Origin of the sequence: Burkholderia latens (genome assembly GCF_902499045.1) — a bacterium.
Lineage (GTDB): Bacteria > Pseudomonadota > Gammaproteobacteria > Burkholderiales > Burkholderiaceae > Burkholderia > Burkholderia latens.
This window is the reverse complement of record NZ_CABVPL010000060.1, coordinates 1-44,998: the sequence shown is the minus strand read 5'-3', so window position 1 is coordinate 44,998 and position 44,998 is coordinate 1. Positions and strand designations below refer to the sequence as shown.

Genomic DNA, 44,998 nt, shown 5'->3' with positions numbered 1-44,998 from the left:
CGGGCAGGGCCGCGGCCCGGCCGGCCGGTACGTCCGATTGCGGAGCCGGGGCCGGCGCCTGCGGTGCGGCAGCGGCGCCGTTCGCGGGTTGCGCGGCCGGCTTGCGCACACCGCCGCGGCCTTCCATGTTGCCCGTTGCGTACACGTCGGCTTCGTTCGGCTTCGAGAAGCTGTCCGTCGGCAACGCCACGTCGGCGGTCTGCAGCGGCTTCACCAGGTGCGGCGTAATGACGAAGATCAGCTCGGTGCGGTCCTGCTGGAACGACGTGCTGCGGAACAGCGCGCCCAGCACCGGCACCTCGCCGACGCCGGGGATCGCCTTCAGCGCGCCCGTCGCGTTGTCCTTGATCAGCCCGCCGATCGCGAACGATTCGCCGTCGCCCATCTGGACCGTCGTGGACGCGCGCCGCGTCGTGATCAGCGGCAGGATCGACGTGCCGCCGACGTTGGTCGCACTCAGCGTGACGCCCGTCTGCGACAGCTCCGACACTTCAGGCGCGACCTTCAGGCTGATCCGGCCGTTCGCGAGCACGGTCGGCGTGAACTTCAGCGCGACGCCGAACTCCTCTTCCTGCAACGTGATCGCCGACGTGCCGTTGCCGCTGCTCTGCGGGATCGGAATGAAGATCTTGCCGCCGGCGAGGAAGGTCGCTTCCTGGCCGCTGATCGTCACGAGATTCGGCTCCGCGAGGATCTTCACGAGGTTGTCGGTGTTCTGCGCGTCGGCCGCGATGCTGAACGGCTTGTTGTTCGCCTTGTTGAAGATCGCGCCGCTCGCGACGCCCGCGAGCAGGTTGCTGACGAGCGCGCCGCTCCACGAGCCGAAGCCGCCCTGGATGTTGAATGCGCTGCCCATCTGGTTGATCAGCGTCTTCGATACTTCGGCGACCTTCACTTCGAGCATCACCTGCTGCGGCGACGTGACGGCGAGCATGTTGAGCACGCCGCCGCCCTTGGCGGCGCCGCCGCCGTCACCGCCGCCCGCGCTGTCGCTGTACGCGCGGGCGATCTGCACGGCCTGTTGCGCGGCCTGCGAGTTCGATACGGTGCCCGCGAGAACGATCGTGCCGGCCGCGGTCGACACGTGGATGTCGCGCTCGTTCGGCATGAGCTGCATCAGCGATGCCTGCAGGCCGCCGGCGTCCGCGCCGACCGCGACGTCGATCACGCGGCATGCGCCGCTCCGGCCCTGCACGATCATGTTGGTCGTGCCGACGGCGAGCCCGAGGATGTACAGCGTCTGCGGCGACACCATCGTCGCCTGCGCGACGGCCGGGTTGCCGATGGTCCGGTTGCGGACCGGCTCCGGCATCGGCACGAGCAGCGACTTGCCGAGCGGCACGCTGACGCTGGTCGATTCGCGCACCGCGCCCACGCAGTTCGGCCCGCGCAGCGGTCCCGCCGACGCCGACGCCGCGGCGGCCGGCGCCGGCGCCATGCTGATCGTCATCTGCATCGGCCCCTTCGCGACGGCGGCCGGCGCGCTCGCGCCCCCCTTCGTCAGCGCGGCCGATTCCACGCCTTCCTGGGCCAGCGCGCTGTACACCGTCAGCCACCCCGTACAGAGGATCGCGGCCATCATCGTGCCCCGTGCGATGCGCGTGCGCACCGGGCCGGTACCTGAGTGTTGCGGATTGATCTTCATTTCGACTGATCCCCCGAGTGACCGGCGAGCCGCCGGTTGTCGCCTTCCAAGGCCGCCGTACCGTGACGGCGGCCGATCTGGTTAATCTGGTTATCTGGATGTGTCGTGCGGTTTCAGAAACATTCGACGCTGCCGTGCACGCCCGTCAGCACACCGACGCAATCGCGGCGCGCTTCCGGTGCCGCATGCGACGCGACACGCACGCGCACGGTCTTCACGGGCGCTGGTGCGGGCGCCGGCGTCGCGACCGGCGCCTTGCCGAGCAGCGTCAGCTTGGTCGCGCCGTCGGTCGTCAGCGTCTTCTGGTCGATCTGGTTGCGCAGCACGAGCGACAGCGTGCCGACGCTGCGTGCGAGGTCGAGGCGTTCGGCCTGTTCCGGCGTGACTTCGAGCGTCACCGCGTTCACGACCTTCGGTGCGGTGTCGTCGCGGCTGACCTGCTGCGCGACGGCCAGCACGAGAATGTGCTCGAGCACGATCTTCGAGATGCTCTGCCCGTCGGCCTTGCCCTGCTGTTCCTGCGTGTTGACGATCACGTCGACGTAGTTGCCCGGCAGCGCGAAGCCCGCGACGCCGACCACGTCGTTCACGCGCACGGTGATCGCCCGGCTGCCGTCGGCAATCACCGCGGACAGCCCGCCCTTCGTGCCAACCGGCGCGAGCTTCGACTCGATCACCGGCTCGCCGCGTGCGAGGCTCGTGCGCACGACGCGCCCTTCGAGTTCCTTCGTGTCGGTGAACGCGCCGGTCGGGACGCTCCCCGACGGCCAGCTGACCATGTGGATCTGGTTCGGCCCGAGCGGCTCGCCCAAGTTGAGGTCGGTGGTCGCGACCGCGACCGACGTGACCGAGCTGGTGGACGTCTGCATCAACCAGCGTGATGCGAACACGACCGCGGCAAGACCCGCGATCATCGCGACGACCAGCATCATGACTGCGCGACTGTTTTTCATGGCAATGCTCCTCGACGATTCGGAAAAAACGGTTCAACCGGTGACGAACGTACGACCACCACGCTCGGCGAGCGGCGGATAACCGCCGTCGCGATCGGGCGCTGCGCCGAAGTAGCTCGTCCACGCGTCGTACAGCGCGTCGTGCGTCACCTCGAGCGGATCGCCGCGGTAACGCGCGCCGGCGGCCACGAGGCGCAGCAGGTCCGCCGGAAAGCATGCGAGAAAGGCCTTGCCGGTCGGAAAGTGCAGCCGATGCAGCAGGAATTCGAATGCGTCGTTCGCCGACACGAGGCCCAGCGATGCGCAGGCCGCGTCGTACACGGCGCGGTAATCGTCGATCGACATCGGACCGACGTGGAGCTTCGAGCCGAGCCGGCGCAGGAATGCGTCGTCGGCGAACTGTTCGGGCGCGAGGTTGCTCGAGAACACCGGCCATACGTCGAACGGCAGCACGAAGCGGTTGCCGGATTCGAGCGTCAGGAAATCGACGCCGCGATCGAGCGGGCGCAGCCAGCGGTTGAGCAGATCGCGCGGCTCGACCCGCTGGCGGCCGAGATCGTCGACGACGTACATGCCCATGTTCGCCTTCATGTGCGGCGGCGCCTGGTAAAAGCCCGACGCTGCGTCGCGGCGCAAATCGAGCTCCTCGAGCGTCAGTTCGCCGCCGGACATCACGACCGGCCGCTCGCACAGGCGCCAGCGGCGATCGGCCGAGCGGCCGTCCGTTTGCGATTCCGCGTCGACGTGCACGAGCGGGTCGTAGATCTGGATCACTTCGCCCGCCACGCAGATCGCATGCGGCACCGGTACGCACCCGTGCATCAGCGCGCCGAGCCGCTCGGCCAGGAACGTCTTGCCGCTGCCGGCCGGGCCGTGGATCAGCAGCGGCCGCCCCGCATTCAGCGCCGCGGCCGCCGCATCGAGCACGGACGTGTCGATCACGATGCCTTCGAACGCGGCCCACACGTCGCGGCAGTTGATATGCAGCTTGCGCACCGAATGCGTGCTCACGCATTCCAGATACGCGTCGAGCGTCACCGGCGCCGGTCCGCTGTAGCCGCTGCGCGCTTTTTCCTCGAGCGCGGCCACGCGCCCCGCGTCGGTCAGCCGGAACGTCACGTCGAGATCGGTCGCGCCGCGATGGGTCAGTTCGACCAGATGCTCGCGCACCAGGAACGCAAAGACGTCGTCGAGCACGGCGAGCGGCAGGCAGTGCCGCTCGACCAGATCGGCGTACGACGGGCGGCCGAGGATCAGCGTCGACTTCAGCACGAGGCCGGCGACGAACGTCATGCTGAGCCCGGTGTCCTCGAGCGAGCGCGGCGCCGCCGGCAGCTGCGCGCCCATCTTCGTATGGGCCTCCCGCGACGGCAACGGATCCGGCAGGCGGGCAACCTGCGCGTCCTGTCTCGGTTCGGTATGGTTCGTGTTCATGTTGGGTCCATCCTCGTTGCGGATTCGTCGCGCTATGCGCACGACGCGAACAACATGCCGAGCGTGCCGGCCGCAATCGCCACGCCGTACGGCAGCGTGCCGACCGACACGAGTTCCGCGGGGCCGTCGGCTGCCCCGGCGTGCCCCCGTTGCGAACGGCGCGCGATCAGCACGCTGACGTTCGCCCACATCCGGCGCATCCGGCCGCGCAACAGCGCGAACGCGATGGCACCGACCCCGCCGGCGACGAACGTGGCCAGCACGATGTAGAACGTCATTTCCGCGCCGACCCACGCCCCGATCGCGAGCATCAGCTTCACGTCGCCCGCGGCCATGCCGCGCAGCAGATAGAACGGCAGCAGCAGGCCGAAGCCGGTCGCCGCGCCGGCGAGCCATGCGAGCGCGCCGGCCTGGACGCCGTGCAGCACGCACTGGGCGACCAGCGCGCCGACGAGTCCGGTCAGCACGAGCCGGTTCGGGATGCGCCGGCTCGCGATGTCGGTGCTGGCCGCGGCAACCGCGAGCAGCGTCACGCACAGCGGAACCGGGTAAGGCGGCGCAACGAGTAGCATGGCGAACCTCGCGAAGCGAATGAGCGGATCAGGGAAACAGCGCCAACGCTGCGGACACGGCGGACGTAACGGCGATTGCAACGGCCTCGTACGCGTTGGCCAGCGACCCTTTCAACGTGACGACGGTACCCAGCACGACACAGGCGAATATCGACGCGAGCAGTGCGTATTCGATCGACGTCACACCGCGCTCGTCAGCCAACCAGCCGCATGCGGCACGCAGAATGGTTTGCATGGTGTCTCCGGTTCCTGGCTGGTCGGAAGACCGGGACGGCTCGTGGACTGCACCAGCCGAGCCGTCCGCGGTACGGTCCATCAGATGCCTGCGACTGCCGAATCGAGATCCTTCGCGATCGTGCTGAAAACCAGCTTCAGATCCGTACCGATCGTCGACAGCGCGGCGATGATGCCGATCGCGATCAGCGCGGCGATCAGACCGTACTCGATGGCCGTCACGCCATCTTCATCACGAACGAAGCGGCCGATTTGTTGAGTGATCTTGAACATGATGAATCTCCTTGCATGGTTGCTTGAAAACCTGGCGTACCGGATGATCGTCAAACGATGCGGCGGTATGCCGAGGATTGCGTTCACTACCGTATGGCGGTGAGGAGCGATCCGGTTCGACCGGCCCTCACCCCCGACCGTCAGATGCCCGCTACGGCCGAATCCAGATCGGCGGCGATCGTGCTGAATACCGCCTTGAGGTCCGTGCCGATCGCCGACAACGCGGCGACGATGCCGATCGCGATAAGGGCGGCGATCAGACCGTACTCGATGGCCGTCACACCATCTTCGTTCCGGGCAAACCAGGCGATTTTGAGGATGATCTTCGACATCTGCGCTCTCCTTTCGGACTGCTACTAAATACCCGTTCGTCGGAATTGACGTTGGGAGGGGGGTACCGCCGGCACTACAGGAAAAATGGGAATGCGAAGCTCAACGACGCGAACCGTATGGTTCGTGCCTGTCGTCGATGCGAATGGGTGTCATGGAGACGGAACGTACGGGACGTACGTACGATGCGATCAGACGGAAGCATCGGTCGATTCGAACGGCGATACTGCCGTTCGACGCACGGGCTCCGGTTGCATGGAAGACGACCCCGCGGACATGCTTCAACACGTTGCTGCCGCGGCTTGCCAGCCACGATGTGCTCAGGTCTGTCATTTTTATTCCCCAATTACAGCGCTGTCGACTTCTTGTTGCCCGCAGATGCCGGGTCTCATCGGTCGATCGGCGACGGTTCTGGCGGGTGCGCGACCCGGAGCAGCGTGTTCCCCGACGTGCTCCGGCCGTCCATCCGCACGTGATTCCGAATCCGGCTCGTTTCTTCTGCTTCGAGAACCGGTCGGTCGTCACATCGTCGACTGCCGTGCCACCGCTAACGCAAAGAGCGGACCACCTCGGCGAAAATCCAGACGTATCAAGGGTTCCGGCGATTTCCGCCGGCCGGCCCCGGCGACCGGCGGGACGAAATGTTTCAAATTTGATATGGGTGCCGCGCGCCAGCGGCATGCGGCCGGCGCACGCCCACGCCGTCCACATGCGGCATCAAATTATTTTCTCGGGACTTTCCCGAATCCCGGCATCCGGCCGCGCGCCGCTATCGCGGCGGAGCGCCGCGACGCCGTCCGACGCGAAATGTTTCAACGCGGAAACACAACGGCCGCCAGCAGCGTTTGGTCATACGTAAAAACGCCGCTTCCGGCGCCGGAAGCGGCCGCCCGGCGAGCGACGCGCCGGGCCGCGGTTTGCGTCACGCGATTTTTTCTCCAACAATGCATTCACCGGACAACGCCATGCACGGCGATTCGATCCGGACGCACGACAACACGAAACAGCTGCGCGTGATCAAGCAGCCTTCACATCGAACGGGGCATCATGTACACAGCCAATCGCGGAACGCGCTATCGCGCAAGACATTGCGCTCGATGGCTGACGGCTGACCGGATCATTCCGTACAGCTGCATCATGCTGCTGCTGTTCGTCGCGCTGCTCATCACGTGGGCCGTCGTGACGGAAGGCTTCACGTCGGACGCGATCGCGCTGCCGGGCGTGGACTTCTCCGTCTTCTGGACCGCCTCCCATCTCGTGTTGCAAGGCCACGCCGCATCGGCCTACGACGCTTCGTCATTCCTGCAGGCCGAGCTCGCGCACTTCGGTGCGTATCTTCAGCATCGGTCGCTTCCCTGGCTCTATCCGCCGACGATGTTGCTGTTCATCGCGCCGGTTGCCCTTGTGCCTTTCCTGCCCGCTTACTTCCTCTTTTTCGCGGGCAGTCTTTTATGCTACGCGTACGCTGTCTCGCACCTGTCGGGACTGCGCGCGCATCTTCCCGCGCCGCGCGCCGCGGGCCTCGTCGTGGTCGCGTATTCGGCGGTGTGCTTGTCCGCACTGTTCGGCCAGAACAGCATTCTGACCGCCGGCGTCGCCGCGCTCGCGCTGCATCTGCTCGGCAAGCGGCCGATCGTCGCCGGTGTGCTGATCGGGCTGCTCGCGATCAAGCCGCAGCTGGCCGTGGTATTCCCGTTCGTGTTGATCGCGGCGCGCGCGTGGCGTACGTTCGCGGCGGCGGCGATCAGCGCGACGTCGTTCGCGGCGGCCGGGATCGCGCTGACCGGGCCCGCCGCGCTGCACGGCCTCGCCCATGCAATGTCGACCGTGCGCGACCAGCATTTCATGCTCGCGTCGTACTGGCTCGCGTCGCCGACGCCGTTCGCCGCATTGCGGCTCGTCGGCGCATCGGTGGCGGGCGCGCTGGCCGTGCAGGCGGCAATCGCGTTGCTCGCGATCGCGTCGGCCGTCTACGTGTGGCGCCGCACGCACGACATGCGCCTGCGCGCCGCGGTGCTGGCCGTCGCGACGCTGCTGACCACACCGTATCTGTGGAGCTACGAACTGACGTGGCTCGGCATCGCGCTGTTCTGCCTGATTGCGTACGGTCTCGACGAAGGCTGGCTGCCGGGCGACCAGCTCATTCTCGTACTCGCGTGGCTGCTGCCGATCTTCGAGATGCTGAACCGGCTGATGAAGCTGCCGCAGATCGGGCCGCTGGTGCTGCTGTCCGTGTTGTTCGTCGTCATGCGCCGTGCCGTGCGCGTAGCCGGGAGCGTGCGATGAAAACGCCGATCTTCGCGCGCCACGCGCATCCCGCTGTCGACGCGCATCCGGAACTCCCGATCGCGGGCCCGCGCCGCTACCCGCATTGGCTCAATCGCGATCGCGTACGCATCTACGCGGCCGGCGCGCTGCTGGCCGAGCTGCTGTTCGTCGTCATCTACGTGATACGCGTTTCGCTGTCGCACCACGGCGCGCTGCCACCGCTGTCCCAGGATTTCGCGCCGATCTGGAGCGCCGCGCGACTCGCCGCGCACGGCCATGCGATCGACGCGTGGCATTTCTCGGCGCTGTTCGCGGTCGAGAAGCTCGCGGTCCCGACGATGACGCTCGCGGACGGCACGCTGCCGTGGCTCTATCCGCCCACCATGCTGCTATGGGTGCTGCCGCTCGGCCATCTGCCGTACGTGCCGGCGCTCGTACTGTGGCTCGGCGTCACGTACGCACTGTTCGCGGTCGCGATTCGCGCAATCGTGCAGCGCGGCGACGCGTTGCTCTGCGCGCTGGCGTTTCCGGCCGCATTCCTGGCCGTGATCGCCGGGCAGACTAGCCTGTTCACCGCCACGCTCGCCGCAATCGGCCTGCTGTTGCTGAACCGCCGCCCCGTGCTTGCCGGGATCTGCTTTGGGATGCTGACGATGAAGCCGCAGCTTGCGATGCTGTTCCCGCTCGCGCTGTTGTGTGCCGGGCAATGGCGTGCGCTGGCCGCATGGGCGGCAACGATCGCCGGCACCGCCGCGCTCGCGACGCTCGCGTTCGGGACCGGCCCGTGGTTCGCGTTCACGCACGGCGTCCACGCGGCCTACCAGGTCGTCGGCGCCGGCGAGTCGAAGCTCGCACGGATGCCGACCCTGTTCGCGCTCGCGACGCTGGCCGGCTGGCCCGCGTACGTCGCCCGCGCACTGCAGCTGCTGTCGGCAACGGTCGCCGCGATCGCCGTCGTCTACGCCTGGCGCGGCGCGTGCTCGTACGCGCTGCGTGCCGCGACCATCGCTTGCGCGTGCCTGCTCGTGAGCCCCTACCTGTACGACTACGACCTCACCTGGTACGGGCTCGTGATCGCGTGGTACGCGCGCTACGCATGGACGCACGGCTGGCGTCGCTTCGATCGCGAATGGCTGCTGCTGATGTGGGTGATGCCGCTGGCCGGCCTGTTGCTGGTGCCGCGCCTGTCGTTCCAGTTCATGCCGCTCGTCACGCTTGCGTCGCTCGCGCTGCTCGTCAGCCGGATTGCACAGGAAAGACATGACGTGCCGTCGTTGCCTGACGCGCGCGACCGCTCCACCGAGACGGGCTTCACGCGTCCGGTCCGACCGCACCACCGCCCGGCGCACGGACTGCGCCGCATCGGCCGCCCGGCATTCGGCCGCGGCCGCTGAATCAGCATCACACAGGGGATCCATCATGCGCGAATCGCTCTATACACCGCTCGTGTCGCTCGTCGTGCCGTTCTACAACGAAGGCGAGGCCGTCGAACGCTTCTTCGACGTCGTGATTCCGCTGATGTCGGGCCTCGATACGATCCGTTTCGAGATCGTCTGCGTGAACGACGGCAGCCGCGACGACACGCTCGAACGCCTGATTCGCGTCAGCATGGGCGACCGCCGCGTGCGCGTGATCGATCTCACCCGTAATTTCGGCAAGGAAGCCGCGCTGACCGCCGGCCTCGACGAAGCCGCCGGCGATGCCGTGATCCCGCTCGACGCCGATCTGCAGGATCCGCCGAGCCTGATTCCGGTGATGCTCGAACACTGGCGCGACGGCGCGGAAGTCGTCGCCGCGAAACGCAGCAGCCGCGCATGCGATTCGTTCGCGAAGCGCACCGCCGCCGCGATCTACTATCGCGTGCACAACCTGCTGTCGGACGTGAAGCTGCCCGAGAACGTCGGCGACTTCCGGCTGATGGACCGCAAGGTCGTCAACGCATTGCGCAGCCTGCCCGAGCGGCATCGCTTCATGAAAGGGCTGTTCGCGTGGGTCGGCTACCGAGCCGTGATCGTCGAGTATCAGCGCGACGCGCGCAGCGCCGGGCACTCGAAATTCTCCGGATGGAAGCTGTGGAATTTCGCGCTCGAGGGCATCACGAGCTTCAGTACCGTGCCGCTGCGCAGCTGGACCTACATCGGCCTCGGCATCGCCGCGCTCGCGTTCCTGTACGGCACGTTCATCGTGGGCCGCACGCTGCTGTTCGGCAATCCGGTGCTCGGCTACTCGTCGCTGCTGTCGGTCGTGCTGTTCATCGGCGGCATCGAGCTCGTCGGCATCGGCGTGGTCGGCGAGTACATCGGGCGCATCTACGACGAGTCGAAGCAACGTCCCGTCTATCTGATTCGCCGCCGCTATCAGTCGCAAGGCAAGGTGGTGGAGCTGCCGGTCGCACGCGATGCGCGCCGCACGACCGCACGCCGCCGCGTACAGCCGGCCCGCGTGCGGGTCGGCGCGCGCTGAACCGCGGACGCGGCGATGTTCGCGCTGCTCTACGCGGAACGCGTGCGGCTGGTTCGGTTCGGCCTGTCGGGGCTATGCTCGACCGCACTGCACGCGCTGATCGCGTGCGCGATGTACGCGCTGTTCGATGCGACGCAGGTGCTCGCGAATGCGGTCGCGTTCATCGGCGCGACGGTGTTCTCGTATCTCGCGAACACGCTGTGGAGCTTTTCGTCGTCCGTGCGCTCGCGCAACCTGCGGCGCTTTCTGGTCGTCGCCGTGGCCGGCTTCACCGAAACGATGCTGCTCGCGCGCACCGCCGACCTGCTGAACGTGCCGCGCGGCTGGAGCATCGTCGCGATCGCCGTACTGATTCCGCCGACGACGTTCGCGATGCACCGGTTGTGGACGTATCGCTGACGCGGCGGCGGCGGCGGCGGCAACGGCGAGAATGACCATTCGGCCCCGCCGGGCCCGGTCGCAGGCGCCGCGCCAGCTCGGCGCGCATTCGACGCACGCGGGCCTCGCTCGAACGATGCTGCCGGATCGCTTTCACGCGTAGTGATCAGTACGCCGTCGTCATTCGCCCGGATCCCCTCTCCGCTTTGCCGGCCTGTCACCTGATCGCCGAAAGCCGTCCGTGACGGCATTCCCGAGCGTCACTGCGTATGGACCCACGCCCGCGCCGCACGCTCGCACGATGCGATACAGTACCGGAGATGCGCGGGGTTCCGCGGACGCCGCGCGATACGCGGTATCCGGTACTCCGGCCGCCGCGGCGATTTCCTGCCGCGTCGCCGTCCGCCTCCCCGTTGCCGTTCCCGTCGCCCCTTTCCGCCTTCGACCCATGAACGCACCCGCTGACAACGCACCTTCCGCACCGTCCGTCCTCGGCGTCTATCGGCAGCTGGCGAATCCGTCGGCCGGACAATGGATCGTCAGCCGCTCCGAGCGCGCGCGCATGTACCGGATCCAGCACCGCCGGCCTGACGGCAGCACATCCGTCGATACGGTCGTCGATGCGGACAACCTCGATGCGAAGCTGCGCAAGTGGCATCGGGAGGGTTTCGCGCGGCGCGACGACGACGCCGGCGGTCGCCAACCGCCCGCGCGCCGCGAAGGGTTCATGCGGGATCTGCGGCGTGCACGTGCGGCGCGGCCCGCCGCCCGCGGCGACGCGGCGAAGACCGTATCGGTGGTGGGCGGCGTGCCGATGCCGCGCGGCGCCGGCGGCCCGCTCGTGCCGCCGCCCAACCCCGCATACCTGTTCACCGAGCGCGCAGCCAGCGTGCTGGAAGACATCGTCGAGAACCGCCGCATCCTGCTGATCGGCCACACGGGCACGGGCAAGACGAGCCTGATCGAACAGGCCGCCGCGCACACGGGCCACGGCGTGCTGCGCTCGAACATGAACGGCCAGACCACGGTCGGCGACTTCGTCGGCTTCTGGACGGTCAAGGGCGGCGAGACGATCTGGGTCGATGGCGTGCTGCCGACCGCGATGCGTGAAGGGCTGTGGCTGATCGTCGACGAGATCGACTTCGCGGAACCGGCGATCCTCGCGGTGCTGACCGCCGTGCTCGAACCGGCCGGACGGCTGCTGCTGAAGGAGAAAGGCAACGAGATCGTCGCGCCGCATCCGTCGTTCCGGCTGTTCGCGACCGCGAACGCGGTCGGCGCGATGGGCCAGTTCCGCCACCTGTACCAAGGCGCGAACCTGATGAACGACGCGTTCCTCGACCGTTGGCGCGTGTACCACCTCGACTATCTGCCACCGCACGACGAAGCGCAGGTGCTGCAACGCACGTTCGGCCCGCGCATGTCGGCCGCGATGGCCGACACGCTCGCGGCGATCGCCGCCGACTGCCGCGCCGCATTCGTCCGCGAGGATCTTGCGGGCGCGTTCTCGACGCGGCGTCTGCTCGACTGGGCCGAATTGATGCTGCGGACCGGCGATCCCGAATCGGCCGCGGGCCCGACGATCTATGCGAAGGTCGGCCCGGACGACGCAGCGTTGATCCGCGCCATCGTGCGCCATCACATCGATCTCGACGCGTAGCGCAATGGACCGGGACGACGACGCGCGCTCGGCGCACCTGACGCGTCTCGCGCGCACGCTCGCGCAACGGCACGGGATCGACGTGCGCTTCGCGCGTCACGGGCCGGTCGTGCAGCGCGACCGGCTGGTGCTACCCGACACGCTGCTCGCCGGCGCCATCGACGACGATGCGATCATCGGCTTCGTCGATCTCCATGCGGCCCGCATACGCTTCAGCGCGATCGACACGCTGACCGCGCTGCGTTCACCGGTCGTGCGCGACATCGCTCGGGCGATCGACGACCGGCGCGCGGCCGCACGGCTCGTCGCGCTTTATCCGGGCGCGCAGCGCTTTCTCGCGCGGATGCGTGCAACGTCGGCCGCCGACATGTTGCGGGCTTGGCCGCAAAACACATGGCGCGACAAACTGCTGTGGCGCATCGAGCGCGCGCTGTGGCGCGAACCGCTGACGAGCGTCGAACGTTCGCCATCGCTCGATGCGACCGTCGCGGCGGCCACCGAGCTCATCGACGAAGCGCTCGCGGCGGCGTCGACTGCCGACAGCATCCGCATCGCGCGCCGGATCGTCGCACGCGTTCGCGCGCTGGCGTCGGCCGGTGCGAACAACATGATGTTCACCGCCGATCCCGGCAGCACGCTCGATCGCGACACGATCGCCGCTGAATTCGACGCGGACGAGCCCGGCACATCGGACGACACGCGCGCGGCATCGACCGCCGAGTCCAGCGCCGCCGCGATCGCAGAAACGGCGTCGTCACCGGAAACACCGCCGCAAGGCGACGCGGCGCACGGCACGATTCGCCTGTCCGCGGACAACCGCCCGCTGTTGTCCATCCCGCTGACCACGGCGTTCGACACGGTGACCGACTTCACGGGCAACGGCGAACCGGCACGCTGGCATCGTCTGCGCAGCGCCGCGCGCGCACAGACGGAGCCGCTGCGGATGCGTCTCGAGCGCGCGTTGAAGGTCGACGAGCACACGCGCTGGAAACGCGAGCAGGAACGCGGACAGCTCGATCGCGCGTCACTCGTGCGCGTCGCGACCACGCCCGGCTATCGGACGCCGTTTCGCGTGACGCGCGCGGCGCCGGGACGCGACGCGGCGGTGAGCCTGCTGCTCGACTGCAGCGGCTCGATGGCGGGCAGGAAGATCGAACTCGCTGCGCTCTGCGCGGCCGCGTTGTGCGACGCACTGATGCAGCTCGGCTTCGCGTGCGAAGTGCTCGGCTACAGTTCGGTCGAGGATGCCGCGATGCGCGCGCACTACCAGCGCTGGATCGACGGCGGCAACGACACGTTCGGCTACAACCGCTTCGTCGAACGTCTCGACCTGCGCGTGTACAAGCGCTTCGATTCGGACAATCCGGTCGGCCTCGCCTGCATCGAATGCGGGCACGAGAACCCCGACGGCGAAGCGCTGAGCTGGGCCGCCGAACGGCTGCTGGCAAAGCGCGCGCGCCGCCGAATCCTGATGGTGCTGTCCGACGGGTATCCGGCCACCGGCGACGGCAATCCCGCGATCTTGCGCACCGACTTGCGCGCACGCATCGATGCGCTTCGCGAACGGCGCGTCGAATTGATCGGCGTCGGGATGCTCGACGATGCGGTCGAATCGTTTTATCCGGTCAGCAGCGTCGTCGAGCAACTGAACGAGTTACCGGGCGCAGCGTTCAGCGTGCTGAGCGACACGCTGCTCAATCGGTAGCCATGCGCCCGGATGGTGCGACCTGCCGCGCGCCCGTCGCGCGGGCCGGCGCCACATGCGCATCGATGGTATTGAGCGCGGCGAGCGCCGACGGTCCACGATAGGGTCAAAACGTTCATCGAGCCGTCACGGAACCATCGCACGCGATATCGATGACGACTGTTAGCATGCGGCGTAGCGCGCCCGAATTGCGACGCTGCTGTAACGACGTCGCGTCGAAAGGAATGGGATCGGCTTGCGCCCTCCGTGGGGACCCACGGCGCAGCGCTTCGGCGCGAACGTTCGCTCTCGCACGAATCCTGCTTCACCCGTATCCGACATCCACCCGACGGCGGCCCGGCCGCATGCCGTTACACGCGCCGCCGTCACGAGATTCGTCCATGCCCAGGAAAAAATCGAGCCTCTGGCTACGGCCGTTCGCGCTGTTGTCCGCCGCGGCGAGCCCGCGGCCGAAACGAAAGACGACCAAACCGGCCGCGACGGCAAAACGCCCCGCGACGCCAAGGCCGTCGCGCAGCAAGTCAGCCGCACCAGCGTCGGCCGCCCGCAGATCGCCGCGCCCGGCTGCGGGTGCGTGGCTACGCTCGTTTCACTCCGCCCGCCCGGCCGCCGGCCGCTTCGTCAATCATCTTGCCTACGCGCTGTATCTGCCCGCGACGCCGCTCGCAGCGGCGGACATGCCCGTCGTCGTGATGCTGCACGGCTGCAAGCAGACGGCCGAATCGTTCGCGGCGGGCACGCGCATCTGCCGCGTCGCGGACCGCGCCGGCTTCGCCGTGCTGTTTCCCGAGCAGGCGAAGACCGCCCATTCGCACCGCTGCTGGAACTGGCATGGCGACGCGTCGCAGTCGGAAGGCCCGGCGGTCGCGTCGCTGATCGATGCGATCGTGCGCGAGCGCGGATTCGATCGCGACCGCATCTATCTGGCCGGCATGTCGGCCGGCGCCGGACTGGCCGCGCAACTCGCCGTCGCGTATCCCGATCTGTTCGCGGCGGTCGGCCTGCATTCCGGGCCGGCCATCGCGCCGCCGTTGTCGACGATGGCCGCGATGAGCGTGATGCGGCGCGGCCTGCGCGACGATCCGATTCACGTCGTCGACGCGTGCGTCGACGTGCGCGCTTATCCCGGCATGCCGGCGCTGGTCGTGCATGGCGGGCTCGATACGGTCGTCGACGAACGAAACGCGCGGCAGCTCGGCATCGCGTTCGCACGGATCAACCGGCTCGTCGACGAACATGGCGAACTGCGCGTCGGCGAACAACACACGTACGCGCAAGACGGCGCCGACTATACGGACTATCTGCGCGGCGGCCGGCTGATCGTCAGGGTCTGCGTCGTTCGCCGGCTGGCGCACGCATGGAGCGGCGGCGATCCGCGCGAAGCGTTCCACTCGGCGACCGGGCCGGACGCGACCGCGATGTTCTGGAATTTCTTCCGCAGGCGGCGGCGCAGGCGCGCGATGTGACGATCGCAACCACTGCCGGCATTGCGACCGTCGCGATCATGCCCGCTGCGCGACCGCCGCCGCGCCGTCGTCCACGGTGCCGGCCGCGCGGCGGATCGGCAACCGGACGCAGAACGTCGTGCCGCGCCCCGGCTCGCTCGTCACGTCGATGGTGCCGCGATGGCGCTCGACGATGCCGTGCGACACCGACAATCCCAGCCCCGTGCCCTGTCCGACCGGCTTCGTCGTGAAGAACGGATCGAAGATCCGCCGCATGACGTCGGGCGTCATCCCGGTTCCGGTGTCGCTGATCGCGATCGACACGTGCTCGCCGTCGCTCGACGTGCGGATCGTGATCACGCCGCGTGCGGGAATCGCGTGCGCCGCGTTGACGAGCAGGTTCATGAACACCTGGTTCAATTGCGACGGAAGACATTCGACGCGCGGCACGTCGCCGTATTCGCGCACGACGTCGGCCTTGTACTTCAGTTCGTTATGGACGACGTTCAGCGTGCTGTCCAGACCCGCATGCACGTCGGCCACGCTCCACTCGCCGCTGCCCGGCCGCGAGAAATCGCGCAAGTCCTGCACGATGCGCCGTACGCGTACCGCGCCATCGATCGATTCGTCGATCAGCGTCACGATCTCGTCCCGCACGTAATCGAGATCGGCCGCACCGCGCATCGCGATCAGCGGGTCGCGCGTGCGCGAGTCGAGCTGCGGCAGCGCGGCCTCGTGCGCGGCGATCACGTCCAGCAGCGTTCGCACCCACGTTCCGAGCGTGTTGAGGTTCGCGCTGATGAAGCCGATCGGGTTGTTGATCTCGTGCGCGACGCCTGCCGCGAGCTGGCCGATCGATGCGAGTTTTTCCGATTGAAGCAGCTGGACGTGCGTTTCCTCGAGTTCCCGCAGCAGGCGCCGCTGCTCGTCCTTCTCCTGTTCGAGCCGGGCCTGCGCCGCCCGGCGTTCGTCGATCTCGGTCGCCATGTCTTCGCGCGTGCGCTGCAGCATCGCGGTCGTCTGCTCGTAGCGCCGCAACGCCGTTTCGAGTTCCGCGGTCCGCAAGCGCACGAGTCGTTCGAGCGTGTCCGTCATCCCGCGCAAAAAGGTTGTGCGCGCATCGAATCGGCACACGAGCAGCGTGACGATCAGCGTCGCTGTCGTGAAGAGTGCGATGGTCGTCGCGAGCCACGGCGCATCGATTCCGTTTGCGGCGCCGCATCGCGCATCCGGCGCGAAGTGCGCGGCGGCCATCGCCGTGTAGTGCATGCCGGTGATCGCGAGGCCCATGATCAGTGCCGCGCCGATGCGTTGCGCGCTCGCGTGCCGCGCGTGTCGCTCGCGCAGCGCCTGCGCCATCCACAGCGCGACGGTCGATGCGATCACGGCGACGCCGATCGACGCGGCGAACAGCGCGGGATCGTAGCGAATGCCGGGCGCCATGCGCATCGCGGCCATCCCCGTGTAATGCATGCCGACGATTCCGGCGCCCATCAGCGCGCCGCCGGCCAGCAGCCGCCGCCGGCTCAAGCGCGCACGCGTGACGACGTTCAGCGCGAAATACGACACGAGCACCGCGATCGCCAGCGATGCGCCGGTATCCGGCAACGCATAGCCGAGCGGGATCGGCAGCGACAGCGCGAGCATGCCGACGAAGTGCATCGACCAGATTCCCGTGCCCATCGCGGCCGCGCCGCCGGCAAGCCACGCGCGCTTGAGCCGCGGCTTGTCGAGCAACGAAATGAACGCGGCCAGGTCGAGCGCCGTGTAGGAAGCGAGCGTCGCGATGACGAGCGACAGCAGGACGAGCAGCGGGTTGTACGTGCCATGCATGATCGGGCATCCCGGTCGAGATGAACGCATTGCGGTGGCGGGCCGTCGATCTCGGACGCGACGGCCGCGTGACGTCGCACCGCGTCAGCCGGGCGGCGCGGCGGCGGCCGCCTGCGCCGTTGCAGCCGCACCGGTCAGCACGAAAATGTCGAACGGCATCCCTTCGCGCGCCTCGAAGCGGCGCACGAGTTCGATCTGGTGCGCCGACATCACGCTGCCCTTCGTCATCAGCAGTACGCCGCGGTGCGTGCGCAGATCGTCGGCAAGCTGCATTCCTTCGCGCAGCTGCGCGGACGAAATCTCCGCGATGGACGCGGCGATGCCGAGTCTCGCCGGATTCCGCATCAGTTCGACGAAGCGCGCGACGAGCAGCGGGTCGTAACGCACGCCGGCCTGCGAGCGCAGCACGTCGATGGCCTGCTCGACCGAATGCGGCGTACCGATCTCGCCGTTGCGCAACCCTTCGAAGTCGCGTGCGATCGCGACGATCCGCGAGCCGAGCGGGATCGCGTCGCCCGCGAGCCCGTCCGGCGTGCCGCGGCCGTTGAACCGCTCGTACTGATGCAGCACGATCGACGCGACCTTGTGCAGCTGCGCGACCGGCGTGAGCACCATCTGCGCGCGCAGCGGATGCTGCTGGAACAGGCTGTGTTCGTCCGTCGTCATCTTGACGATCGGCTTGTGCAACAGTTCGTCGGGCAGCGACAGCTTGCCGATCCCGTGCAACAGCCCCGCGTAATAGACGTCCTGCGCGTGCAGGCTGCTCATCCCGGCCGACAGCGCAAGCTGGCGCGCGATCTCGCCGACGCGCATCGCGTGGCCGCTCGCGGACCCGCAGCGCATCTCGATCATGCTCGCGCACACCTGGACCATCGCAGTGAAACTGCTTTTCAGGTCGTGCTGCGCCGCTTCGAGGAACATCACGGTTTGCCCGAGCTCCTCGGTGCGTGCGCGCACCTGCGTTTCGAGCTCGGTGTTGAAGCGGCGCAGCGTTTCATTCTGCGCTTCGGTCAACGCGGCGAGCCGCGCCGCTTCGCCGCGCAAGCGCCGCTGCTCGAGCGCCTGCTCGAGCGTCATCAGCAGGTCGTGATCGTCCCAGGGCTTGTTCAGGTAGCGATACACGCCGCCTTCGTTGACGGCCTCGACGATCGACGCGATGTCGGAATAGCCGGTCAGGAGAATCCGCATCGTGTCCGGGTACAGCGCACGTGCGCGGGAAAGGAACGCGGCGCCGCTCATGTTCGGCATGCGCATGTCGGACACGATCAGATCGACTTCGGTCGACGCCAGCAGGTCGAGCGCGGCTTCGCCGCTGTCGGCGGTCAGGATGTCGTAACGCGCGGGCCGCAGCACGCGCTTGAGGGCGGACAGCACGCTCGGCTCGTCGTCGACGAGCAGGATCGACGCAGGTGCGACGGGGGAGTCGGGTGCGGCTTCGGCGCTGGTTGCTGGCAGTGTCTCGTTCGTTCCGTTTATCGCGGATGTCGTCATGGCTGGCCTCGGATTGTCTTCGCCGCCTCTGTGTCATCGGCATGCGCCCGGCCATTCCACATAGGGGAAAACGTGGATTCGCGTGAGCGGCGCGGCGATTCGCGCGACGCAATTGGCCGCGGCGCTCGATCCCGACTTCCGGTATCTTTGCGGGACGCCGATCGCGGCGCGCGTCGCGTCACGATCATGTTCGCATCGTTCAAACCCTGGAGCAGCATTCATGATTCTGGAAATGGCATCGCTCGAAATCGATCCGTCGCAGGCCGAGCCGTTCGAGGCGGCGGTACGTCAGGCGCTTCCGCTGTTCGCCCGCGCGCACGGCTGCGGCGGCGCCGAGCTGCACCGCGTGATCGAGCGCAGTGGCGGCTACCTGCTCGTCGTCAAGTGGGACACCATCGACGACCACATGGTGCATTTCCGTCAATCGGACGACTTCCAGGAGTGGCGGCAGCTGGCCGGGCCGTTCTTCAAGAGCCCGCCGCAGGTCGTGCATACGGAAGTCGCGGTAAAGTAATCGCGGCGAAGAACGAACCGATATCCGAACGCAATCGCGTGACGCTGCTTGCGATTGCCTCTCGATGATCGGCGAAACGCCACGCTCGATCTTTCCGCGTCACACCTTGGCCGGCGAGTGCCAAGTTCACCGGCGCATTCGATATTCACGAGCCCTGCCATGCCCATCGACTCTTCCATCCTCTCCGCATTCACGCCGACCGGCACGCTGCGCGCGTCGATCAATCTCGGCAACCCGATCCTCGCGAATCGCGACGCTGCGACCGGCGAACCGTTCGGCGTGTCGATCGATCTCGCGCGTGCGTTCGCCGAACGGCTGTCGGCCGAGCTCGAGCTCGTCGTGTTCGATACGGCCGGCAAGTCCGTGCAGGCGCTGACCGACGAGCGCGCGGATTTCGGCTTCTTCGCGGTCGATCCGCTGCGCGGCGAAACGGTCGCGTTCACCGAGCCCTACGTGCTGATCGAAGGCTTCTATCTCGTGCGCGACGATTCGCCGATCCGGACCAATGCGGACGTCGATCAACCGCACAATCGCGTGGCCGTCGGCAACGGCAGTGCATACGACCTGTTCCTCACGCGCGAGCTGAAGGCCGCGCAGATCGTGCGCGCACCGACGTCGCAGGCGGTCGTGCCGACGTTCGTCGAACAGCAGCTCGAAGTCGCCGCGGGTGTCAAGCAGCAACTCGAAACCGATGCGGCGAACACGCCGGGCCTGCGCCTGCTCGGCGAGCGCTTCATGGTGATCCGTCAGGCGATGGGTGTGCCGAAGAGCCGCGGCGCGGCGGCGGCCGCGTTCCTCGGCGAATTTGTCGACGAGATGAAGGCGTCGGGCTTCGTTGCGGAGTCGCTGCGGCGGCACGGGATCACGGGCGCGTCGGTCGCGCCGCTGCGCTGATCGACGGGGCGCGCGACGAGCGGGATGCCGGCAAGCCGCACGCCGGCCGACCAGCGACGCCACCGGCGCAGTCCATGCGCCCGGCGTGGAGCACGCAGCCAAGCCGTCATGCGCGGAACGTGCCGCCGTGGCCATGTGCTTGCGGCACAGCGGCACGCGATACCGACGAGCACGACGCGTGCTGCTTCGCTCGACGTCGGTTCGGCCGTACCGAGCACGCACGGCCGCGCGCTCGATCAAGACGACGCGCCGTCGTCGCGCGCAGGCGCCGCCATCAGCACATCGGACAATTTCAGCACGGGACAATGCGCACCGGCGCCGGCAACGGCATCGCGGTACGTATCCGTGACGGCCGCCGCGATCGCATGGGCCGCGTCGACGCCTTCGGCCATCGCCGAGTAGTACGACAGATCCTTCAGCGCATTCGCCATATGGAACGGCAGCGCGGACGTGTCGCCGGTCTCCAGGAACGGACGCAGCCGGTTCAGCGCGGCGCCGCCGCCACCGCCGGTGGCGAGCACATCGGCGAGCACCGCGACGTCCACGCCTGAACGCTTCGCGCACGCGACGGCTTCCGACAGCAGCGCGATGGTGCCGAGCGAAACGTAGTTATGCAGAAGCTTCATGCTGTGGCCGGCCCCGACGTCGCCGACACGCGTGATGTTTTCCGCGAAGCACGCGAGAACCGGCCTGATCTCCGCGAACAACCCCGGCGTCGCGCCGACCAGCAGGTTCAGCCGGCCTTCGTGCGCCTCCCTCGCGCCGCGCGTCATCGGCGCGTCGACGAAGCGCCCGCCCGCCGCGTCGACAAGCCGCGCCATGCGGACGGTCGACTCGGGCACGGCGGTCGAACAATCGACGACGATCGCGTTGTCCTTCAGGCCGGCCAGCACGCCGTCGTCACCGGTGAGTACCGCTTCCACTTCGGGCGAACCCGTCACGCACAGGATCACGACGTCCGCTTGCGCGGCGAGCTCGCGCGCGGTCCGCACGGTCCGCACGCCGCCGCGCAGCAGTTCGTCGAGCGGCTGGTTGCCCGGATGCTCGACCACCGTGAGCGGATAGCCGTGCTTCAGCACGTTGCGCGCAATACCATGCCCCATCAAACCCACGCCGATCAGGCCAATCTGCTGTTTCATGTCATTCCCGTCAAAAGATGCCGCCGCGGCGCAGCGCCGCGACGAAATGGATTGCCGTTACCGGTCGACCCGCCGCGCCGGCAGCAGCATCGTCAGGACGATGCCGAGCAGCAGGCACGCGACCATCACGAATAGCGGCGCGGCGAGACTGCCCGACATCTGCTTCAGGTAGCCGACCGCGTACGGCCCGAAGAAGCCGCCGAGGTTGCCGAACGAGCTGATCACCGCGATGCCCATCGATACCGACGCGCTGCCGAGCGCTGCGGTCGGCATGCTCCAGAACAGCGGCGGAAACGAGATGAGCCCCGCGTTCGCGATGCACAACGCGAACATCCCGAGCCACAGCTGATCGTGCCAGACGACCGACAGCCCGAGCCCGGTCGCGCCCATCAGCAGCAGCGCGGCGACGTGCAGCCGCCGCGCACCGCGCCGGTCAGCGCTGCGTCCGAACAGGACCATCACGACCACGGCCACCGCGTTCGGCAGCGCGGCGAGCAAGCCGATGGCGAAGTCGCTGCCGATGCCCATCTGCTTGATCATCGTCGGCGCCCAGAATGTATAGCCGTAAATCGCGAACACGTCGAGGAAGTAGATCACGCAGAACGCCCATACGAGCCAGCTCGAGAACAGGCCGCGATGACCGACCGACTCGGTCGTCGCACGATCCTGCGCCAGCACGCGCGCCAGGATCGCGCGCTCCGCGTGCGAGAAGCGCTCGCTGCGCGTCACGTCGTCGTCGAGGCCCTTCCATACGTAGAACGCAGCCAGGAATGCCGGCAGCGCCTCGAGGATGAAGATCCATTTCCAGCCCGGGATCTGCATCGCGCCGTCGAAATACTGAAGGATGAAGCCGGTCAGCGGCGACCCGATCAACCCGGCCAGTGCGAGCGCCGCATAGAACATCGACAGGATCCGCGCGCGCCGCCGGCCAGGGAACGACTGCGCCATGTAGAGCACGATGGCCGGAATGAAGCCGGCCTCGGCGACGCCGAGCAGAAAGCGCATCACGTAGAACTGCATCGGCGTGGACACGAACGCCGTCAGTCCCGAAACGACGCCCCACGACACGACGATCCGCGTGATCCAGCGGCGCGGCCCGACGCGCACCAGCAGCATGTTGCTCGGCACCTCGAAGATCACGTAACCGAGAAAGAATATCCCGGCGCCGAAACCGAACACCGCATCCGAAAAGCCCAGATGCTGGCTCATCTGCAGTTTGGCGAAGCTGACGTTCACGCGGTCGATATACGACGTGACGTACGCGAACATCAGGATCGGCAGAATTTGCAACGCAAGCCGACGAAAGATCCGGTCCTCCTGTGCGAGGTCGTGCGCCGATGCCGGGGCTGCGAGGCCGCCCGGGTTGCAGGTCGCGTCGATTTCCACGTTTGTCTCCGAAAGTTCATGGATGGTCCCGCGTGCAGGCGTGCGTCGCCGTGCATGCAGCCGCTGTTCAGATAGGTGTGTGCGACGAGGGACGGTTCGAATCTACCGGCTGCCCTCCCCGCCCGATATGCGAAATCCTTCAAGCGGCACTTCGAATATGTCGAACGCATGCGCCGGCCGGCATCGCGCGGTGCAATGCACAAGTCGCCGGAAACCGGATTCCAGCCGCCGATCGTGCGCACGACGCCGGCCGTCGCGGTGTGCGGCGCACCATTCTCGGCCAGTCAGGGTTAGCACCACTTCGCCCGACACCTTCGAGCGCATCGATGGATGACATACTGGCCGCAGTTTCAATCGGAGCCCGCGCTTGTTCGATCTCACGTCCCTCGCCCTGTTCGTCCGTGCAGCCGAGCTCGGCAGCCTGTCGCGCGCCGCGCAGCAGTCCCACATGTCGCTTTCCACCGCGAGCCGCCGGATCGCGCTGCTCGAGCATCACTTTCGCGTGGTGCTGCTGAACCGCACGGTCGCCGGCGTCGAGCTCACGCCTGCCGGCGAAGCGCTGCTGCGCCACGCGACCGACCTGCTGCTGCGCACCGATGCAATCTACAGCGAGCTGTCAGACTATACGAAAGGCGCGGTCGGGCGCGTCCGCGTGTTCGCGAACATCTCGGCGATCAGCCAGGATCTTCCCGATCAGCTGCGCGCATTCTCGCAGCGCTATCGCGACATCAAGCTGCAGATCAGCGAGTTGCGAAGCGCCGACATCCTGCAGGCACTGCGCGAAGGCCGCGCGGACGTCGGCATCGTCACGTCGCGCACCGCGACCGAAGGCCTCCACCTCGCGCCTTACTGCATGGATCGGGCCAGCGTGGTCGTGCCCGACGACTATCCGCTCACCGGCGACTCGATCGATTTCAGCGCGTTGCTCGACCACGATCTGGTCGCGCTCGACGACCGCTCGGAACTCACGCGTTCGCTCGTCCGGGAAGCGGCGCTGCTCGGCAAGTCGGTCCGCTTCCGCGTGCAGGTGCAGAGCTTCGAAGCCATGTGCCGGCTGATCGCGGCAGGGCAAGGCATCGGCATCCTGCCAGAGCGCGCGGTCGCGCTGTTTCGCGAACCGATGCGCCTGCGCTTCATTCGCCTCGACGCGCCGTGGGCCAACCGCGTCATGTCGGTCGGCATTCGCGCGGGCGCCGTGCCGCTGCCGACGCGCAAGCTGTTCGAGTTCCTCGCGTCGTTCGCGCCGCCTTCGCTCGCCGCCGGTTCCGGTGAAGCCGGGCAGTCGAACGACTGACTGCGTCGCCGCACGTCCTCGCACGCCGGCGTGTTGCAGATTTTCGAAGGTCCCGTTCACGGATCCGCACTTCCTGCCGGCGCTTGCGACGCAGTAGATTCGACGGACAGATTCAACAGTCCGCCGGTTACCGCAACGGAAGAGACACGGGAGACATGCCGACGCGCTCCGGGGTGATCGGAGGCAGCGTCGCGTATCGAAGGCCGCCGCGCAGCAGTTCGATGCGGTCCGGTTCGCGCACCTCCCCGTGTCTGCCCCCTCCCGTGCGGGACGCCAGCTTCGTCATGGAGATGTCCCCCAATATGAAGAACCCGCACCGCATCGCGGTCATCGCCGGCGACGGCATCGGCAAGGAAGTGATGCCCGAAGGCCTGCGCGTGCTGCGCGCGGCCGCCGACCGCTTCGACATTCCGCTGGCGTTCGACGAATTCGGCGACTGGTGCACCGATCACTACGTTCGCCACGGCACGATGATGCCGGCCGACTGGGCGCGGCAGATCGGCGCGCACGACGCCATTTTCTTCGGGGCGGTCGGCGCGCCCGACATCGTGCCGGACCACGTCGCCGTGTGGGAATCGCTGATCAAGATCCGGCGCGAGTTCGATCAATACGTGAACCTGCGCCCGGTCCGCCTGATGCCGGGCGTGCCCGCGCCGCTCGCGGGGCGCCAGCCGGGCGACATCGATTTCATCGTCGTGCGCGAGAACACGGAAGGCGAGTATTCGTCGGTGGGCGGCCGGATGTTTACCGGGACCGACCGCGAGATCGCCGTTCAGCAGTCGGTTTTCTCGCGCGTCGGCGTCGACCGCGTGCTCAGGTTCGCGTTCGAACTCGCCCGCTCGCGCCCGCGCAAGCAGCTGACGGCGGCGACGAAATCCAACGGCATCTCGATCACGATGCCGTTCTGGGACGAGCGTCTCGCGGAGATCGCCCGGTCGTTCCCGGACATCGAAACGCGCAAATATCACATCGACATACTGTGCGCGCACTTCGTGCAGAATCCGGATCGCTTCGACGTCGTCGTCGCGTCGAACCTGTTCGGCGACATCCTGTCCGATCTCGGCCCCGCGTGCACCGGCACGATCGGCATCGCGCCGTCGGCGAACCTGAACCCGGAGCGACGCTTCCCGTCGCTGTTCGAGCCGGTGCACGGCTCCGCGCCCGACATCGCCGGCCGCGGGATCGCGAATCCGATCGGTCAGATCTGGTCGGCCGCGTTGTTGCTTCAACACCTCGGTCGCGGCGAATCGCGCTACGAAGCCGCGGCCGCCGAAATCGTCGGCGCGATCGAGTCCGTGCTCGCCGCCGGCCCGCGCACCCGCGACATGGGCGGCACGGCCACCACCGAAGAACTGGGCGCGGCGATAGCGCACACCGTCGCGAATCCCGCATCGATCGAGGAATGACCCATGCAATTTGATCACTACATCGACAACGCGCGCGTCGCGCCGAATACCGGCGAGCGGATCGACGTCATCGACCCGAGTACCGGCGAACCGTTCGCGACGATCGCGCGCGGCGATGCGACGGACGTGCAGCGCGCCGTTTCCGCGGCCCGGCGCGCGATGGGCGACACGCTGGACGGCCCGTGGGCGAAGCTGTCGCCGGTCGAGCGCAGCAACCTGCTGTTCGCGTACGCGGCGGCGGTCTCGCAACATGCGGACGAACTCGCGCAGCTCGAAGCGCGCGACACCGGCAAGGCGCTGAACACCGCGCGCACGGATGCGGCGGTGCTCGCACGCTACCTCCAGTACTACGCCGGGTGCGTGGACAAGCTCCACGGCGACACGCTGCCCTACACAGCCGGATTCACGGTATTGACGGTGCGCGAACCGATCGGCGTGACGGGCCACATCATTCCGTGGAATTACCCGATGCAGATCTACGGCCGCTCGGTCGGTGCGTCGCTCGCCGCCGGCAATGCGTGCGTGGTCAAGCCGGCGGAGGATGCGAGCCTGTCCATCCTGCGGCTGGCCGAAATCGCGGCCGACGTCGGCTTTCCGGCCGGCACGGTCAACGTCGTCACGGGCCTGGGCGGCGAAGCCGGCGCGGCATTGTCGGCCAATCCCGGCATTCGTCACATCTCGTTTACCGGATCGACCGGAACGGGCGCGCTGGTCGGCCGCGCGGCCGCCGAGCGTCACTGCCCGGCCGTGCTGGAGCTGGGCGGCAAGTCGCCGCAATTGCTGTTCGACGATGCCGATCTCGACCAGGCGCTGCCCGTCATCGTCAACGCGATCGTGCAGAACGCAGGGCAGACCTGCTCGGCCGGCAGCCGCCTGCTCGTCCAGCGCAGCGTCTACGAGCGTGTGCTCGATCGTCTTGCGCAGCAATTTGCGCGGCTGCGTTCGGGGCCGCCGTCGATGAATCTGGAGATGGGGCCGCTCGTCAATGCCACGCAGCATGCGCGCGTGCGCGCCATCGTCGAGCGCGCGCAGGCGGACGGCATTCGCGTGGCGGCGCGCGGCACCATCGCGGCCGGCGCATCGGCCGCCGGCTACTATCACGAAGCAGTGCTGTTCCGCGACGTGCCGCCCGACAGCGAACTCGCACAGGAGGAGGTGTTCGGCCCGGTGCTCGCGGCCATGCCGTTCGACGACGAAGACGCGGCGGTCGCGCTTGCGAACGGCACGCAGTACGGCCTCGTCGCGGGCGTCTGGACCCGCGACGGCGCCCGCGCGCTGCGGCTCGCGCGCAAGCTCCAGGCCGGACAGGTATTCATCAACAACTACGGCGCCGGCGGCGGCGTGGAGTTGCCGTTCGGCGGCGTGAAGGCAAGCGGATATGGCCGCGAGAAAGGCTTCGAGGCGTTACTCGGCTTTACCGCGCTGAAGACCATCGCGATCAAGCACGATTGAGGGCCGCTCGCGTCGCTGTCGAGCGAAAAACGGGGAGGTTCGCGCGTAAAAACCGGTGCGCACCATCGCGGTACGACCGGCGCGGCCGTGAAGACGCCCCGCCGTTTTGATCGTGCGCGCGCCGTGCCGCAGCGCGCGCACCGTCCCCGCCTTCAGCCGAACAGCTTCATCGCGGTCGTGAGCGTATTCACGACGCCCCACGCGAGCGGAACCAGCACGTACAGCCAGAACACGGCAAGCACCGCCTTGTTGGTCGAGCGAGTCGAAGCAACCGTTTCATTCATTTTCGCGTCTCCGGAATTTACTTGCCCGCATCGAGTTGCGCATCGGTCATGTGATGGCGCTCGTCGACGCGCTTGACGAACAGGTTGCAGACGAAACCGATCACGAGCAGCGACGCCATGATGTGAACCGTCATCGTGTACGCATCGGCCTTCACGACACCGTGCGCGACTTCATATGCGCGGATGTAGTTGACGAGCACGGGCCCGGCGATACCGGCCGCGGCCCACGCGGTCAGCAGCCGGCCGTGGATGCCGCCGACGTACGCGGTGCCGAACATGTCCGCGAGATACGCGGGCACCGTCGAAAATCCGCCGCCGTACATCGACAGGATCACGCAGAACGTCAGCACGAACAGCGCGATCTGCCCGGACGCCGCGAACAGCGGCACGCAGAAATACAGCACCGCGCCCATCGCGAAGAAGATGAAGTACGTGTTCTTGCGCCCGACCCAGTCCGACGCCGACGCCCACACGAAGCGCCCGCCCATGTTGAACAGCGACAGCAGCCCGACGAAGCCGGCCGCAGCCGCGGCGCTGACCGCGCCCTTGAAGCTCTCCTGAATCATCACCGACGCCTGCCCGATGATCCCGATCCCGGCGGTCACGTTGAGGAACAGCACGAGCCAGATCAGGTAGAACTGCGGCGTCTTCAGCGCCTGGTCGATGTGCACGTGATTCGACGTGATCATCTTGTGCTTCGTCACCGCGGGCGGCGTCCAACCTGCCGGCTTCCAGCCGGCGGGCGGCACGCGGATCGCGAGCGCGCCGATCGACATCGAGATGAAGTACGCGATGCCGAGCACGACGAACGTCTCGGCGACGCCGACGCTCGTCGCGCTCTTGAAATGATTCATCAGCGCGACCGACAGCGGCGCGGCGATCATCGCGCCGCCGCCGAAGCCCATGATCGCCATCCCGGTCGCCATCCCGCGGCGGTCGGGAAACCAGCGGATCAGCGTGGACACCGGCGATACGTAGCCGAGCCCGAGCCCGATGCCGCCGACCACGCCGTAGCCGATGTACAACAGCATGATCTGGTGCAGCTTCACGCCGAGCGCGGAGATCAGGAAGCCGCCGCCGAAGCAGCATGCGGCCGTGAACATCGTGCGGCGCGGGCCGACGCGTTCGAGCCACTTGCCGGCGAACGCCGCGGACAGCCCGAGGAAGAAAATCGACAGCGAGAAGATCCAGCCGAGCGTGGTGAGCGACCAGTCGTCGGGCGTGGATTCGGTGATGCCGATCACTTTCGTGAGCGGGCCGTTGAAGACCGAGAACGCATAGGCCTGGCCGATGCACAGATGCACGGCCAATGCGGCCGGCGGGACCAACCATCGCGAAAAACCGGGTTGGGCGATGGTCGCTTCCTTCGAAAAGAAAGACGCGGCGCCTGCGCGGGCGCCGGGATCGGTAACGCTGCTCATCAGTGGTGGCTCCGTTGGGGATCGTGGTCGATCCGTTTTGTATGTCGGCGTGTCGACGGGGCGTGGTCCTCGCCTGTCCGATCGGTGCCGGGCCATATGAAGTACGGGAGCATATGCAACGGCACGTCCGGGTCGATTTGCCAGCCGCTTTGGTATCGGCTTTGAGGAAATTAGTTCATGAGCATCGCGGATTCAATATGCTATTTTTTATCCTATTCAGGATGACGGGGTGACGACGCCCGTCGGGATTCGTCCATCGTCGCCGTCGGCCGGCCCGGACGCGGATCCGAAGCCGTGCGAAAAGGCCGAGGCCGCCTGCCCGCCTCCTGACGATCGATCATCCAGCCGGGATAGCTCGGCGGCAACGCACTCACGGCGTCCAGGCGCGCAAGCTCGTCGTCGGTCAGCACGACCTCCACTGCGCCGAGATTGTCTTCCAGCTGTTCGACCCGCTTGGCGCCGATGATGACGCTCGTGACATGCGGCTTCGCGAGCAACCACGCAAGCGCGATCTGCGCGACCGACACGCGTCGCGCGTCGGCGATGGCGCGCATCTCCGCCACGCATGGCCACGCACGCTCGAGGTCGACCGGCGGAAAGTCGAAATGGCTGCGCCGTGACCCTTCGTCGGCGGATGCGCCGGGGCCGAACTTGCCCGACAGCAATCCGCCGGCGAGCGGCGACCAGACGAGCATCCCCAGCCGCTCTTCCACCGCGAGCGGCACCAGTTCGCGCTCCACGTCGCGCCCCGCGATCGAGTAGTAGGCCTGCAGCGTCTCGAAGCGCGTCGCATGCAGCGCCTGGCTCAGCCCGAGCGCCTTGCCGATCTTGCCGGCGCGCCAGTTCGACACACCGACGTAGCGAACCAGCCCCTGACGCGTCAGGTCGTCGAGCGCGCGCAGCGTCTCTTCGATCGGCGTGACCGAATCGTTCGCGTGGATCTGATAGAGGTCGATGTGGTCAACCTGCAACCGTTCCAGGCTGCGCTGCACCGAATCCATGATGTGCCCGCGCGATGCGCCCTGGTCGTTGGGCCCCGGGCCCATCACGCCGGCCGTCTTCGTCGCCAGCACGATGTCGCCGCGCGGCACGCCGAGGTCGCGCAGCGCCTGTCCGACAAGCCGTTCGGATTCGCCGAACGAGTAGATGTCGGCGGTATCGATGAAGTTGATTCCCGCGGCCAGCGCGCGGGCGATGAGCCGGGTCGCATCGTCCTGGCCGACCGCACCGATCGCCGCCCACATGCCGGCGTCGGCATTGCCGCCCAAGGTCATCGTGCCGAGGCACAGTTCGGAGACGTACAGGCCGGTGCGGCCGAGTTGCTTGTATTTCATGATCGTGTCCACGAGGATCGGAGGGGAAGCATGCGGTGGCGTCCGCGCGGGTACGACGCGCACACGGGAATGTCAGTCGAGCCGGGCTTGCGCTGCATGAAACTGTCCGGCGATCGTCGCGACGCGTGCACCGTAGAGGCGGGCCGTCTCGAGATCGCCCGGCGACATCTCGTCGGGCGACGCATCGGCCGGCGTCTGCGCCATCGGCGCGAGATAGGAGCCCATGCGGTTCAGGTCGTCACGCAGCGACGCCCTCAGGTTTGCCGGCTTGATGTCCATGCTCACCCAGATGCCGCCGTGCTGCCCGGCGAGCAGCACGAAGTACTCGAGCGTGTTCAGCTTGTCGCCGTTGATGCTCGCGCTGTTCGTGAAGCCGCCGAAGATCTTGTTGCGCCACGCGCCTTCGAACCACGCCTTCGACGACGCATCGGCGAATTTCTTGAACTGCCAGCTCGGGCCGCCCATGTACGTCGGCGAGCCGAACAGGATCGCGTCGGCGCTCGCGAGCGTGTCCCACCCGTGTTCTGCAATGTTGCCGTCGGCATCGATCGCGACGAGCGCGGCGCCGGCGCCTTCGGCGACCGCCGTGGCCATCCGGGCGGTGTGCCCATAACCGGAGTGGTAGACGACGGCCGTTTTGGCCGGCGACGTGGGTTGCGTCATGGTTGCGTCCTTTTGCTCAGTTGGTCATCGGGCGACGACATCGACAGGCACTCTACTGAGTCGCAATTGAGTTATAAATGACGATCGATTGAACGTACTGTTACTCACAGAGTGAACAATGCAAAACCTCGATGCGCTGTTGATCTTTGCCCGTGTCGCCGAAATGTCGAGCTTCACGCGGGCAGCCGAAAGCCTCGGCATCCAGAAAGGCCGTGTGTCGATGGTGGTCCGCGCCCTCGAACGCGACGTGGGCGTTGCGCTGCTGCATCGGACGACGCGCAGCGTGCAGCTGACCGAAGACGGCCGCGCGTTCTATTCACGCGCTCGCGACCTGCTGGCCGAGGTGCAGGAACTGCAGTCGATGTTCTCCGGCGACGGCACGCGCCTGCGCGGACGATTGCGCGTCGACATGCCGACCGAGCTTGCGCGCAGCGTCGTGGTGCCGGCGCTGCCGGAACTGATGGCCGCGCATCCGGAGCTGGAACTGGAGCTGTCGAGCACCGATCGCCGTGTCGATCTCGTGCAGGAGGGATTCGATTGCGTGATCCGGCTGGGGCCGATCGTGGACGAGACGCTGATTGCGCGGCCGCTGGGCCGGCTGCGGATGATCAATGCGGCGAGCCCTGGCTATCTGGCGCGGTACGGCGTGCCGCACCGGCTCGACGATCTGCTCGCTCAGGGACACCGGATGGTCCACTACACGCTGACGCTCGGCGCGCGCCATCCCGGCTGGGAATATCCGACCGGCGACGGCTATGCGACGCTCGCGTTGCCGAGCGCGATGCAGGTCAACAACGTGCAGACCTATCATGCGGCCGGGCTCGCCGGGCTCGGACTGATCCAGGCCGGATATTCCGGGATCGCGAGCCACATCGAAAGCGGCGCGCTGGTGGAGGTGCTGCCCGATCTGCGCCCGGAGCCGCTCGCGGCGTCACTCGTCGTCGCCCATCGGCGCAACCTGTCGCCGCGGGTGCGGGCGTTCATGGACTGGATCGAGGGCGTGCTGCAACCGTATTTCGCTTAACTCGGCGCCTTTCAAAATCGAGCGTCACGGACCGCCGCGCGGCTACGCCGGCAAAAGACCGGCTTTGCGATAGTTGCCGATCAGTGCGTCATAGAGGGCGAGATCGGAACGACTGTGGGCGATCAGTTGGGCGCCGGCGATGGCGGCAAAGATGGCGCGCGCGCGCGGTTTGCTCTCCCGGGGCCCGACCACCGCCGCCGCCGACAACACCTTGCTCAGCCATGCCACGTTCACGTCGGCGAAGGTCCTGACTTCCTTCATCACGACTTCCGGCAGATCGTCGATCTCGGCGGCCATGAAGCTGCAAAGGCATATGCGGTTGCCGGTCTCGAGCGCCTTGCGGAACGTCTCCGGATAGCGACGCAGGCAGTGCAGCGGATCCTGCGAGCGGGTCAGCATGTCGTCCAGCGCCGCCGCGGATTCCTCCCAATAACGCCTCGCTACCGCCGCGCCGAGATCGGCCTTGCTCTCGAAGTGGTGGTAAATGCTCGCCGCCTTGATGCCGACTTCGTCGGCGAGATCACGATAATTCAACCCGCCATAGCCGTGCGTTTGCGCGAGCCTCGTCGCAGCGATCAGGATTCTCTCTCTCGAGTTCGGACTCGCATCGTTTCTCACTGCTTCGGCCTCCGCGAAGACGGGTGTTGACACCGCGGATTCTACCTCATATGGTAAACCTAACGAACGTTAGGTTTGTTCGTGGGTGACCCGTCTTTCGGGCCGCCCTATCCGATGCAACCGCCCCAGGAGCCCCCCAATGACTTCCAATACCGTCAGTTTCAACGCAGCGTCATTACCCGCGATGAAGGTCCACGACTTCCCGACCGGCCCCTATCCGACACGCGTTCGTATCGCGCTGGCCGAGAAAGGGCTGCAATCCTGCGTCGAATTCGTGATGGTCGATCTGTACAAGGGGGAGCATAAAAAGCCGGCGTTCATCGCCGACAAGAATTATTCGGGCACGCTGCCGGTGCTGGAACTCGATGACGGAACGTGTATTGCCGAGTGCACCGCCATCACGGAATACCTCGACGCACTCGATGGCGTACCCACGCTCACCGGCAGCACGCCGCGCGAAAAAGGCATCATCCACATGATGAGCAAGCGCGCCGAGCTGGAGCTGCTCGACGCCATCAGCGTCTACTTCCATCACGGCACGCCGGGGCTCGGCCCCGATGTCGAGACGTATCAAAACCCGGAGTGGGGATTCCGTCAGCGCGACAAGGCGCTGAGGGGCATGCATTACTTCGATGCGGTTCTGCGAAGACAACCGTATGTCGCGGGCGATACTTTCTCGATGGCCGACATCACCGTCATCGGCGGATTGATCTTCGCGATGCTCGTGAAGCTGCCGGTGCCGGACGAATGCAACGCGCTTCGCGCCTGGTACGCGCGCATGCGCGAGCGTCCGAGCGTCAGGAATCAGCCTGTGTTCGCGACGCGCTGAGCCACAGCGGAAGCCGGGTACATACGTCAAGTCGCGGCGCGTGGTTTCATCCCGGCGCCTGGCCGGCAGCCTCGCTCGCCACGCGTTCCATCCATCGCGTGAACACGGACACCGCGGCATCGTCGGCGCGATCGGCGTTCGCCACCAACGTGTAGTCGTCGGCGCGCCAGACGGGCGATGCGATCGGACATACGAGGCGCCCTTCCGCCAGATCGCGGCCGATCAGCGGCAACGATGCCAGCGCCACGCCGAGACCTTCGATGGCAGCGCCCAACTGAAGATTCACGTGATCGAACTCGACCTGGCGCGCGGGCCGCAGATCGGAAGCCCCCGCTTCCTTCAACCACTGCGCCCACGCGGAACGCGTCGTGGCCGAATGCAGCAGCGTGTGGTGGCGCAGGTCGGCCACGCTCTGTATCGGGTGCTTGCGCAGCAATGCAGGATTGCAGGCAGGCACGCGCAGGTCGGGCATCAACGGGCGCGACACGATACCCGCGCCTTGCTCCGCGCCGGACCGAACGCCGATATCGAACGCGTCGGCGACATAGCGCAGCTTGCGCGATGTCGTCGACACCCTCACGTCGATGTCCGGATAGCGCGAATGGAAATCGGCGAGCCGCGGCAGCAGCCAGCACAGCGCGAAGCTCATCGGCACGTTCACGCGCACGACGCCCGATATCCGGTGCGCGACCATGTTGTGGCGCAGCCGCCCCGCCGCGGCACCGAGGCGCTCGAATGCGTGACTGACGTCGTTCAGCAACGCGGCGCCTTCGTCGGTCAGCACGACACCGCGCGGACGACGGTCGAACAACGGCACGCCGAACCAGTCTTCCAGCAGCCGGATCTGCTTTCCGACGGCCCAATGCGTGACGTGCAGTTCCGCCGCCGCGCCCGCGAAGCTGCCGTGCCGCGCGACCGCGTCGAACGCGCGCAACGCATTGAGCGGGGGCAGCTCGTCCCGGTTCCTCGCACCTGGGCTTTCGTTCATGACGTGACTTTTTCTCTCCGTTGACGCGATTTTAGCTCAATTGAAATGGCCGTCACGTCGGCCATAGAATTGACCGGCCCAGCCCGAAAACCCCCACCACGAGCGGCTTGCGCCGGCGCTCGTGCGGAGAGAACGACGATGCCCTTGCCGGCTTTTTCCCCTCCTGCGATGCCGGAGACTGCGCAATCACGACCGCGCGTGCTGTGGCTGTCCTGCGTTGCGCACGCGATCCACGACGGCTATACGGACATGATTTACGCGTTGCTCCCCGTGTGGCAGTCGGAGTTCGGGCTCGACTTTGCGGCGCTGGCAATCCTGCGCGGCGTATACGCCGGCACGATGGCGGCGCTGCAGCTGCCGGCAGGACGTCTCGCGCAACGTCTGGGCAGTCGCGTGCCGCTCGCCGGCGGCACGCTGCTCGCAGCGCTCGGCTATGCGCTCGCCGGCGTGTCGGGCGGCTTGCTCGGGTTGTGTATCGCGCTGGCGATTTCGGGCGCCGGGTCCAGCACGCAGCATCCGATCGCATCGGGCGCGATCTCGCGCACCTATGGCCGCGACGCGAGAGGTCCGCTCGGCATCTACAACTTTTCCGGCGATCTCGGCAAATCCGCGCTGCCGGCCGCCATCTCGCTGCTCGTGACCATGATGCCGTGGCGGCACGCGCTGTGGATCGTCGCCGGAGCGGGCTGCGTCATTGCCGCGATCATCGCATTCCGGTTTCCGGCTGTGCCGCGGGGCCCCGCGAAGACGACGAAGAACGGGCACGCGTCCATTGCACGCAAACGCACCGGAGGAAGCGGATTCTCCGCGCTGTTTTCCATCGGCGTGCTCGATACGGCCGTACGCATGGGACTGCTCACCTTTCTGCCTTTCCTGCTCGGCGCGAAGGGCGTTTCGCCTCAGCTGGTGGGCACGGCCCTCGCGCTGGTGTTCATCGGCGGCGCGGCCGGCAAATTCGTGTGCGGATGGCTCGGCGCGCGCATGGGCGTGGTGGCGACGGTGCTGCTCACGGAGGGCGGGACGGCCGCGTGCATCATCGCGGTGATGTATCTTCCGCTGCCGCTGACGATGGCGCTGCTGCCGATCCTGGGCATGATGCTCAACGGCACGTCGTCGGTGCTGTACGGCACCGTTCCGGAGATGTCCGCGCCCGATCGCACCGAGCGCGCATTCGCTATTTTCTATACGGGGACGATCGCGTCGGGCGCGATATCGCCCGTCCTCTACGGTTTGCTCGGCGACCGGATCGGCGTGCATGGCGCCACGTACGCCACCGCGTTGACCGCGCTGGCGATCTTTCCGCTCACCCTCGCACTGCGCCCGCATCTGCGGACGATCGAACAGGATGAACACCATGGCCGAGTCTGACTACCCGACCGTTGCCATCGTCGGCCCGGGCGCAATCGGCACGACCGTGGCCGCGGCCCTTCATGAAGCCGGCCGCACACCGGTGATCTGCGGCCGCTCGGCGCACGATCGGCTCACGTTGCGCGCCGATGGCGGCGAGATCGTCGTGCCCGGGCCCGTGCACACCGATCCGCATGCGGTCAAAGAACGGTTCGATCTCGTATTCGTCGCGGTCAAGTCGACGCAGGTCGCGAGCGCCGCACCGTGGCTCGCAGCGCTGGGCGATGCGAACGCCGTTGTCTGCGTGCTGCAAAACGGCGTCGAGCAAAAGGCCGCCTTCGCACCCTATTCGGCCGGCGCAGCGGTCGTGCCATCGATCGTCTGGTTTCCTGCGCAACGCGAATCGGGCGCGTCGGTGTGGCTGCGCGGCGAGCCGCGCGTCACCGTGCCCGACACGCCGGCGAGCAACGTGGTGGTCTCGGCGTTGCGCGGCACGCGATGCGTAGTCGAGGTTGCGGAGGATTTCGTCTCGCTCGCGTGGCGCAAGCTCTTGCAGAACGCCGTGGCGGGCCTCATGGTGCTGACCGGCCGCCGCGCCGGCATGTTCTCGCGAAGCGACATCACCGAGTTATCGCTTGCGTATCTGCGGGAGTGTCTCGAGGTCGCCCGCGCGGAGGGAGCGAAGCTGGGCGATGAAGTGCCGCAGGAGATCGTCGACGGATTCCATCGCTACCCGCCCGACCTGGGCACGTCCATTCTGGCCGACCGGCAGCACAATCGCCCGCTCGAATGGGACTGCCGGAACGGGGTCGTGCAGCGGTATGGACGATCTCACGGGATTCCAACGCCGATCAGCGACCTGATCGTGCCGCTACTCGCGGCCGCCAGCGATGGTCCGGGCTGACTGCACGAGGCCCGTACTCGAGCCGACCGGCGCGAACCTCGGTGCTCGGCGTGTTTGCAGCGCCCGGATATCTCGCGCTGGCGGGCACGACGGCGCATCCGTCGGAACTCGAAAACCCGCATCACCGGATCGCCGGATTCTCGTGGCGACGCGCGGGCCGTCTCCATCCGCTCGCGCTGCATCGCGGCGACGAGACGGTGAAGGTGCAAAGCGGCTACGCGCTTGCGGTGGACGACGGCAATGCCTATCTGGCGGCCGGCGTCGCAGGCGTCGGCATCATGTGGCTGCCCCTCTATATGGGGAAAGCGCATCTGGCGCGCGGCGAGTTCGTCCCGCTGTTCGAGGGCTGGCGGATCGACCCGATGCCGCTCTACATCGCGTATCCGCCGAACCGCCATGTGAGCGCAAAACTGCGCGTGTTCATGGACTGTGCAGCCGAACTGATGAACGAAGCCCGGCCCGCCCGGGCGCGCGCTTGACCCGAATCAACCGCCCGGGCCGCCGCCGTCGAACGTGAGCCGGCCGGCGTGAACGTCTGTCGCCATCACGTCGCGCGAACGTCTGTCGTCGCATGACAAACCCCTATCCTTGTGCGAGAATCCGCCGAACATTTTGCTTACCAATTGTTAAAGCGGCAGCGGACCGTCGGATCGGAAAAATTTGCGCACCACGTTTCCGAAAGAGATAACCGATATTCGCCGCGGGTAACGTCCGCGCGACGCGGCCGAACCGTTGAAACGCCATCGATATACCTGCAGCCTGACGAGGGCATGGCAACCATGAGCATCGCGATGCCGAGAGCCCGGCAGAACGCCCTTAAACATGCACGATCCTTACCTGAATTTGCGCCCCGACGCGCTCCCTGCCCCGGCGTCGCCCGCCACACGGTCCCGAGCGCGAAGGTCCGCCGCGCGTGGCTTGAGCGCGCGGCACCTTCGACGCGCGTGCGTGCTCGATCCGTGCGTGCGTCGTTTCCCGCGGTTTGATATTTCCCGATAGGGCACGGAATCAGGCGCCGCACGCCTGTGCCTCTGTCGGGCCCGGTTGACGCAGACGTCGCGTCCATCGGCCCGGCAACGTACGCGCGATCCGTTCGCGCGGCGAGGAACGGCTCGTGCATCGCCCGCGCACCGCGCGATCGCGTGCCCGACGGCGGCGTGACGACGCGACCGTGTCGCTCCGTGCCGATGACAAGGATGTCCCCAGATGCGTGTGCTGATAGTCGAAGATGATCCCGTCCATGCGAAAGCCGCGGCGCGGGTCGTGGAACCGCTCGGACATGAAGTGGTTGAAGTGCGTGACGGCGCGTCGGCGCAGGAACTGTTGCGCGCGGAGCCGTTCGATCTCGTGATGCTGGACTGGCTGCTGCCTGGAATGAGCGGTTTCGAAGTGCTGTACTGGATTCGCCGCACGCTCGGCACGTCGCCGGCCGTGCTGTTCGTGACGAGCAAGACACTGGAAGACGACATCGTGCTCGCGATGGACGCCGGCGCCGACGACTACATCGCGAAGCCGTTTCGCGTCGCCGAACTCGCGAGCCGCGTGAACGCGCTGTTGAAGCGCTCGACGCGCGATACCGACCGCTTCGGCGTGATCCGCGCGGGCGACTATGTGCTGAATCCGCGCGAGCGCACGATCCTGCTGCGCGGCGCGCCGATCAAGCTCACGCCGAAGGAATTCGACCTCGCCGAGCTCTTCTTCGCCAACCTCGGCAAGCTGCTGTCGCGCAAGCTCGTCTGCATGAGCACGTGGGGACGCGAGCTCGATCCGGAATCCCGCACGCTCGATACCCACATCTACCGGATACGGCAGAAGCTCGAACTCGGGCCCGACAACGGGTTGCGCCTGAGTTCCGTCTACACGCACGGCTATCGCCTCGAAGCGGTGCCGTCGGCTCGCGATCGCGCAGGCGCGTCGCCGCACCACGTGCCGCTCGTGCAGCCTGCGTCGCCGCCTCCGCTGACGCCCGCCGGGTTCGAGTGCGAGTGAGGCCGCCGTCACCGGACACGCTCCGCGATGAGTTACCTGTGATGCTTGCCGACGATGCGCGCATACCCGGTGGTTTCATGCGCGAATGCATCGTGACGGGTGCGCTCGTGCTGCTGCTGTGCGCAGCGCTGACGGCGTCCGGCGCGCTGCGTCGCGCGGACCTGTTCTTCTTCGACGTCGTGCAGCCGCTGCTGCAGCGGCCGTCGCCGCACAAGATCGTGCTGATCGCGATCGACGCCGCGAGCGCGAAGGCGCTCGGCGGATGGCCCGTCAAGCGCGCCGATTACGCGACGCTGATCGACCGGCTGACCGCGGCGGGTGCGGCCGCCATCGGGCTCGACGTCGCGTTGACGCATCCGGGCAGAATCCTGCCCGCCGGCGACGCGTGGCTGGCGAGCGCGATCGAACGCAATGGCCGCGTCGTGCTGCCGGCCGTCGTGGCCGACGACGACGGCGACGGGTTGCCGAACGTGGCGCCGCCGCTCGAGCCGATCGCGCGCGGCGCGTTCGCGATCGCGCACGTGAACGCCGCGCCGGACGCGGATGGCGTGTCGCGCAGCTTCTATCTGCGCGAAGGGCCCCCGAACATCGACTACGAGCACATGAGCGCATCGCTGCTCCGTGCGAGCGGCGTGCCGTTCGACGAGTGCGACGAGGCGCCGGTACGGCGCGACGTTCGCTGGACCGGCGCATGCCGCCGCTACGTGCCGCTCGGTTCGGCGCCGTCGTATCACACGATTCCCTTCGTCGACGCACTCGAAGGCCGCGTCGATCCCGGCCTGCTCAATGACGCGATCGTGCTCGTCGGCCCGACCGCGGGCACCGCCGATACGCACTTCGTCACGCCGGGCTGGGAGCCGCCGTCGCGCGCCGGCGTCGAGTTCGTCGCGCAAGCCACCTACGCGCTCGCGAGCGGCTCGCTCGTGCGCAGCGCATCGTGGGTCGCCCAGTTTCTGTTCAGCGTATCCGTGTTGCCGTGGCTTTGCGCGGCGCTGTGCGCGCTCGGCCCGCGCGCCGCGCTGCTCGCGTGCGCGGCGATCGCAGCCGCCGCATGCACCGTGTCGCTGCTGATGCTGAAGACTGCGCATCTGTTCTGCTTTCCGGCCACCGCGGTCGCCGCGTGCTTGCTTGCGTACGCGCTCAGCGCGTGGCGGCGGCAGGAAACGTTGCTGCGCTATCTGACTCGTGAAGCCGAACGCGCGATCGCGGACCCGTATCTGCCCGGCGACGCGCCCGCGCCCACGGACGCGATCGATCCGTTCCGCCGGCGCGTGATCGTGATGACCGCGATGATCGCGCGCCTGCGGCGCTCCGCGCACCTGATTTCCGAATGGATCAACAGCCTGCCCGAAGCCACGCTCGTCGCGTCCGGTTCGGGCGCGGTGATGCTTGCGAACCGCCGCGCGCTGACGCTGTACGAGACGGAAGCAGCGCAGCGCGGTTCGCCGCCGCCCGCCACCGGCCGCCATGCGGCGCACGTGCTGCGCGAGATGACCGCGTCGAACGACGCGGCGCAATACGTGCAGCGCGCGCTGCGAACGCTGGCCGAACACAACGGCGTCGCGCCGGCGAGCGAATCTTCCGCGCGGATGGACGGCATCGAGATCGTCGACGCGAAACAGCGCTCGTTGCTGGTGAAATGCGCGATCGTGCCCGCGCACGAAGGAAGCGCCGCGATGCTGATCTTTCACGTGGCGGACGTCACGCCGATGCGCGCCGCGGAACGCCAGCGCGATACCGCGTTGCGCTTTCTGTCGCACGACATGCGTTCGCCGCAGGCCGCGATACTCGCGCTGATCGACCAGCGTCGCGAAGCGCCGGCTTCGCTGCCGGAAGCACGGTTCACCGATCTCGTCGGCCACTACGCGCGCACGACGCTCACTCTCGCCGACCAGTTCCTGCTGCTCGCGCGCGCGCAAGCACGCTCGGCGAAAGCGACGGAAGTCGATCTCGCGCCACTGCTCGGCGACGCCACCGACGATATGTGGGCGCATGCAAACACGAAGCGGATCAAGATCCGGTTGATCGCGGAACCGGGGATGCTCGTCGTCGCCGATGCGCTGCTGCTGCGTCGCGCATTCGCGAATCTGATCGACAACGCGATCCGGTTCAGCCCGGAGGGCTCGACAGTGACCGTCGAGGCCGGCGAAAACGATGAACGCTGGCGCGTGACGGTTGCCGATACGGGTATCGGTATCCCGGAACATCAATTGCCGAACCTGTTCACCGAGTTTTTCCGCGTCGACGCGAGCGGCGCGACCGCCGGGCATGGCCTCGGGCTCGCGTTCGTCAAGCAGGTGGTCGACGCGCTCGGTGGTGAAATTCGCGTCGAAAGCGCGGTTGGACGCGGGTCGGTATTCACACTGCTGCTCCCTCGAAACGGCGCTCGCCGCGACGATTGAAAATCGGGCGTGCGGCGCTCGCTGTAATTTTTTCCTATTCGCCATTGACCTGAAAGCGCCCGCGCAAGCTCACGCCGCCGCACGGCGATATCGCCATTTCCTCGCTTTAAAAGTCTTACGGCTTTTCCTTGCATATCGACGGTTATCCGCCCCGGTCGAAATTACGGTCTTTTTGTTGTTAAAAACCATCGCGGATGACCGAAATCGGCGCGTTAGACGGGTAATCGACATGCCGTCCGGCCGCACCATCAGCGGCTCGCGGGCGTTCGTTTTCTTTGTTCACATTTCATTCACAATTATTCAGATTTGCGCCCTCTCGCGCCGGTATACGTTTCCCTTATTCTACGGATCAGCGGGTTCTTGCCCGTTTCGATTAATTGAATTTGCACTTGAAAAGGCATAAAAAATTCGATTGGCTTAATCGCGTTTTTCACCTGTCGACGGTAATCGATTGATCGAAATCGGCTTTTCGCAAGACCCCGTTTCCCGATAAATACAGTTTTCACACGGCTCGACGGACATTCCGCGCACCCGGCATTCCTGGCTGGCCCGGTGCGTGGATGGCGCGCGCCGCTTACCGGCAGAAATCCATGAATAAAACTTACCGCACTGTGTGGAATGCGGCACGCGGCGCAATCGTCGCGGTATCCGAACTCGATCGGGCCAACGGCAAGGGCAAGGCCGGTGCCGGAGCCCGAGCCGTCGCGCGTGGCACCGGCACGTCGGCCGCGCTCAAGTCCGTGTCGCTCGCCGTGCTCGGCAGCATGGCGATGTGGTCGGGCGGCGCGGCGGCTCAGGTGGCGGTTTCCGGCACGAACTGCCCGGGGACGGCAACAGCGACGACGAGCAACGGCATTGCGATCGGGTGTACGACAACAGCGAGCGGCATCAATTCGGTCGCGGTTGGCGTGAGCGCAGTCGCGAATAATACGGGCGCAATGGCGTTGGGGGCCCTCGCGCAGGCGACGAGTACCGGTACGGTTGCATTAGGCAGTAACTCAACCGCTTCGAGTGGCAATGCGGTCGCGGTCGGCTATCAGTCGACCGCGTCGGGCACGAACTCGATGGCTTTGATGGCGAACGCCAGGGCAAGCGGTACGCAATCGATCTCGATCGGCACGAACAGCGGCTCGTCCGGCGTGACGTCGGTTGCGCTCGGCGCAGGAGCCACGGCATCGGCCGACAATGCGGCGGCGCTCGGCAGTTTCGCGAACTCGGTGAGCGCGGGCTCGGTCGCCGTCGGCGCGGCGACGGCCGGCTCGACCTCGAGCAACGACACAAACAACATCGCAATCGGCCCGAGTGCCTTTGCGACAGGTGGCGCGGGGGCCGCCACGCACGGCTCGGGGCAGGCTATTGCGATCGGTGACTCGTCGTCCGCCACCGCGCTGCAGGCGATCGCATTGGGCGGGAACGCGATGGCTTCGGCGCAGGACACGTTCGCAGCCGGCGCAGGCGCGACGGCTGCCCAGCAAGGTGCGATCGCGCTGGGCACGGCGGCCAGTGCGGGCAACCAGTACGCGATTGCGCTCGGTTGGCAATCCATCGCGACCGGGTTTTACGGTGTTGCGATGGGTATCGGTTCGCAAGCTACGGCAGCCAACACCGTTGCCCTCGGCCCAAATGCGCAGGCAACGAACGCAGCTGCTACCGCGGTCGGCAACGGCGCGAAAGCGAGCGGCAACACGTCCCTCGCGATCGGCGGCCAGGCGCTCGCGATCGGCGACGGCACCGTCGCTGCGGGCCAGGGCGCCGGCGCAGGCTCGACGACCGCCAACACCGGCTCGGTCGCCGTCGGTATCGCGACCGGCACGCTCGTAAGCGGCGCGCAGAACACCGCGATCGGCGGCGGCATCGCGAGCGCGATGCGCGGCGCGGGGTCGGGCGTGACCGGCACGCGTAACGTTGCAATGGGCAGCGGCGACGGCACCGTCGCGTACGACGGCACGCTTTCGGCGTCCGCGGGCAGCCTCGTATCCGGCAACGACAACATCGCGATCGGCACCAATGCGGGGATCGGTGTTACCGCGAACGGCACCACGTCGATCGGCCTGAACGCAAAAGCCCTGGGCTCGGACGGCATCGCGGTCGGCCGGGGCGCGCAAGCCATCGGCTCCGAAGCGCTGAGCATCGGCACGGGCGCAGGCTTCGGCTCGACCACGGCCAACACGAGTTCGGTCGCTGTGGGGATCGCGGCGGGCGCGCTCGTCAGCGGCGCGCAAAACACCGCGATCGGCGGCGGCATTTCTAGCGTCATGCGCGGCGCGGGCGCCGGCGTGTCGGGTACGCGCAACGTCGCGCTGGGCAGCGGCGACGGCACCGTCGCGTACGACGGCACGCTCGCGGCTTCCACGGGCAGCCTCGTATCCGGCAACGACAACATCGCGATCGGCACCAATGCGGGGATCGGTGTCACGGCAAGCGGAACCACGTCGGTCGGCCTCAATGCGAAGGCTTCGGGCACGAACGCCATCGCGATGGGCGCGGGCGCGCAGGCAACCGGCGCGAACACGCTGAGCATCGGCACGGGCAACGTCGTCAGCGGCGCGAACTCGGGCGCGATCGGCGATCCCAGCACCATCACCGGTTCGGGCTCCTATTCGCTCGGCAACAACAACACGATCAATTCGAACAACGCGTTCGTCGTCGGCAACGGCGTGTCCGTGCCGACCGGTCTCGACGGTTCGGTCGTGCTCGGGAATGCTTCCACCGTCTCGGCTGCGGTGGCCGTCCCGAACACCGCGATTCGCGGCACGACCTACACCTTCGCGGGCGGCGCGCCCGCCGCGGGTGACGTCGTCAGCGTTGGGTCGGCCAGCGCACCCCGCCAGATCCAGAACGTCGCGGCGGGGCGGATCAGCGGTTCGTCGACCGACGCCGTCAACGGCTCACAACTTTATGCGACCAACCAGGCAATCACCGCGCTCGGCGCCAGCATCTCGGGTGCGACACCCCATTACTGGAGCGTCAACGACAACGGCATCCATGTCGGTAACTACAACAACGATGGCGCTACGGGACAGAGCGCCGTCGCCGCCGGCCCCGATGCGTTGGCGGGCGGCGCGAACGCGGTTGCCCTGGGCCGCACGTCCAACGCGTCGGGATTGTCCGCGATAGCGTTGGGGCAGCGAACCGCGTCCAGCAACCAGAACACAATTGCTATCGGTACGGATGCGGCCGCAAGCGGCGTTTCCTCGGTGGCCATCGGCGCGCTGACCAGTGCGATAGCGGACGCGAGCGTCGCGGTCGGCATCAATACTCATGCGACGGGAAACCGATCGTCCGCTTTTGGCCGGGCGTCCAATGCGAAGGGCGACGACTCCGCGGTCGTTGGCGCTTTTGCCCTCGCCACCGGCCTGGGCTCGTCCGCACTGGCTTCGCTCGCCCAGGCCACGGCCGACGGCGCGACCGCGGTCGGCTATCAAGCAACGGCATCGGGGACCAACGCGTCGGCGATCGGCATCAGCGCCGTGGCCGGCGGGGCGAACGCGTTTGCCGCCGGTCAACAAGCCAACGCCAGCGGCGACGGGGGCATCGCCGTAGGCAGTGCGGCGGTGGCTAGCGGCGCAAACGCGGTGGCAATGGGCACCGGCGCGCAGGCGTCCGGCGCGAACTCCATCAGCATCGGCACGGGCAACGTCGTCAGCGGCGCGAACTCGGCGGCGATCGGCGATCCGAGCACGATCACCGGCTCCGGCTCGTATTCGCTCGGCAACAACAACACGATCAATTCGAACAACGCGTTCGTCGTCGGCAGCGGCGTGTCCGTGCCGACCGGCCTCGACGGTTCGGTCGTGCTCGGCAACGCGTCGACGGTGTCGGCCGCGGTGCAGACGCCCAGCGCCGTCATCGGCGGGACCACGTACAACTTCGCCGGCGGTACGCCGGCGGCCGGCGACGTGGTGAGCGTCGGCTCGGCCTCAGCGCCGCGGCAGATCCAGAACGTCGCCGCCGGCCGGATCAGCGCGACTTCGACGGACGCGATCAACGGCAGCCAGCTCTACGGGACGAATCTGGCAATCGACTCGTTGTCGACGTCGACGGCATCGAGCATCACGTCGCTGTCCACGTCGACTTCGACGGGCATCGGCTCGCTGTCCACCGGTTTGAGCTCGACCAACAGCGCGATCACGTCGCTGTCGACGTCGACGTCGACGGTCGTCGGCTCGCTGTCCACCGGCATCGGTTCGTTGTCGACGGGCCTGAGCACGACGACCAGCACGATCACGTCGCTATCGACCGCGACGTCGACCAGCATCGGTTCGTTGTCCACCGGCCTGAGTTCGACCAACAGCTCGATCACGTCGCTGTCAACCGGACTGTCCAGCACCGACAGCAACCTGGCTTCACTGTCCACCGCGACGTCCACCGGGATCAGTTCGCTGTCCACCGGCCTGAGCTCGATCACGAACAACAACACGAACCT

General features: G+C 67.2%; 38 protein-coding genes. 20 read left to right on the top strand and 18 right to left on the bottom strand.

Annotated features, from left to right (window positions below; all coding sequences use genetic code 11):
- The 7 genes from BSE24067_RS28800 to BSE24067_RS28770 all read right to left on the bottom strand — a co-directional run.
- Positions 1-1,645, bottom strand: a 1,645-nt coding sequence (locus BSE24067_RS28800; protein WP_174904938.1) for a type II and III secretion system protein family protein, incomplete at its 3' end; no start/stop codon positions are given.
- Between the two features lie 113 nt (positions 1,646-1,758).
- Positions 1,759-2,598, bottom strand: a complete 840-nt coding sequence (gene cpaB / locus BSE24067_RS28795) for a Flp pilus assembly protein CpaB (RefSeq protein WP_151063251.1) — start codon at positions 2,596-2,598, stop codon at positions 1,759-1,761.
- 33 nt (positions 2,599-2,631) lie between these two features.
- The gene (locus BSE24067_RS28790) at positions 2,632-4,032 is read right to left on the bottom strand and encodes a P-loop NTPase family protein (RefSeq protein WP_151063250.1); all 1,401 of its coding nucleotides are present in this window, start codon (positions 4,030-4,032) and stop codon (positions 2,632-2,634) included.
- A 32-nt stretch (positions 4,033-4,064) separates the two neighbouring features.
- Positions 4,065-4,604 (bottom strand): A24 family peptidase, encoded by a 540-nt coding sequence (locus BSE24067_RS28785; RefSeq protein WP_151063249.1) that lies wholly within the window; start codon positions 4,602-4,604, stop codon positions 4,065-4,067.
- Between the two features lie 28 nt (positions 4,605-4,632).
- The gene (locus BSE24067_RS28780; protein ID WP_151063248.1) at positions 4,633-4,839 is read right to left on the bottom strand and encodes a Flp family type IVb pilin; all 207 of its coding nucleotides are present in this window, start codon (positions 4,837-4,839) and stop codon (positions 4,633-4,635) included.
- Between the two features lie 80 nt (positions 4,840-4,919).
- Positions 4,920-5,111, bottom strand: a complete 192-nt coding sequence (locus BSE24067_RS28775; RefSeq protein ID WP_151063247.1) for a Flp family type IVb pilin — start codon at positions 5,109-5,111, stop codon at positions 4,920-4,922.
- 140 nt (positions 5,112-5,251) lie between these two features.
- Entirely contained in the window at positions 5,252-5,443 is a 192-nt protein-coding gene (locus BSE24067_RS28770) for a Flp family type IVb pilin (protein ID WP_151063246.1), read from the bottom strand.
- A 1,045-nt stretch (positions 5,444-6,488) separates the two neighbouring features.
- On the opposite strand from BSE24067_RS28770, the gene BSE24067_RS28765 reads away from it, so the two are divergent.
- The 6 genes from BSE24067_RS28765 (at position 6,489) to BSE24067_RS28740 (ending at position 13,915) form a co-directional block, all read left to right on the top strand.
- Entirely contained in the window at positions 6,489-7,727 is a 1,239-nt protein-coding gene (locus BSE24067_RS28765; RefSeq protein ID WP_151063245.1) for a glycosyltransferase family 87 protein, read from the top strand.
- Positions 7,724-9,103 carry a glycosyltransferase family 87 protein gene (locus BSE24067_RS28760; protein ID WP_151063244.1) on the top strand — a complete coding sequence of 460 codons (1,380 nt, stop codon included), beginning with the start codon at positions 7,724-7,726 and terminating at the stop codon, positions 9,101-9,103. Before BSE24067_RS28765 ends, BSE24067_RS28760 begins: the two co-directional genes overlap by 4 nt.
- A gap of 25 nt (positions 9,104-9,128) precedes the next feature.
- Positions 9,129-10,172 (top strand): glycosyltransferase family 2 protein, encoded by a 1,044-nt coding sequence (locus BSE24067_RS28755; protein WP_151063243.1) that lies wholly within the window; start codon positions 9,129-9,131, stop codon positions 10,170-10,172.
- A gap of 15 nt (positions 10,173-10,187) precedes the next feature.
- Entirely contained in the window at positions 10,188-10,571 is a 384-nt protein-coding gene (locus BSE24067_RS28750; RefSeq protein WP_151063242.1) for a GtrA family protein, read from the top strand.
- Between the two features lie 427 nt (positions 10,572-10,998).
- The gene (locus BSE24067_RS28745; protein ID WP_151063241.1) at positions 10,999-12,210 is read left to right on the top strand and encodes an AAA family ATPase; all 1,212 of its coding nucleotides are present in this window, start codon (positions 10,999-11,001) and stop codon (positions 12,208-12,210) included.
- Positions 12,211-12,214: 4 nt separating this feature from the next.
- Positions 12,215-13,915, top strand: coding sequence for a cobaltochelatase CobT-related protein (locus BSE24067_RS28740; protein WP_151063240.1), 1,701 nt, complete (start codon positions 12,215-12,217; stop codon positions 13,913-13,915).
- Between the two features lie 304 nt (positions 13,916-14,219).
- Here the strand turns inward: BSE24067_RS28740 and BSE24067_RS32675 are convergent, their stop codons facing one another.
- Positions 14,220-14,435, bottom strand: coding sequence for a hypothetical protein (locus tag BSE24067_RS32675; RefSeq protein WP_244130531.1), 216 nt, complete (start codon positions 14,433-14,435; stop codon positions 14,220-14,222).
- Here BSE24067_RS32675 and BSE24067_RS28735 point away from each other — a divergent pair.
- Positions 14,341-15,381 (top strand): extracellular catalytic domain type 1 short-chain-length polyhydroxyalkanoate depolymerase, encoded by a 1,041-nt coding sequence (locus tag BSE24067_RS28735; RefSeq protein WP_244130530.1) that lies wholly within the window; start codon positions 14,341-14,343, stop codon positions 15,379-15,381. The two genes, BSE24067_RS32675 and BSE24067_RS28735, sit on opposite strands and share 95 nt — an antisense overlap.
- Positions 15,382-15,417: 36 nt before the next feature.
- Here BSE24067_RS28735 and BSE24067_RS28730 read toward each other — a convergent pair whose 3' ends face one another.
- Positions 15,418-17,193 carry a histidine kinase gene (locus BSE24067_RS28730; RefSeq protein ID WP_151063238.1) on the bottom strand — a complete coding sequence of 592 codons (1,776 nt, stop codon included), beginning with the start codon at positions 17,191-17,193 and terminating at the stop codon, positions 15,418-15,420.
- A gap of 84 nt (positions 17,194-17,277) precedes the next feature.
- Complete coding sequence (gene nosR, locus BSE24067_RS28725; RefSeq protein WP_151063237.1) at positions 17,278-18,684, bottom strand: response regulator c-di-GMP phosphodiesterase, NosR family; 1,407 nt, start codon at positions 18,682-18,684, stop codon at positions 17,278-17,280.
- Between the two features lie 220 nt (positions 18,685-18,904).
- On the opposite strand from nosR, the gene BSE24067_RS28720 reads away from it, so the two are divergent.
- Both BSE24067_RS28720 and BSE24067_RS28715 read left to right on the top strand, forming a co-directional pair.
- Entirely contained in the window at positions 18,905-19,198 is a 294-nt protein-coding gene (locus BSE24067_RS28720; protein WP_151063236.1) for an antibiotic biosynthesis monooxygenase family protein, read from the top strand.
- A gap of 159 nt (positions 19,199-19,357) precedes the next feature.
- Positions 19,358-20,092 (top strand): ABC transporter substrate-binding protein, encoded by a 735-nt coding sequence (locus BSE24067_RS28715; protein ID WP_151063235.1) that lies wholly within the window; start codon positions 19,358-19,360, stop codon positions 20,090-20,092.
- Between the two features lie 236 nt (positions 20,093-20,328).
- On the opposite strand, the gene BSE24067_RS28710 is transcribed toward BSE24067_RS28715, so the two are convergent.
- Complete coding sequence (locus tag BSE24067_RS28710) at positions 20,329-21,231, bottom strand: NAD(P)-dependent oxidoreductase (RefSeq protein WP_151063234.1); 903 nt, start codon at positions 21,229-21,231, stop codon at positions 20,329-20,331.
- Positions 21,232-21,288: 57 nt separating this feature from the next.
- A complete protein-coding gene (locus BSE24067_RS28705) occupies positions 21,289-22,617 on the bottom strand; it encodes an MFS transporter (protein WP_151063233.1) in 1,329 nt (442 codons plus the stop codon).
- Positions 22,618-22,984: 367 nt separating this feature from the next.
- Here BSE24067_RS28705 and BSE24067_RS28700 point away from each other — a divergent pair, with 367 nt between their 5' ends.
- From BSE24067_RS28700 to BSE24067_RS28690, 3 genes are all read left to right on the top strand, one after another.
- A complete protein-coding gene (locus tag BSE24067_RS28700) occupies positions 22,985-23,911 on the top strand; it encodes a LysR family transcriptional regulator (RefSeq protein WP_151063232.1) in 927 nt (308 codons plus the stop codon).
- 302 nt (positions 23,912-24,213) lie between these two features.
- Complete coding sequence (locus BSE24067_RS28695) at positions 24,214-25,317, top strand: tartrate dehydrogenase (RefSeq protein WP_151063231.1); 1,104 nt, start codon at positions 24,214-24,216, stop codon at positions 25,315-25,317.
- A gap of 3 nt (positions 25,318-25,320) precedes the next feature.
- Entirely contained in the window at positions 25,321-26,769 is a 1,449-nt protein-coding gene (locus tag BSE24067_RS28690; RefSeq protein WP_151063230.1) for an aldehyde dehydrogenase family protein, read from the top strand.
- Positions 26,770-26,921: 152 nt separating this feature from the next.
- Here the strand turns inward: BSE24067_RS28690 and BSE24067_RS28685 are convergent, their stop codons facing one another.
- The 4 genes from BSE24067_RS28685 to BSE24067_RS28670 form a co-directional block, all read right to left on the bottom strand.
- Positions 26,922-27,053, bottom strand: coding sequence for an MFS transporter small subunit (locus BSE24067_RS28685; RefSeq protein ID WP_151063229.1), 132 nt, complete (start codon positions 27,051-27,053; stop codon positions 26,922-26,924).
- Between the two features lie 17 nt (positions 27,054-27,070).
- Positions 27,071-28,474 carry an L-lactate MFS transporter gene (locus tag BSE24067_RS28680; protein WP_151063228.1) on the bottom strand — a complete coding sequence of 468 codons (1,404 nt, stop codon included), beginning with the start codon at positions 28,472-28,474 and terminating at the stop codon, positions 27,071-27,073.
- Between the two features lie 212 nt (positions 28,475-28,686).
- Positions 28,687-29,808: an aldo/keto reductase gene (locus BSE24067_RS28675; protein ID WP_244130525.1), complete on the bottom strand. Its 1,122-nt coding sequence runs from the start codon at positions 29,806-29,808 to the stop codon at positions 28,687-28,689.
- A gap of 72 nt (positions 29,809-29,880) precedes the next feature.
- Positions 29,881-30,471 carry a flavodoxin family protein gene (locus BSE24067_RS28670; RefSeq protein WP_151063226.1) on the bottom strand — a complete coding sequence of 197 codons (591 nt, stop codon included), beginning with the start codon at positions 30,469-30,471 and terminating at the stop codon, positions 29,881-29,883.
- Between the two features lie 118 nt (positions 30,472-30,589).
- Between BSE24067_RS28670 and BSE24067_RS28665 the strand changes: the two genes are divergently transcribed.
- The gene (locus tag BSE24067_RS28665; protein ID WP_151063225.1) at positions 30,590-31,495 is read left to right on the top strand and encodes a LysR family transcriptional regulator; all 906 of its coding nucleotides are present in this window, start codon (positions 30,590-30,592) and stop codon (positions 31,493-31,495) included.
- 42 nt (positions 31,496-31,537) lie between these two features.
- On the opposite strand, the gene BSE24067_RS28660 is transcribed toward BSE24067_RS28665, so the two are convergent.
- Positions 31,538-32,113 (bottom strand): TetR/AcrR family transcriptional regulator, encoded by a 576-nt coding sequence (locus BSE24067_RS28660; protein WP_151063259.1) that lies wholly within the window; start codon positions 32,111-32,113, stop codon positions 31,538-31,540.
- A gap of 139 nt (positions 32,114-32,252) precedes the next feature.
- Between BSE24067_RS28660 and BSE24067_RS28655 the strand changes: the two genes are divergently transcribed.
- Positions 32,253-32,942 carry a glutathione S-transferase gene (locus BSE24067_RS28655; protein ID WP_151063224.1) on the top strand — a complete coding sequence of 230 codons (690 nt, stop codon included), beginning with the start codon at positions 32,253-32,255 and terminating at the stop codon, positions 32,940-32,942.
- 46 nt (positions 32,943-32,988) lie between these two features.
- On the opposite strand, the gene gcvA is transcribed toward BSE24067_RS28655, so the two are convergent.
- Entirely contained in the window at positions 32,989-33,930 is a 942-nt protein-coding gene (gene gcvA, locus BSE24067_RS28650) for a transcriptional regulator GcvA (protein WP_151063223.1), read from the bottom strand.
- Between the two features lie 138 nt (positions 33,931-34,068).
- Here gcvA and BSE24067_RS28645 point away from each other — a divergent pair, with 138 nt between their 5' ends.
- The 6 genes from BSE24067_RS28645 to BSE24067_RS28620 all read left to right on the top strand — a co-directional run.
- Complete coding sequence (locus tag BSE24067_RS28645; RefSeq protein ID WP_151063222.1) at positions 34,069-35,298, top strand: MFS transporter; 1,230 nt, start codon at positions 34,069-34,071, stop codon at positions 35,296-35,298.
- Positions 35,285-36,181 (top strand): oxidoreductase, encoded by an 897-nt coding sequence (locus tag BSE24067_RS28640; protein ID WP_151063258.1) that lies wholly within the window; start codon positions 35,285-35,287, stop codon positions 36,179-36,181. The genes BSE24067_RS28645 and BSE24067_RS28640 overlap by 14 nt, the downstream gene beginning before the upstream one ends.
- A complete protein-coding gene (locus BSE24067_RS28635; RefSeq protein WP_151063221.1) occupies positions 36,067-36,660 on the top strand; it encodes a LysR substrate-binding domain-containing protein in 594 nt (197 codons plus the stop codon). Before BSE24067_RS28640 ends, BSE24067_RS28635 begins: the two co-directional genes overlap by 115 nt.
- Positions 36,661-37,387: 727 nt before the next feature.
- A complete protein-coding gene (locus tag BSE24067_RS28630) occupies positions 37,388-38,170 on the top strand; it encodes a response regulator transcription factor (protein ID WP_151063220.1) in 783 nt (260 codons plus the stop codon).
- A 41-nt stretch (positions 38,171-38,211) separates the two neighbouring features.
- The gene (locus tag BSE24067_RS28625) at positions 38,212-40,572 is read left to right on the top strand and encodes a CHASE2 domain-containing protein (RefSeq protein WP_151063257.1); all 2,361 of its coding nucleotides are present in this window, start codon (positions 38,212-38,214) and stop codon (positions 40,570-40,572) included.
- A 560-nt stretch (positions 40,573-41,132) separates the two neighbouring features.
- On the top strand, positions 41,133-44,998 hold a 3,866-nt coding region (locus BSE24067_RS28620; protein WP_174904937.1), incomplete at its 3' end, for a beta strand repeat-containing protein.

Excerpts from the sequence above, each read along its gene's own strand:
- cpaB (WP_151063251.1), bottom strand. The coding sequence starts at position 2,598 with ATGAAAAACAGTCGCGCAGTCATGATGCTGGTCGTCGCGATGATCGCG.
- BSE24067_RS28790 (WP_151063250.1), bottom strand. The coding sequence starts at position 4,032 with ATGAACACGAACCATACCGAACCGAGACAGGACGCGCAGGTTGCCCGC.
- BSE24067_RS28785 (WP_151063249.1), bottom strand. The coding sequence starts at position 4,604 with ATGCTACTCGTTGCGCCGCCTTACCCGGTTCCGCTGTGCGTGACGCTG.
- BSE24067_RS28780 (WP_151063248.1), bottom strand. The coding sequence starts at position 4,839 with ATGCAAACCATTCTGCGTGCCGCATGCGGCTGGTTGGCTGACGAGCGC.
- BSE24067_RS28775 (WP_151063247.1), bottom strand. The coding sequence starts at position 5,111 with ATGTTCAAGATCACTCAACAAATCGGCCGCTTCGTTCGTGATGAAGAT.
- BSE24067_RS28770 (WP_151063246.1), bottom strand. The coding sequence starts at position 5,443 with ATGTCGAAGATCATCCTCAAAATCGCCTGGTTTGCCCGGAACGAAGAT.
- BSE24067_RS28765 (WP_151063245.1), top strand. The coding sequence starts at position 6,489 with ATGTACACAGCCAATCGCGGAACGCGCTATCGCGCAAGACATTGCGCT.
- BSE24067_RS28760 (WP_151063244.1), top strand. The coding sequence starts at position 7,724 with ATGAAAACGCCGATCTTCGCGCGCCACGCGCATCCCGCTGTCGACGCG.
- BSE24067_RS28755 (WP_151063243.1), top strand. The coding sequence starts at position 9,129 with ATGCGCGAATCGCTCTATACACCGCTCGTGTCGCTCGTCGTGCCGTTC.
- BSE24067_RS28750 (WP_151063242.1), top strand. The coding sequence starts at position 10,188 with ATGTTCGCGCTGCTCTACGCGGAACGCGTGCGGCTGGTTCGGTTCGGC.
- BSE24067_RS28745 (WP_151063241.1), top strand. The coding sequence starts at position 10,999 with ATGAACGCACCCGCTGACAACGCACCTTCCGCACCGTCCGTCCTCGGC.
- BSE24067_RS28740 (WP_151063240.1), top strand. The coding sequence starts at position 12,215 with ATGGACCGGGACGACGACGCGCGCTCGGCGCACCTGACGCGTCTCGCG.
- BSE24067_RS28730 (WP_151063238.1), bottom strand. The coding sequence starts at position 17,193 with ATGCATGGCACGTACAACCCGCTGCTCGTCCTGCTGTCGCTCGTCATC.
- nosR (WP_151063237.1), bottom strand. The coding sequence starts at position 18,684 with ATGACGACATCCGCGATAAACGGAACGAACGAGACACTGCCAGCAACC.
- BSE24067_RS28720 (WP_151063236.1), top strand. The coding sequence starts at position 18,905 with ATGATTCTGGAAATGGCATCGCTCGAAATCGATCCGTCGCAGGCCGAG.
- BSE24067_RS28715 (WP_151063235.1), top strand. The coding sequence starts at position 19,358 with ATGCCCATCGACTCTTCCATCCTCTCCGCATTCACGCCGACCGGCACG.
- BSE24067_RS28710 (WP_151063234.1), bottom strand. The coding sequence starts at position 21,231 with ATGAAACAGCAGATTGGCCTGATCGGCGTGGGTTTGATGGGGCATGGT.
- BSE24067_RS28695 (WP_151063231.1), top strand. The coding sequence starts at position 24,214 with ATGAAGAACCCGCACCGCATCGCGGTCATCGCCGGCGACGGCATCGGC.
- BSE24067_RS28690 (WP_151063230.1), top strand. The coding sequence starts at position 25,321 with ATGCAATTTGATCACTACATCGACAACGCGCGCGTCGCGCCGAATACC.
- BSE24067_RS28685 (WP_151063229.1), bottom strand. The coding sequence starts at position 27,053 with ATGAATGAAACGGTTGCTTCGACTCGCTCGACCAACAAGGCGGTGCTT.
- BSE24067_RS28680 (WP_151063228.1), bottom strand. The coding sequence starts at position 28,474 with ATGAGCAGCGTTACCGATCCCGGCGCCCGCGCAGGCGCCGCGTCTTTC.
- BSE24067_RS28675 (WP_244130525.1), bottom strand. The coding sequence starts at position 29,808 with ATGAAATACAAGCAACTCGGCCGCACCGGCCTGTACGTCTCCGAACTG.
- BSE24067_RS28670 (WP_151063226.1), bottom strand. The coding sequence starts at position 30,471 with ATGACGCAACCCACGTCGCCGGCCAAAACGGCCGTCGTCTACCACTCC.
- BSE24067_RS28665 (WP_151063225.1), top strand. The coding sequence starts at position 30,590 with ATGCAAAACCTCGATGCGCTGTTGATCTTTGCCCGTGTCGCCGAAATG.
- BSE24067_RS28655 (WP_151063224.1), top strand. The coding sequence starts at position 32,253 with ATGACTTCCAATACCGTCAGTTTCAACGCAGCGTCATTACCCGCGATG.
- gcvA (WP_151063223.1), bottom strand. The coding sequence starts at position 33,930 with ATGAACGAAAGCCCAGGTGCGAGGAACCGGGACGAGCTGCCCCCGCTC.
- BSE24067_RS28645 (WP_151063222.1), top strand. The coding sequence starts at position 34,069 with ATGCCCTTGCCGGCTTTTTCCCCTCCTGCGATGCCGGAGACTGCGCAA.
- BSE24067_RS28640 (WP_151063258.1), top strand. The coding sequence starts at position 35,285 with ATGGCCGAGTCTGACTACCCGACCGTTGCCATCGTCGGCCCGGGCGCA.
- BSE24067_RS28635 (WP_151063221.1), top strand. The coding sequence starts at position 36,067 with ATGGGACTGCCGGAACGGGGTCGTGCAGCGGTATGGACGATCTCACGG.
- BSE24067_RS28630 (WP_151063220.1), top strand. The coding sequence starts at position 37,388 with ATGCGTGTGCTGATAGTCGAAGATGATCCCGTCCATGCGAAAGCCGCG.
- BSE24067_RS28625 (WP_151063257.1), top strand. The coding sequence starts at position 38,212 with ATGCTTGCCGACGATGCGCGCATACCCGGTGGTTTCATGCGCGAATGC.